The 56,589-nt window shown below is 56.2% G+C and carries 52 protein-coding genes and 2 pseudogenes (1 of these 54 only partly in view); 32 read left to right on the top strand and 22 right to left on the bottom strand.

Features of this window, described 5'->3' with window-relative positions:
• Window positions 1-1,068 carry the 3' portion of an AMP-binding protein gene (locus PCAR_RS14420; RefSeq protein ID WP_081425093.1) on the top strand. 174 nt of this gene lie to the left of the window's left edge, so only the last 1,068 of its 1,242 coding nucleotides appear in the window; the start codon falls outside the window, past its left edge; its stop codon occupies window positions 1,066-1,068.
• A 64-nt stretch (window positions 1,069-1,132) separates the two neighbouring features.
• Here the strand turns inward: PCAR_RS14420 and PCAR_RS14415 are convergent, their stop codons facing one another.
• Window positions 1,133-1,957, bottom strand: coding sequence for a CvfB family protein (locus PCAR_RS14415; RefSeq protein ID WP_011342426.1), 825 nt, complete (start codon window positions 1,955-1,957; stop codon window positions 1,133-1,135).
• A 162-nt stretch (window positions 1,958-2,119) separates the two neighbouring features.
• A complete protein-coding gene (purB, locus tag PCAR_RS14410) occupies window positions 2,120-3,475 on the bottom strand; it encodes an adenylosuccinate lyase (protein WP_011342425.1) in 1,356 nt (451 codons plus the stop codon).
• 170 nt (window positions 3,476-3,645) lie between these two features.
• On the opposite strand from purB, the pseudogene PCAR_RS14405 reads away from it, so the two are divergent.
• The 6 genes and pseudogenes from PCAR_RS14405 (at window position 3,646) to PCAR_RS14375 (ending at window position 11,027) form a co-directional block, all read left to right on the top strand.
• Window positions 3,646-4,631 (top strand): annotated as a pseudogene (locus PCAR_RS14405) (integron integrase).
• 179 nt (window positions 4,632-4,810) lie between these two features.
• Window positions 4,811-5,308: a hypothetical protein gene (locus tag PCAR_RS14400; protein ID WP_011342423.1), complete on the top strand. Its 498-nt coding sequence runs from the start codon at window positions 4,811-4,813 to the stop codon at window positions 5,306-5,308.
• Window positions 5,309-5,936: 628 nt separating this feature from the next.
• Window positions 5,937-7,488: pseudogene (locus tag PCAR_RS18065) on the top strand (DDE transposase).
• Between the two features lie 151 nt (window positions 7,489-7,639).
• Entirely contained in the window at window positions 7,640-8,647 is a 1,008-nt protein-coding gene (locus PCAR_RS14385; protein WP_011342420.1) for a transposase, read from the top strand.
• A gap of 351 nt (window positions 8,648-8,998) precedes the next feature.
• A complete protein-coding gene (locus tag PCAR_RS14380; protein WP_011342419.1) occupies window positions 8,999-9,280 on the top strand; it encodes a hypothetical protein in 282 nt (93 codons plus the stop codon).
• 856 nt (window positions 9,281-10,136) lie between these two features.
• Window positions 10,137-11,027, top strand: a complete 891-nt coding sequence (locus PCAR_RS14375) for a radical SAM protein (protein ID WP_011342418.1) — start codon at window positions 10,137-10,139, stop codon at window positions 11,025-11,027.
• Between the two features lie 494 nt (window positions 11,028-11,521).
• Here PCAR_RS14375 and PCAR_RS14370 read toward each other — a convergent pair whose 3' ends face one another.
• Entirely contained in the window at window positions 11,522-12,409 is an 888-nt protein-coding gene (locus PCAR_RS14370; protein ID WP_158447433.1) for a LysR family transcriptional regulator, read from the bottom strand.
• 411 nt (window positions 12,410-12,820) lie between these two features.
• Between PCAR_RS14370 and PCAR_RS14365 the strand changes: the two genes are divergently transcribed.
• The gene (locus PCAR_RS14365; protein WP_011342416.1) at window positions 12,821-13,084 is read left to right on the top strand and encodes a hypothetical protein; all 264 of its coding nucleotides are present in this window, start codon (window positions 12,821-12,823) and stop codon (window positions 13,082-13,084) included.
• Between the two features lie 126 nt (window positions 13,085-13,210).
• Window positions 13,211-14,047 (top strand): class I SAM-dependent methyltransferase, encoded by an 837-nt coding sequence (locus PCAR_RS14360; RefSeq protein ID WP_011342415.1) that lies wholly within the window; start codon window positions 13,211-13,213, stop codon window positions 14,045-14,047.
• A 395-nt stretch (window positions 14,048-14,442) separates the two neighbouring features.
• Here the strand turns inward: PCAR_RS14360 and PCAR_RS14355 are convergent, their stop codons facing one another.
• Genes PCAR_RS14355 through PCAR_RS14345 form a run of 3 tightly spaced genes read right to left on the bottom strand, consistent with a single transcriptional unit; the run spans window position 14,443 to window position 17,063 of the window.
• Window positions 14,443-14,652: an RNA-binding S4 domain-containing protein gene (locus tag PCAR_RS14355; protein ID WP_011342414.1), complete on the bottom strand. Its 210-nt coding sequence runs from the start codon at window positions 14,650-14,652 to the stop codon at window positions 14,443-14,445.
• A gap of 48 nt (window positions 14,653-14,700) precedes the next feature.
• Window positions 14,701-15,369, bottom strand: a complete 669-nt coding sequence (locus tag PCAR_RS14350; RefSeq protein ID WP_011342413.1) for a spermidine synthase — start codon at window positions 15,367-15,369, stop codon at window positions 14,701-14,703.
• Window positions 15,370-15,428: 59 nt separating this feature from the next.
• Complete coding sequence (locus tag PCAR_RS14345) at window positions 15,429-17,063, bottom strand: ABC-F family ATP-binding cassette domain-containing protein (RefSeq protein WP_011342412.1); 1,635 nt, start codon at window positions 17,061-17,063, stop codon at window positions 15,429-15,431.
• A 405-nt stretch (window positions 17,064-17,468) separates the two neighbouring features.
• On the opposite strand from PCAR_RS14345, the gene PCAR_RS14340 reads away from it, so the two are divergent.
• The 5 genes from PCAR_RS14340 (at window position 17,469) to PCAR_RS14320 (ending at window position 22,603) form a co-directional block, all read left to right on the top strand.
• On the top strand, window positions 17,469-18,125 hold the full coding sequence (locus tag PCAR_RS14340) for a methyltransferase (protein WP_011342411.1): 657 nt from the start codon (window positions 17,469-17,471) through the stop codon (window positions 18,123-18,125).
• A 35-nt stretch (window positions 18,126-18,160) separates the two neighbouring features.
• A complete protein-coding gene (locus PCAR_RS14335; RefSeq protein ID WP_011342410.1) occupies window positions 18,161-18,607 on the top strand; it encodes a YaiI/YqxD family protein in 447 nt (148 codons plus the stop codon).
• Window positions 18,608-18,755: 148 nt separating this feature from the next.
• Window positions 18,756-20,084: a vWA domain-containing protein gene (locus tag PCAR_RS14330; protein ID WP_011342409.1), complete on the top strand. Its 1,329-nt coding sequence runs from the start codon at window positions 18,756-18,758 to the stop codon at window positions 20,082-20,084.
• 113 nt (window positions 20,085-20,197) lie between these two features.
• Window positions 20,198-21,865, top strand: coding sequence for a sensor histidine kinase (locus PCAR_RS14325; RefSeq protein ID WP_011342408.1), 1,668 nt, complete (start codon window positions 20,198-20,200; stop codon window positions 21,863-21,865).
• Window positions 21,866-21,886: 21 nt separating this feature from the next.
• The gene (locus PCAR_RS14320; protein ID WP_011342407.1) at window positions 21,887-22,603 is read left to right on the top strand and encodes a response regulator transcription factor; all 717 of its coding nucleotides are present in this window, start codon (window positions 21,887-21,889) and stop codon (window positions 22,601-22,603) included.
• Between the two features lie 18 nt (window positions 22,604-22,621).
• On the opposite strand, the gene PCAR_RS14315 is transcribed toward PCAR_RS14320, so the two are convergent.
• From PCAR_RS14315 to PCAR_RS14300, 4 genes are all read right to left on the bottom strand, one after another.
• Complete coding sequence (locus PCAR_RS14315) at window positions 22,622-24,214, bottom strand: FMN-binding glutamate synthase family protein (protein WP_011342406.1); 1,593 nt, start codon at window positions 24,212-24,214, stop codon at window positions 22,622-22,624.
• Between the two features lie 148 nt (window positions 24,215-24,362).
• On the bottom strand, window positions 24,363-24,551 hold the full coding sequence (locus PCAR_RS14310; protein ID WP_011342405.1) for a hypothetical protein: 189 nt from the start codon (window positions 24,549-24,551) through the stop codon (window positions 24,363-24,365).
• Between the two features lie 116 nt (window positions 24,552-24,667).
• Window positions 24,668-25,087 carry a hypothetical protein gene (locus PCAR_RS18060; RefSeq protein WP_011342404.1) on the bottom strand — a complete coding sequence of 140 codons (420 nt, stop codon included), beginning with the start codon at window positions 25,085-25,087 and terminating at the stop codon, window positions 24,668-24,670.
• Window positions 25,088-25,206: 119 nt separating this feature from the next.
• Window positions 25,207-25,980 (bottom strand): AMP nucleosidase, encoded by a 774-nt coding sequence (locus PCAR_RS14300; protein ID WP_011342403.1) that lies wholly within the window; start codon window positions 25,978-25,980, stop codon window positions 25,207-25,209.
• A gap of 228 nt (window positions 25,981-26,208) precedes the next feature.
• Here PCAR_RS14300 and PCAR_RS14295 point away from each other — a divergent pair, with 228 nt between their 5' ends.
• Together PCAR_RS14295 and gap are read left to right on the top strand one after the other, a co-directional pair.
• Complete coding sequence (locus PCAR_RS14295; RefSeq protein ID WP_011342402.1) at window positions 26,209-27,420, top strand: multidrug effflux MFS transporter; 1,212 nt, start codon at window positions 26,209-26,211, stop codon at window positions 27,418-27,420.
• A 154-nt stretch (window positions 27,421-27,574) separates the two neighbouring features.
• Window positions 27,575-28,642, top strand: coding sequence for a type I glyceraldehyde-3-phosphate dehydrogenase (gene gap, locus PCAR_RS14290; protein ID WP_011342401.1), 1,068 nt, complete (start codon window positions 27,575-27,577; stop codon window positions 28,640-28,642).
• Between the two features lie 211 nt (window positions 28,643-28,853).
• Here gap and PCAR_RS14285 read toward each other — a convergent pair whose 3' ends face one another.
• Window positions 28,854-29,780 (bottom strand): universal stress protein, encoded by a 927-nt coding sequence (locus PCAR_RS14285; RefSeq protein WP_011342400.1) that lies wholly within the window; start codon window positions 29,778-29,780, stop codon window positions 28,854-28,856.
• A 182-nt stretch (window positions 29,781-29,962) separates the two neighbouring features.
• Between PCAR_RS14285 and mbhE the strand changes: the two genes are divergently transcribed.
• The 10 genes from mbhE to PCAR_RS14230 all read left to right on the top strand — a co-directional run bounded on the left by mbhE (window position 29,963) and on the right by PCAR_RS14230 (window position 38,632).
• Window positions 29,963-32,239 carry a hydrogen gas-evolving membrane-bound hydrogenase subunit E gene (gene mbhE, locus PCAR_RS14280; RefSeq protein WP_011342399.1) on the top strand — a complete coding sequence of 759 codons (2,277 nt, stop codon included), beginning with the start codon at window positions 29,963-29,965 and terminating at the stop codon, window positions 32,237-32,239.
• Complete coding sequence (locus PCAR_RS14275) at window positions 32,236-32,667, top strand: MnhB domain-containing protein (protein ID WP_011342398.1); 432 nt, start codon at window positions 32,236-32,238, stop codon at window positions 32,665-32,667. Before mbhE ends, PCAR_RS14275 begins: the two co-directional genes overlap by 4 nt.
• Entirely contained in the window at window positions 32,664-33,050 is a 387-nt protein-coding gene (locus PCAR_RS14270; RefSeq protein WP_011342397.1) for an NADH-quinone oxidoreductase subunit K, read from the top strand. Before PCAR_RS14275 ends, PCAR_RS14270 begins: the two co-directional genes overlap by 4 nt.
• Window positions 33,050-34,504: a proton-conducting transporter membrane subunit gene (locus PCAR_RS14265; RefSeq protein ID WP_011342396.1), complete on the top strand. Its 1,455-nt coding sequence runs from the start codon at window positions 33,050-33,052 to the stop codon at window positions 34,502-34,504. The genes PCAR_RS14270 and PCAR_RS14265 overlap by 1 nt, the downstream gene beginning before the upstream one ends.
• Complete coding sequence (locus tag PCAR_RS18835) at window positions 34,501-34,836, top strand: Na+/H+ antiporter subunit E (protein WP_041531399.1); 336 nt, start codon at window positions 34,501-34,503, stop codon at window positions 34,834-34,836. Before PCAR_RS14265 ends, PCAR_RS18835 begins: the two co-directional genes overlap by 4 nt.
• Window positions 34,833-35,105: a monovalent cation/H+ antiporter complex subunit F gene (locus tag PCAR_RS14255; protein WP_011342394.1), complete on the top strand. Its 273-nt coding sequence runs from the start codon at window positions 34,833-34,835 to the stop codon at window positions 35,103-35,105. The genes PCAR_RS18835 and PCAR_RS14255 overlap by 4 nt, the downstream gene beginning before the upstream one ends.
• Window positions 35,102-35,434, top strand: coding sequence for a monovalent cation/H(+) antiporter subunit G (mnhG, locus tag PCAR_RS14250; RefSeq protein WP_011342393.1), 333 nt, complete (start codon window positions 35,102-35,104; stop codon window positions 35,432-35,434). The genes PCAR_RS14255 and mnhG overlap by 4 nt, the downstream gene beginning before the upstream one ends.
• Before the next feature lie 255 nt (window positions 35,435-35,689).
• Window positions 35,690-36,541 (top strand): MYG1 family protein, encoded by an 852-nt coding sequence (locus tag PCAR_RS14240; RefSeq protein WP_011342392.1) that lies wholly within the window; start codon window positions 35,690-35,692, stop codon window positions 36,539-36,541.
• 212 nt (window positions 36,542-36,753) lie between these two features.
• Complete coding sequence (locus tag PCAR_RS14235) at window positions 36,754-37,947, top strand: M24 family metallopeptidase (RefSeq protein ID WP_011342391.1); 1,194 nt, start codon at window positions 36,754-36,756, stop codon at window positions 37,945-37,947.
• Window positions 37,948-37,963: 16 nt separating this feature from the next.
• Entirely contained in the window at window positions 37,964-38,632 is a 669-nt protein-coding gene (locus tag PCAR_RS14230; RefSeq protein WP_011342390.1) for a 3'-5' exonuclease, read from the top strand.
• A gap of 235 nt (window positions 38,633-38,867) precedes the next feature.
• On the opposite strand, the gene PCAR_RS14225 is transcribed toward PCAR_RS14230, so the two are convergent.
• Window positions 38,868-39,608: a flavodoxin family protein gene (locus tag PCAR_RS14225; RefSeq protein ID WP_011342389.1), complete on the bottom strand. Its 741-nt coding sequence runs from the start codon at window positions 39,606-39,608 to the stop codon at window positions 38,868-38,870.
• Window positions 39,609-39,666: 58 nt separating this feature from the next.
• Window positions 39,667-40,773, bottom strand: a complete 1,107-nt coding sequence (gene msrA / locus PCAR_RS14220) for a peptide-methionine (S)-S-oxide reductase MsrA (RefSeq protein ID WP_011342388.1) — start codon at window positions 40,771-40,773, stop codon at window positions 39,667-39,669.
• 202 nt (window positions 40,774-40,975) lie between these two features.
• On the opposite strand from msrA, the gene PCAR_RS14215 reads away from it, so the two are divergent.
• Entirely contained in the window at window positions 40,976-41,377 is a 402-nt protein-coding gene (locus PCAR_RS14215; protein ID WP_011342387.1) for an HD domain-containing protein, read from the top strand.
• A 28-nt stretch (window positions 41,378-41,405) separates the two neighbouring features.
• Here the strand turns inward: PCAR_RS14215 and PCAR_RS14210 are convergent, their stop codons facing one another.
• From PCAR_RS14210 to PCAR_RS18055, 3 genes are all read right to left on the bottom strand, one after another.
• A complete protein-coding gene (locus PCAR_RS14210; protein WP_011342386.1) occupies window positions 41,406-42,032 on the bottom strand; it encodes a sulfite exporter TauE/SafE family protein in 627 nt (208 codons plus the stop codon).
• A complete protein-coding gene (locus PCAR_RS18690) occupies window positions 42,029-42,619 on the bottom strand; it encodes a metal-sulfur cluster assembly factor (protein WP_011342385.1) in 591 nt (196 codons plus the stop codon). The genes PCAR_RS14210 and PCAR_RS18690 overlap by 4 nt, the downstream gene beginning before the upstream one ends.
• Window positions 42,620-42,764: 145 nt before the next feature.
• Complete coding sequence (locus PCAR_RS18055; RefSeq protein WP_011342384.1) at window positions 42,765-44,990, bottom strand: methyl-accepting chemotaxis protein; 2,226 nt, start codon at window positions 44,988-44,990, stop codon at window positions 42,765-42,767.
• 599 nt (window positions 44,991-45,589) lie between these two features.
• Between PCAR_RS18055 and PCAR_RS14195 the strand changes: the two genes are divergently transcribed.
• On the top strand, window positions 45,590-45,931 hold the full coding sequence (locus tag PCAR_RS14195; protein WP_011342382.1) for a DUF4870 domain-containing protein: 342 nt from the start codon (window positions 45,590-45,592) through the stop codon (window positions 45,929-45,931).
• Between the two features lie 239 nt (window positions 45,932-46,170).
• Window positions 46,171-47,154 carry a serine/threonine protein kinase gene (locus tag PCAR_RS14190; RefSeq protein ID WP_011342381.1) on the top strand — a complete coding sequence of 328 codons (984 nt, stop codon included), beginning with the start codon at window positions 46,171-46,173 and terminating at the stop codon, window positions 47,152-47,154.
• Window positions 47,155-47,368: 214 nt separating this feature from the next.
• Here PCAR_RS14190 and PCAR_RS14185 read toward each other — a convergent pair whose 3' ends face one another.
• Window positions 47,369-48,055 (bottom strand): FKBP-type peptidyl-prolyl cis-trans isomerase, encoded by a 687-nt coding sequence (locus tag PCAR_RS14185; protein ID WP_011342380.1) that lies wholly within the window; start codon window positions 48,053-48,055, stop codon window positions 47,369-47,371.
• A gap of 185 nt (window positions 48,056-48,240) precedes the next feature.
• On the opposite strand from PCAR_RS14185, the gene PCAR_RS14180 reads away from it, so the two are divergent.
• The 3 genes from PCAR_RS14180 (at window position 48,241) to PCAR_RS14170 (ending at window position 49,482) form a co-directional block, all read left to right on the top strand.
• A complete protein-coding gene (locus PCAR_RS14180) occupies window positions 48,241-48,618 on the top strand; it encodes a hypothetical protein (protein WP_011342379.1) in 378 nt (125 codons plus the stop codon).
• Between the two features lie 111 nt (window positions 48,619-48,729).
• A complete protein-coding gene (locus tag PCAR_RS14175) occupies window positions 48,730-49,203 on the top strand; it encodes an arsenate reductase ArsC (RefSeq protein WP_011342378.1) in 474 nt (157 codons plus the stop codon).
• A gap of 78 nt (window positions 49,204-49,281) precedes the next feature.
• Window positions 49,282-49,482, top strand: a complete 201-nt coding sequence (locus PCAR_RS14170; RefSeq protein ID WP_041531397.1) for a hypothetical protein — start codon at window positions 49,282-49,284, stop codon at window positions 49,480-49,482.
• Here the strand turns inward: PCAR_RS14170 and PCAR_RS14165 are convergent.
• The 5 genes from PCAR_RS14165 to PCAR_RS14145 form a co-directional block, all read right to left on the bottom strand.
• Window positions 49,479-49,727, bottom strand: coding sequence for a DUF1858 domain-containing protein (locus PCAR_RS14165; RefSeq protein ID WP_011342377.1), 249 nt, complete (start codon window positions 49,725-49,727; stop codon window positions 49,479-49,481). The genes PCAR_RS14170 and PCAR_RS14165 overlap by 4 nt on opposite strands.
• A gap of 179 nt (window positions 49,728-49,906) precedes the next feature.
• Window positions 49,907-52,222, bottom strand: a complete 2,316-nt coding sequence (locus tag PCAR_RS14160; RefSeq protein WP_011342376.1) for an FAD-dependent oxidoreductase — start codon at window positions 52,220-52,222, stop codon at window positions 49,907-49,909.
• Between the two features lie 14 nt (window positions 52,223-52,236).
• A complete protein-coding gene (locus tag PCAR_RS14155; RefSeq protein WP_011342375.1) occupies window positions 52,237-53,880 on the bottom strand; it encodes a glutamate synthase-related protein in 1,644 nt (547 codons plus the stop codon).
• On the bottom strand, window positions 53,868-54,974 hold the full coding sequence (locus tag PCAR_RS14150) for a class II glutamine amidotransferase (protein WP_011342374.1): 1,107 nt from the start codon (window positions 54,972-54,974) through the stop codon (window positions 53,868-53,870). The genes PCAR_RS14155 and PCAR_RS14150 overlap by 13 nt, the downstream gene beginning before the upstream one ends.
• A gap of 412 nt (window positions 54,975-55,386) precedes the next feature.
• Window positions 55,387-56,511 (bottom strand): glycosyltransferase family 4 protein, encoded by a 1,125-nt coding sequence (locus PCAR_RS14145; protein WP_011342373.1) that lies wholly within the window; start codon window positions 56,509-56,511, stop codon window positions 55,387-55,389.
• Window positions 56,512-56,589 lie beyond the last annotated feature (78 nt).

Below are 56,589 nucleotides of genomic sequence, written 5' to 3'. Positions count from 1 at the left end.
ATTCTCCCGGCAGGTACGGATCAGGAGCTGGTCGAGATTGCGGTCCGTTTTGCCGGGATGTTCGGCTGTGCCGGTCTTGCCGGTGCGTTGACGCCGCAGATGAGTTGTGAAGAGTGGCTGGAGTGTCTGGTGGCCGGTGGCGCGCTGGGGGTGGCCGATGTCACTTTCCACAGTTCCGGCTCGACCGGAGAACCGACCGCCTGCCCGCAACCGCTATCGGTGTTGTGGCAGGAGGTGGGCGAGCTGGGAAGGCTGACGCAAGACCGGCGGCGACTGGTCAGTGTCGTACCCCAGCACCATATTTACGGATTTCTGTTCTCGGTGCTGTTGCCTGCCCAATTGGGGGTTCCGACCGAGTTGCTGCCGCCTTTTCCCGGTGCCGGATTATCCGAGTTTCTGCGCGAGGGGGATTTGCTGATCGCCTTTCCCGCATTCTGGAAAGGCCTTGCATCGTTGGGCCTGCGGTTTCCGACCGGGGTGCGGGGGGTGACCTCCACCGGTCCGTGTCCGCCGCAGATCATTGAGCAATTGCGGCAGCAGGGGCTTGACGCGATGATGGAGGTTTACGGATCGTCGGAGACCAGCGGCGTCGGCTATCGTTGGGATCAGTCCGATGCCTACAGTCTGTTCCGCTTCTGGCAGCCGGTCGCTCTGCAACAGACGAGTCCCGATGCCCTCATCCGCCATCAGCTCAATGGACTTATGGCCGAGCCGGTGATGCTCCCCGATGAGGTGCAGTGGCTGGACGAACGCACGTTTCGTCCTTTGCGCCGCCGTGATCAGGCGGTGCAGGTGGCCGGCATCAATGTCTATCCCCAATACGTCGTGTCCTGCCTCAAACAGCACCCCGCGGTTGAGGACTGCGTCGTGCGGTTGATGCGTCCCGAGGAAGGCGATCGTCTCAAGGCTTTTGTGGTGCCTGTCGATCCTCGCCAGGCAGATGCCACCTTGCGCAGCGCTTTGATCGACTGGTGCAGGCAGCGGCTCAAAAGCGTGGAGCAGCCCCGCAGCTTCACCTTCGGCACCCAACTCCCGACCCAGGGGATGGGCAAGCTGGCCGACTGGTAACCCGGCCAGCCCTCTTCATCGATCGACAATCCGCTCCCGCCTGTTGTGTAATAACAAATTCCCGTCAGCTTTTTTTCAGTTTGATGCCATTGGGCATAAGCTCAATGCGGCCTGCTTTGTAGAGTCCGCCGACGGCTTTCTTGAAGGTTTTTTTACTCATGCCCAGTTGTTTGCGGATGACATCGGCCGGGCTATGGTCGTGCAAGGGTAAAAAGCCGGTTTTCGACAAAGCATCCAGCAATGTTTCCACCGCCTTGTCGGTAGCCGCTTTGCCGCCGCGTTGCAGGGTGACATCGATCTTGCCGTCCCGGCGGATGGTTTTGACAAAGCCCGTAATCCGGTCGCCGGGTTGCATGTCGGGGCGAATTTCATCTCTGTACAGCAGCGCCCCATAGCGATGGTTGACGATCACCTTGGCGCCGAGATCGGTGAATTGCCAGAGCACCATTTCGACCTGTTGACCTTCCCGTAAGACGATATGGTCCTGTTCCAGCCAGCGGTCGATGCGGCCGCTGGCAAAGCATCGCCCCTGGTCGTCGAGGCAGACGCGCACCATATGGTATTGTCCCTCGCGCATGCGTTTGGGCTGCTCGCTGAAAGGCACCAGCAGTTCCTTCTCCATACCCCATTCAAGGAAAGTCCCGCTCTGGTCGGCCTGGTTGACCCTCAACAGGGCGAACTCCCCGACCTGTGCAAAGGGCTGGCGGATGGTTGCCATGGGCTCGCCGGCGTGGAGGTATAAAAACACCTCGACCTGGGATCCCTGTCGGGACTCTTCCGGGACTTGGCGGGCCGGCAGCAGTACCAGCGTTTCGTCAGCTTGCAGCCAGGCACCGCGTTGATCGATATGGTCGATGGTCAAGGATTGAACCCGGCCGATTTCCAACATGATTGAATCTCCTCAGAAGATTTTACTCTGCACCGGGCGAAGGTTCTGCCCGTGTTTACGTAAAGGATGCCCACAAGCGCGGATAAAAGCAAGTCCGGCACTGCAAAGAACAAGGGGCCGCATCAGCGGCCCCCTGGGTGTTCGACAGATTGAAGTAACGGCTCAGTCCAGCAGTTCGGCGATTTTTTCGGCCATGCCGGTATAGCTGCCCGGAGTCATGTCCAGCAGCCGCTGTTTGTCCTCGTCCGCCAGCTCCAGCCCTTCGACAAAAGTGCGGATCGTATCGCGGTCGATGGCATGGCCACGGGTCAGTTCCTTGAGCTTTTCGTAGGGCTTTTCGATGCCGGCCTTGCGCATCACGGTCTGAATCGGTTCGGCCAAGACTTCCCAGGCGTGGTCCAGATCGCCGGCCAGCTTGTGCTCGTTGAGCTTGAGCTTGCCCAGCCCCTTGAGGGTCGAGCGGTAGGCGATCATGCTGTAGCCGAAGCCCACACCCATGTTGCGCAGCACCGTCGAGTCGGTCAGGTCGCGCTGCAACCGCGAGATCGGCAGCTTGGCCGACAGGTGGTTGAAGATGGCGTTGGCCAGCCCGCAGTTGCCTTCCGAGTTTTCGAAATCGATGGGATTGACCTTGTGCGGCATGGTCGAGGAACCGACTTCGCCGGCGATGGTCTTCTGGCCGAAATAGGCCATGGAGATGTAGGTCCAGATGTCGCGGTTAAGGTCGGTGAGGATGGTGTTCCAGCGCGCCAGGGCGTCGAACATCTCGGCCATGTAATCATGAGGTTCGATCTGGGTGGTGAACATGTTCTGCGTCAGCCCCAGTTCGGTTTCGATGACTTTTTTGGCAAGGGCCGGCCAGTCGACCTTTGGATACGCGGACAGGTGGGCGTTGAAGTTGCCCACGGCACCGTTGAGCTTGCCGAGGATCTCCACCTGCGCGATGTTCTTGCTCTGCTTCTGCAGGCGTGCCACGAACACCGCCAGTTCTTTGCCAATGGTTGTCGGCGAAGCGGTCTGGCCATGGGTACGGGCAAGCATCGGCACCGCTTTAAATTGGTCGGCCAGGTTTTTCAGGAAATCGATGATTTCAGCCTGCAGGGGGGTGAGGGCTTCCAGACCGTCCTTGAGCATCAGGGCGTGGGAGAGGTTGTTGATATCTTCGGAGGTGCAGGCGAAATGCAGGAACTCCGACAGTTCCTCCAGCGAGGTGCCGGCGATTTTTTCCTTAAGGTAGTACTCCACCGCTTTGACATCGTGGTTGGTCACCGCCTCGATCTTTTTCACTTTCTGCGCTTCTTCTGGAGTGAAGTCATCCACAATGGCACGCAGGGTCTGTTCCTCTTCGGCTGTAACCGCCCGGCATTCCGCAATCCCCGGCTCGGCGCATAGCGCCAGCAACCACAACACTTCCACCTTTACGCGATTGCGCAGCAGCGCATATTCCGAAAAGCACTCGGTCAGTTCCGTAACCTTCGATGCATAACGCCCGTCCAGCGGGCTGATAGCCGTAATCATGGCAATCTCCTTCTTGATTTTGAATAATCCCATACTATAGATGGGCTGGCCGGATTCTGCAAGGTTTTTGATGTTTCTCAGTTAGTTGTAGTAAGGCGCTCCCATTAAAATACATTGACCTTAAAAGGTTAAACGGTTATAAAAAAGAGGCTATTGAATGGTCCAGTTATGTGAAGCGCCAGCTCGGTAACCGGGAGGGAGCACCAAAACTTCTGGATCAGTTGCGAGAGGCGCTAGGTACCCGTCATTACAGCCGCCGAACTGAATCAACCTATTGTCAATGGGTAAAGCGGTATATTTTTTTCATGATGTTCGTCACCCGAAGGAAATGGCCGAACCGGAGATCAATGCCTTTCTCACTCATCTGGCGGTAAAACACAAGGTCAGCGCATCTACTCAAAGCCAGGCATTGTCGGCACGGTTGTTTCTATACAGGCATGTTCTTGGTCGGGAGATTGGCAATCTGGGCGAGGTTATCAGAGCTAGGAAGCCCAAGCGGTTGCCGATCGTGATGACGCGCGATGAGGTGAGAGAGGTTTTAAGCCATCTTACCAGCAGTAAAAAGTTAATGGCCGGCCTGCTTTACGGCGCTGGTTTGAGCTTGATGGAATGCTTGCGTTTACGTGTACATGACTTAGGTTTCGGGCAAGGCGAAATTCTGGTTCGAGATGGAAAAGGTGGTAAGGATCGGCGCACCATGTTCCCTGAGTCGTTGAGTACCCCGGTAAAGGCCCATTTGAACAATGTGAAACTGCTGCATGAGAAAGACATTGCGGAAGGGTGGGGCCGGGTTTCGTTGCCTGATGCGTTAGAGGATAAATATCCTAATGCCTCCAGGGAATGGCGCTGGCAATGGGTTTTCCCGCAGGAAAACCGGTGGAAAAACATGAAGACAGGAGAGGAAGGTCGACATCCCCTTCACGAAACCCTTCTTCAGCGTGCCATCAAAGAAGCTGTCTTCAAGGCAAACATTGTCAAACGGATCGGGTGTCATACCTTCCGTCATTTCTTTGCCACTCATCTTTTGGAAGATGGGTGCGATATTCGGACGATTCAGGAGTTGCTTGGCCACAAGGATATCTGTACGACGATGATCTACACCCATGTCCTCAATAAGGGAGGACGCAGAGTCCGTAGCCCGGTGGATGCTCTTTGAATGGGTATATCCAGTCTGTATATAAATTGACAGAGTAAAGGTTGGGATTGTGTAAATGCTTGAAAATAGGGATAAAGCAAAGGCTCGTTGTTGATTTATAAGTTGTCTTATACAGACAGGTTGGTGTCAGTGTTTACGGTTTTATCCAGACTGTCTATTTATAGTTGGGTTGAAGAAGAATGAAAAGAATACTGCTTCTGGCGCTCCTAATAATGCTTCCGCCCACAGCCTTCTCCTCAATATCGGAGGAGGGGGGTGGTATCTTTTACGGGCGAGACCACGCGTTCTCCTTTCAAGCTCCTCCCGGCTGGGTTCTGGACAACGAGAGCGGCGTGGGTCAGGGGCTCCATGCGGTCTTCTATAAGGCGGGGCACGCATGGCGTGACGCAACCGCTATCGCCTATGCGCGGGCTGCAACAAAGGATGAGGTCATTCAGGACATTCCATCACTTGTCCAATTCAACGTCGACCGATTCCATGAAAACGGGAGTCCAAACTACAAGGCGAGGTTCATAAAGGAGATTCAAACATCTGATGGCAAGCGCACTGCGCATATTTTCTTCTTCCACGGCGATTCTTGGGGCAACTATGAAGCTGCAGGCTACGTTAAAGAAACAAAGACCATCAACTTCATTATCCTATCCAGTAGAACGGAGGCGGCATTCGAAGAATCTTAGCCTGCATTTGAATCGCTGCTTGCGAGCTACGTATTTTTAACAGATCAGGTAACGATAGAAGGCAACCCAAGAAGTGAGTGAACGCGGATTTGTGAATACGTTGCGCGTATTCACAAACCGGTTCCTCATGTCGTTAGCTAAATACTAAAGGGAATATGGAAATGATAAAGTGTGGACTATGTGGCTATGAGTTTGAACGAGGAGTCAAAATATGTAGAGGTTGCCATGGAACTGTTAAATATGGAGCTGGCGGCCTTAAATGGCTCTTTGGCATCATATATGGTACTGTTATTTTTTATGCACTGAGATACGTGAATGATCACTGGCTTACAATACAAGATAAAATAGCTCTACCAATTATCCTATGCGCTTTCGTCTTAGGGGCTATTCATGCTGCCTATCTATTTAGAAATCAAGTTAAAACAGTTAAAGTCGTAGCTAAGTAATTTTGGCATTAGCTAACCATCGCATCAACCGGTCAGAAAATAGGTGTGCAGATTTTCGAATACTTCGGTGGTACACGTAAGTTCGCGTCGCCGCCGGGTGTCCAAAACGTTAAGGCTGTAGGAAAACCCAAAAACGTGTTAGAATGCGAAAAAATTCATGAAATGCTAAAGGGGTTTTTCTCATGCCTCGTTTCAAACCCTACGACTACAAGCAAACCGTTATGTTGCCGGTGGATTTCGAACAGCAAATCCTGCCCGGCACCTTCGAGTATTCCCTGCACTACCTGGTCGACAACGAACTCGACCTGAGTATTTTCAACAGTAAATTCAACAACGACGAAGCCGGCCGTCCCGCCTACGATCCGGCCATTCTGCTGAAGATTGTGCTGCTGGCCTATTCGCGCGGGGTTACCAGCAGTCGCAAAATCGAAGCGCTGTGCCGTGAAAACGTGATCTTTATGGCCCTGTCCGCCGACAGCCGTCCGCATTTCACCACCATTGCCGACTTCATCTCCGGATCTGCCGAACAGATTGCCGACCTGTTTCATCAGGTGCTGATGGTCTGCGATGCCCTGGGGCTGATTGGTCATGAGATGTTCGCCGTTGATGGTTGCAAGATGCCATCGAACGCCTGCAAGGAGTGGAGCGGCACCCACGACGATTTGAAAAAGAAAGCCAAGAAGATCGACCGGGCCGTACGCTTTCTGCTCAACAAGCACCGCGAAGAAGATAAAAAGGGGCCGCCCGATCCGACCATGCGGCAGCGGGAGGAAAAGCAGAAAGAGACTCTGACCAAGGCCAGTCGTAAGATCAAGAAGTTCCTGACCGAAAACAAAAAACGCCAGGGTCGTCGCGGCAAGGAAGTGAAAAGCAACATCACCGATAACGACAGCGCCAAGATGAAGACCAGCCACGGCGTGCTTCAGGGCTACACTGGCGTCGCCGCGGTCGATGCCGAGCATCAGGTGGTGGTGCATGCCGAAGCCTTCGGTACGGGACAGGAGCATGGGTTGCTCGAACCGATGCTTGAGGGCATCCGCAAGGCCTTCAACGGTAACTATCATAACTGTGGTGACGAGATTCTTAGCGAAGCCAAAATCCTGGCCGATAGTGGTTTTCATAGCGGACAGACTCTGGAGCATCTGGAAGCAGAAGGCATAGACGGCTATATCGCCGATCCTGGTTTTCGCTCCCGCGATCCCCGTTTCAAGACCGCGTCACGTCACAAGCCCCAAGACTCCGGTGCGTCAAAGATCCACCCCAAAAAAACGCTTCAGCGTCAGCGACTTTCAGGTCGATCTTGCCAACAAGACCTGCGTCTGTCCGGCCGGTAACCCTTTGTGGCTCAAGTGCGCCAAAGCCAAGATCGGCGAGCGTTTATTCATGCAATTCATGGGCTATCAGGCTGATTGTGATCGCTGTGCAAAACGGAGCCAATGCTTGCGAGACATCCGCCAAAAAGGAGCCCGCCAGGTCAACGTGCTGCTGGAGACGCTATCGAGTCCCAAGATCGGGATTATCGAGCGGATGAAACAGAAGATCGATTCCGTGTTCGGTCGCCACATTTACGGGCAACGCCTGGGCATCGTCGAACCTGTCTTTGGCAATCTGCGCGAAACGCTTGGGCTGCGACGGTTTTCCCTGCGTGGTCGCACCAAAGTCGATGGGCAATGGAAATTGATGACGATGCTCCACAATATCGGCAAGATTCATCGGTATGGATGGACTTTGTAGGGTAAAAGCGGGAAATCCGGGTCTAGGGACACCTAGCACCTAGGGGGACGCCCATGAAATTATGCGTTTCTTATGATGTTGTATCTCAGCAAGATTAGTAATATGTATTGTGTGTTGCTTTACCTGGCAGAAAAATGGCATAACTCTAATCATGCCACGTCAAGCTCGCATAGATGCACCAGGTGCGCTCCATCATATCATTTGTCGCGGCATGGAGCGCCAAGCGATCTTTCGCGATGATGTTGACCGGGGTGACTTTGTATCACGTTTGTCGACAATCCTTTTAGAAACATCCACCCCATGTTTTGCCTGGGCGCTGATCCCTAACCATTTTCACCTGTTGTTGCAAACGGGGAAAGCGCCGATTGCTCATGTCATGCGCCGATTATTGACGGGTTACAGTGTTAAATTTAATCGTCGCCATCATCGACATGGGCACCTATTCCAGAATCGTTACAAGTCCATATTGTGTCAGGAAGAACCTTACCTTCTGGAGTTGGTTCGTTATCTTCATCTTAACCCATTGCGTGCCGGCTTGGTGTCAACTTTGGAAGAATTGGCCGAGTTCCCCTTTTGCGGACACGGCTGCTTACTGGGGCGTCGTGCCAGCAGCTGGCAGGCCGTCGACCAGGTTCTGGAGCGTTTTGGCAAGCGAGTGACTGTTGCCCGAAAACAATATCTGAGTTTTATTGCTGCGGGTATTGAGCAAGGACGTCGCTTCGATCTTATCGGTGGCGACCTGGTTCGCAGTGCGGGCGGTTGGCAAAAATTGGCATCCCTGCGAAAAGAGGAACCGCAACTGAAAAGCGATGAACGCATCCTCGGAGACAGCGAGTTCGTTGAGTCTGTATTGCGAAACGCGGATGAGAAATTGGAAAGATGCCGACGCTGGGATATCGACCTGAAAGAGCTTGTGCAAATAGTTGCTGATAAGCTTGAGGTCGGTTCCGAGGATATTCGGTCGGGAGATAAGCGACCAAAACGGGTTGCGGCACGAAGCATACTTTGCTTTTGGGCTGTAAAGGAGTTGGGTTGTTCAACGATGGAGATTGCCGGGCTTTTGGGAATAACTCAATCGGCAGTCAGTAGATCGGTTCAACGTGGACAAAAATTGGCCAGAGAAAAGGGGTGGCGTCTGGCGGAATGGGTAAACGCATAATTTCATGGGCGTCCCCATTGTTGTGGACGAGGGCGGCCTTGATCCTGATGGGTGACTGGCGCAGCAACTGGCTGACGCAAAAAATAAGAAATCTCAGCACATGTGAAGAAACTGGTGACTTAGCCGTGCATTTTGAAAGAAAAAAGCATAGATAAATGCTCAGGGATATTTTTGTGCTATTGACACGAGCCTTTTAATGGGTGACCCCGCCTTTGCTTCTTTGCCTCTATTTATAGCCATTGTCTATAAATGAGATGCAAAAAGACAATTTCTCTCCATAAAGTCTTTATGAGTATAGTTTCTCCAGCCGCGGTAATTTTTACCAAAAACACATTTCAAAGGAGAAACACAATGGCTTATCTCGAGGTCACCCTGAAAGTCTTGAATGAAAACCGCTCGGCAGCAGCTGAAATCTACACTAAATATAAGGAGCCGTTTCTCAAGCAGATCAAAGGTGCACAGACGAAAGACCTGTTGATCCGTGATGAGGATGTTCAGGTCCTCCATGGTTTTGCTAGTGTCGACGATGCCAATGCTTACCTTAAGAGCGACCTTTTCAACCAGGATGTTGTTGTCGGTTTGGCCCCCCTGCTCGCTGCAGAACCGGAAATTCGTATTTACAATGTTGCCTAAGTAAAAGCACGGCTAAGGCGGGCATGTGAAAACTGCCCGCCTTAGTTTCAATAGGAGTGATCGTTGCAGGGATTTCCAGTTGGGCGTTCTGTTGGTGGGGCCAATCATTCGTTTGCGCAGGTGAATTTTGGCCTAAAAGGCTTATCCCAAGGAAGCGATTCTCACCCTTTATGCCGGATAGGTAAGTACCCCGGAACCAACTCACGCGGATAGCGATCTGTCAGGCCTCCTCATATATCACCAACTCGACTTAGCATACAGCCGATGTCTTGCCCTGTAGGTTTCGGGTAACATCTATGCCATGATGATGAATCCGGCAACTGAGGTACCGGAAAAAGGTTTCTCTACTTTCGCCGACGGTGTCGGCGAGCTGGTCAAGACGCCGGGGTAGGCGGCTAGGGGATTTGCATCTGTGCAAGCCACCTCAAGGTGAAAATGCCCTAAGCATGATCGGTTTTTTCGAACAGCATTCGACGGTAATTTCCGCCAACTATTAGGTCCTTGCCAGCCATCTGGCGCCATCGGCGTTGCCAAAAACAGGCCATCCATTCGGTGTCGATTCCCTACAGGCGAAGGCTTTTCGAGTAGCTCGAGGATGTCGGTGTTACGGCGGGACTGGTGCGCATCTCTGTTGCTTTTGAACATGGCGAGAATATCGTTGCCGATCTGAATCAGGCGATCGGTATCCTATGGATGCTGAAGGGGCGTTGTGCAAATATTCGACAAAGGATTCGGAAACTCTCTTGCATTAACGCCAGAAGCGTTCCTTTCTTATTTAGTGCAAAAGGACCCCCGATTTTGCCGGGGGATACCTGCTTTCCATTCATGCAGATGAAACGAGTAACGGAGCTTTTCGATGCAATTTACGGAACCTTTATTTCGTCCGCCCATGGAAGTTAACTCGGTCCTGGTTCGGGGTACCCAAGGCTGCACCTATAACAAGTGCAATTTCTGCTATATGGCTCAAGGCTATGATTTTATGAAGGCCTCCCCGGAGCATATGGAAAGTGAACTGCTGGCACAGAAGCATAGTCACGGTTCCGCATCAAATATTTTTATTATCGGTTGCAATCCATTGTCCTTGCCGCAAGCAATCCTCCTTGAGTATGCCGGATTGATACAGAAACACTATCCTCGTTTCACCAGGATCAGTATGCATTCCCGAGTCGATGATATTGAAAGAAAGTCGGACAAAGAACTGAAACTGTTACAGTGTGCAGGGTTTGGCCATCTCTATGTCGGTACGGAAAACGGCAACGAAGAAGCTTTGCGAAAAATGAACAAAGGACACGGTGTGCAAAAATCCCGTGAGCAACTCCGGCGTTTGGATGCTGCCGGCATAAAGTACACCTGCCAGTACATCATCGGTATGGCAGGGAAGGGGATGGGAGTAAGAAGTGGTTTGGCAACGGCAAAATTCATAAATTCGGTCCACGCAGAACGGGTCATGTCAACAGGTCTGACCGTCTTTCCCGGATCACGCCTGCAGGAGATTGTCGCACGTGGCGAATTTGTCGAATCTTCGGAAAGAGAGAAGATTGAAGAGATGCTGGTTTTCTTTGAAAATCTGACAGCCGACATTTTTTTTGAAGGAATCCATTATCTGAATCCGCTACATTTCCGTTTTCAGACTGGTTATGAAAAAGCCAGATACGAAACAATCGAGGAAATCAAACGAATACTCAATTCTTACTCAGAAGATCAACTCGAAAAAGCGATCAACAGAAAAGAGATGCGATCCCTGTAACAGTCCGTGCGGCCCAACCTTCAAGTCCAAATAAAAAGCCTTAAGCTTATTCCTTTTTGCCGATGAGTTTGTTCCAGGTGGCAATTATTACCCTGTTTTAAAAAAATCAGAACGTACTCAGCTGGTTCTAGAATCCTTTGTTGCAAGGGATCTATACCGTGGTAATGGTGCTGCCGGAATACTCCCATACGGGTAGTTCAATGATGGTATAGGATACAGCTAAGCTCTCAATGCTCTGACGGGGAGTTTGACTATACCCGTCAGTGGTGCGGGATAGCTTGGTCAAGCTTTCGGCACACTGTTGGTCTATTTATTCTACGCCTTTTCACCACTGTTCTTTTTCTTATCCGAATGATCGTCTGGCTGATCCATCCCTGATTATCGGAAGCTATCCCATGCAGGGGCTTGAATATTTCGAAAATAAGAAATAAAGCTGCAATTACAAAGACATATTGGGCTTTTCTATACGTCGATTGAGGGAGGCTATGCCTCCATCACCTTTGGTTGTAATCCTGAAGGAATTCAGCAAACTGTTGCAGGCAAGCAGGCTGTTGTCGGGTATTCAGCCAGATCGCCTCGAATTCAAGAGTCAGTTCCCTGCCTGTCTTGTCGGTGAGCAAAATGGCTTTACTTTCTGAGGATTGGAGTTTTGATTTGGGCAGAATGGCTGATCCAAGGCCTAATGAAGCCCATTCTTCGAGAACCAGATAGCTTAAGGCCTCACCGGAATACTCTTTCAGCTTCCGTCTATTGCTGCGGAACAAGGCGCGGGTTGCCTTTGCCAGGCCGCAGACGTTTGGTACCATGACGAAGGTTTCGTCGGCGATATCTTCCAGCTTGACCGTCGACTTCCCTTCGATGATTTGACTCCCACGTGGGATGTAATAGAGCGGCTCACGATAGAGAAATGTGCCGTTCCATGAGGTTTTGCGTGTGTCGGCGACACCGAAGACAAAATCCAGCAGTTCTTCATCAAGCACGTGATAGAGATCGGCCATATTCTGTTCATGGAGGACCACCTCGATTTCAGGGTGAGCCTTATGGAATATTTCTAACATTGGTGCTAGCCATCCACTGCGCAGCAATGGGGAGATGCCGATACGCACAGTTTTCTGAGCCGGATGAACAAAGTTTCTTGCTTCATGCAACAGCTTTGACTGGGCGGTCAGAACATTAACGACAAATGGCAGCAGATGTTCTCCAAAAGGAGTCAGTGATACAGTTCGCGTTGTCCGGGTAAATAGCCGTTCTTCAAATTCTTCCTCAAGCTGGGCAATGCCGTTAGACAGGGTGGGTTGCGTCACAAAACACTGCTCTGCAGCCTGGGTGAAGGATTCGGTTTCTGCGACCGCTTTGACATAGCGCAGCTGGCTTAGGTTCATATTCATAGCCTTTGGCAATAAGTGAGATTTAAAAAGACATTTTACCCATATCCAGGGGGAGATGTATAGGCATACCCTGTCGCGTTACTACTAAAAAATCTATACTGTCGTGGGGTTTCGATGGGGTTTCTGTGCCAAGTCTTGCAATGCCATAGGTTAGTGTTAAGTTCTTGGAAATTAAAGGAGGTAAAACATGGCTCGACCTTTGCTGATTGGAAGAATATGGATGTGTCAGGTTTACACTCTTGATATGATCGTGGGTGTAGACCTGATACTTAAGGTTCCATTCGACGGTTAGCCGCCTGGTCCAAAAGGGGTAAGAGATAATGTTGCACGGAAAGACCTGACCCCTTCTTTCTTCTTTGCTTCTTTTGTTCACTTGTCAGCACCGTTAAACCGGGAGGATTCGCCATGAATGACAGAAGCAAAGATATTTGGTTTCCTGCCAAAAAGTACGGGGTTGGCTGGGGCTTCCCCATTACGTGGCAAGGTTGGCTCGTTTTGGGAAGCTACCTTGCGCTTGTCATTGTCGGCACCGTGCTTTTGGTCCTGTCCAAAAACCCCATATTGCTGATTCCCTTTATCCTTTACATTTTTCTGCTCTCTGGCGCGTTGATTTTCATCTGCTTCAAAAAAGGGGAAAAGATCGATTTCCGCTGGGGAAAGAAGTCTTGAATTCTGCCTTTTTAAAGTGTCCCCTTGTTCAAGGGACGGTCGTTCTTTATGATGCCGGTGGACCAGCGATGTTGAGCCGGGCCGATAAGGTCGTCACACGACATAAAACATTTCTGTGAGATTGCCATGGTAAAAAGCGATTGGAACACCGATGTCGTCAATGCGCGAATTATGAACCGGTCTGATAAACAACGCTATGCCGCGGGCTCTCCCGACCCCCGGGAGGTCGATGCGTATGCCGGCTGTTTGCCCGGCGACAGCACGCTCGGCGTTGTTCTGGGCATGACGCCGGAGTTGCGAAATATGGCGGCAAGGCACTGCAAAAAGTTGATTTCCGTCGATCACAGCGAGGCGGCCATTGCCACCTACGAAGATTGGCTGGCACCCGCGTTGAGGCACAAGGAGCAAGTGGTTCACGGGGATTGGAATACCCTGGGGAGCGTATTGCAGGAACCGCCGGATTTCATTCTCGGGGACGGTATTTTCGGCAATGTCGTTCCCCTCGACGGCTATTCGGATCTGCTTTGCTCGATAAGATCGACCTTGTCACGCAACGGTTGTTTTGTTACGCGTCATTGCCTGATGCCCGGGGCGGTTCTGGACAATCCGGATCACCGTCTCGAACTGCTCGAAAAATTTCGCCGGAACCTGATCGACGAAGCCGGATTCGGTTTGAGCATGCGCTTGCAGGGGTATGTCGATATTGCTTACGACAGAAGCAACTTTGTGCTTGATAACGCAAAACTTTTTTCGGCCGTCGATAAGGATCGTGAATCCGGCCTGATTTCTGTTTCCGAATATCACATCATCCGGCGTTACCTTTTTAGCGGTTTGAATACCCTACCTACCGAAAGGGTGTGGGAAGGGTTGTTGAGTGGGGCCGGTTTCAGGTTTGAGCGACTGAACTGCCAGGGAAAATATTGGTATGATTATTATCCGATATATGCCTGCCGCCCCTTCTGAATTCGGAGGCGAGAGACGGAATCCCATACGGAGGGGCGCCCCCCGACGCAAAAGAGCCTGATGTTGGCGCCGAGTCTGCCTCTTTTTTAAGGAGGTTCTCTGCGTGCATCAGGCTCTTTCCCCCGGGGCTTTCGGAAAAGTATTTTTACTTTTTCCTCAAGCTATGCACATCGATTCTTTGTTGCTTCGTCGATGTGGGAGCGGGGGTGCATAGGTTTCACAGGTTTTGAGGGTTTTCTCTCTCGACCTTTTTTGTATCGTCAGGCCGTTTTTTTCTCCGGCAATGCGACACATTCGAAACCTACACTTAAATTCTACTGCTATGGGGTACGAAAAGCAATGTCGCCCGGATTTTTTTCTGATAATGAAAATGGACAGCGGCGCGGGGACGGGTCTTAGACAACCGTGACCTGCTGCCCTTCGAATTCGACAATCTGGCCCTGGCGGATTTTGCATCGTTTGCGCAGTTCCACCTGGCCGTCCACGGTGACGCACCCCTCGGCGATTATCATTTTAGCGACCCCGCCGCTGGAGCACCAGCCGGTCAGTTTCAACAGGTTGTTCAGCTCGACGAACTCGCGTCCTTGCAGGTCGAATTCTTCCATCGTCAGTTCCTTCCTTGCGTTTATGCCGTTTGATTTCCAAGTGCCCGGTTACGACTTTTGAGCCACCCAGACGGCATGCCGGTAGCCTCCCTTGCCGGGGCGTTCGCAGCGGACCTTGAATCCGGCTGCGGCCAGGCGTCCTTCGAATCCGGCATCGGGGTTTTCTCCCCAGACAGCAAACACGCCCCCCGGTTTGAGGGCGGCACGTGCCCGTTGTATGGCGCGGCTGCCGTAGATCGGATCGCCGACGCGATCGGTTTTGGGGTGGGGGCCGCGGTAGAGGTCGAGAACGATAGCGTCGAAAGACTCGGCGGGCGCTTTGCGGATCAGCGCGGCGACATCGGCAATTTCCACCGTTACGCGCGGGTCGTTTGCGGCCCCGTCGGTCAGCTCGGCCAGCGGTCCTTTGCACCATTCGAGGATTTTGTGATTCAGCTCGGCCACCACAACTTCGGCGCTTGCGGGCAAGGTATCGAGTACCGCGCGCAGGGTGATCGCCATCCCCAGTCCGCCGACCAGCACCTGCGGGTTCGGGTGGTTTTTCAGGTGCTGACAACCGAGTTCGCCGAGGGCTATTTCGGAGCGTTGCGCTTTGCTGTTCATCAGTATCTGGGGGCCGACGGTAATCAGAAAATCACCTTTGCCGCGCTGGCGCAGTTCGAGGTCCCCCTCGTCTTCGGTGGCGAATCGGTCGATGGTTTTCCAGGGCAGGGCCATGGCGTTTCCTTGTATTCTATGGGGCATTGCCCCGTCAGTTCAGACAGTGCAGGGATTCTTTACAGAGTCAGGCAGGCTTCACCCTGAAAGTGCTTTTCTCTGACTTTGGCCACTTCGGCGCTCTCCAGGTATTCGTCAAACGACATGGTCCGTTCGATGAATCCGGCGGGAGTGAATTCCACAATGCGGTTGGCGACCGTCGACAGGAACTTGTGGTCGTGGCTGGCGAACAGGATCACTTCCGAGTAGGAGATCAACCCTTCGTTGAGGGCGGTGATCGACTCGAGGTCCAGGTGGTTGGTCGGTTCGTCGAACACCAGCACATTGGCGCCGGTAAGCATCATCTTGGCGAGCATGCAGCGGACCTTCTCGCCTCCGGACAGCACGGAGGATTGTTTGGTCGCTTCTTCTCCGGAAAACAGCATGCGCCCGAGAAAGCCGCGGGCAAAGCTCTCCCCCTCGTTGGGGGCGTACTGGAGCAGCCACTCCACCAGGTTAAGATCGTTTTCGAAAAAACGCCGGTTCTCCTTGGGGAAGTAGGCCGGGGTGATGGTGACCCCGTAACGGAAGCTGCCGCTGTCGGGTTCGAGTTCGCCGGCCAGAATCTGGAACAGGGTGGTTTTGGTTATGCTGTCGCCGCCGACAAAGGCGATCTTGTCCCCTTTGTTGACGGTCAGGCTGAAGTTGTCCAGCACCTTGACGCCATCCACGGTTTTGGACAGATCCTTGATTTCGAGGATGATGTCGCCGCAGGGCCGTTCCGGTTTGAAGACCACAAAGGGGTATTTGCGCGAGGAGACGGGCAGATCCTCGACGGTGAGTTTTTCGAGCAGCTTCTTGCGCGAGGTCGCCTGCTTGGCCTTGGAGGCGTTGGAGCTGAAGCGTTGGATAAATTCCTTGAGGTCGTTGGCTTTTTCGGTGATCTTGCGGTTTTCTTCCTGCTTCTGCTTGAGCATCAGCTGGCTGGCTTCGTACCAGAAGTCGTAATTGCCGACATAGACCGTAATCTTGCCGAAGTCGATATCGGCCACGTGGGTGCAGACCTGATTGAGAAAGTGGCGGTCATGGGAGACGACGATGACCGTGTTCTGGAAGCGGGAGAGGAATTCCTCCAGCCAGGCGATCGATTTGAGATCCAGATGGTTGGTCGGTTCGTCAAGCAGCAGGATGTCGGGGTTGCCGAACAGGGCCTGGGCCAGCAGCACGCGGACCTTTTCGCCGCCCTCGAGTTCCTTCATCTTTTTGTGGCGCAGCTCTTCGGGGATGCCGAGACCGTTAAGCAGCACCGCCGCTTCCGACTCGGCCTCGTAGCCGTTCATTTCGGCGAATTCGGCTTCCAGCTCTCCGGAACGGATGCCGTCTTCTTCGGTGAATTCCTCTTTGGAGTAAATCGCTTCGCGCTCGGCCATGACCTCGTAGAGGCGCTGGTGACCCATCATGACGGTATTGAAAACCGTCTCTTCGTCGAAAGCGAAATGATCCTGACGCAGCATGGCGATGCGTTCGCCGGAACCGACCGAGACGGTGCCTTTGTCGGAGTCGATCTCCCCGGCGAGGATTTTAAGGAAGGTCGATTTGCCGGCTCCGTTGGCGCCGATGAGACCGTAGCAGTTGCCGGGGATGAATTTGATATTGACGTCTTTAAAAATGACCCTCTTGCCGTAGGCGAGGGCCACGTTGTTGGCGCTGATCATGAATGCACTATTTCCTTATCTGAAAAAACAAAAGAACCACAGGGGTGATCCCCGTGGTTCACGTGAATGTCATTTATACCATCGAACGCCTGTCGGCGGCAACCGGTTTTCATTTTAATCCGGGCCAAAAAGTCAACCCGCATCAAGATTTAACTGTCATGTCAGGGCATTTGCGGGTACCCTGTTTGCCGGGTTGCCCCCTCTTGTAAAAAACATAAATTTAACCGCAGAGCACGCAGAGCGCGCGGAGAAAATTCGGTAAGGCAATCTGTGATTCGTGTTCGATTATATCTTCCATCCATAAGCAAAGAAACCGGCTACGGCTATATTCGCCCATCTCTGCGTTCTCTGCGTACTCTGCGGTAAATACCTGTAGAAATTGTGTCTAACCCCCCGGAAACCACTATGGACCGATCATCCCGCAATCGCCTGAATCACCGCCACCTGCATTTGTTTGATGGCGAAACTCTGTTCGACCGCATCGCCCGGGCGGTGTGCCGGGCCGGTTGCCTGCCGCGCAAGGAGCTTTACGAAGCCTGGGAGGTAGCGCGGCGGGTGCGGCGCCGGTTTCGCGGCGGGCGGGTGGTCGATCTGGCTTGCGGTCACGGGCTGCTGGCGCAGATTCTGCTGTTGCTCGACAAGCGTTCCCCGGAGGCGCTGGCGGTCGATCTGCGTATCCCCGACAGCGCGGCCAGCCTGGCCAAGGCGTTGCAGGTCGACTGGCCTTGGTTGGAAGAACGACTGTGTTTCGTGGAGCAAAGCATAGAGGGCATTACGCTGTCAGCGGACGATCTGGTGGTGTCCGCTCATGCCTGCGGAAGCTTGACCGACCTGGTTCTCGACAAGGCCATGTCCGCCGGGGCCAGGGTGGCGGTGCTGCCTTGCTGTCACGATCTGAACACGGCGGATACCGGCGGTCTGGAAGGCTGGATGGACGGCCCCCTGGCGGTGGACGCCACCCGCGTGGCTCGTCTGCGCGCCGGTGGATACCGCGTCTATACGCAAACCATCCCGGCGGAGATTACGCCCAAAAACCGTCTGCTGCTTGCCGAACCGGCATAAACGCCTATTGCCCCCCTCAACAGGAACGGATTGCTATGAAAATATGGGTAGACGCGGATGCATGTCCCGCCGTGATCAAGGAGATTCTATTCAAGGCGGCCAGGCGCACCGGGGTTTCGATGACGCTTGTTGCCAACCATCTTATGCGCATACCGCCATCACCCCATATTCATTTTATGCTGGTTGCAGCGGGGTTGGACGCGGCGGATAACGAAATCGTGAAAAAGCTCGATGCGGGAGATCTGGTAATCACGGCAGATATTCCCCTGGCGGCTCAGGTGATCGAAAAAGGCGGCCATGCCCTTAATCCGCGCGGTGAATTGTACACCGTCGACAATATCAGGGAACGCCTGTCGATGCGGGATTTTATGGATTCGCTACGCGCCAGCGGTATCGACACGGGCGGTCCTGCGGCACTGAATCAGAGCGATCGGCAGGCCTTTGCCAACCGGCTGGATCAATTTTTGACCAGGCATGTCTAAAGCCCGCCCCATGTCGGGAACAATCAACCATCGTAGCGGTAAGTGACATGACATTTTCTTTACAAACTTTTTACCTCCTGATGACCACTCGAAGGCGCTGACATGATCTACTCGAATTATCTCTCCCCTGCATCGAAAGGAGCATGTCATGTTGCGTAAGTCGTTTATCCTGTTGTCCGCTATCCTGTCGCTGGGCGTATCCGGCCTGGTTCAGGCCGCCCCGCTGGTGAACTGCCAGGTCGAACTGGACCGGGGCGTACTGCTGGCCGGCCCCGCTCAGAAAACGGTCATCAAAATCGCCCTCGATGCGCCGCGCGCACCACGCACCGCTCAACGGCCGCCGGTTAATCTGGCGCTGGTGCTGGATCGTTCCGGTTCCATGAGCGGAAACAAGATAGCCAAGGCGCGCGAGGCAGCCATCGAAGCCGTGCGTCGCCTCTCTGACGGGGATCTGTTTTCGCTGGTCGTTTACGACGATTCGGTCGAGACGCTGGTGCCGGCGCAGCCCGTTTCCGACATCGGGGATATCGAGGCGCGCATTCGCCGCATCCGGCCCGGTGGCTCTACAGCCCTGTTCGGCGCGGTCAGCCAGGGGGCGGCTGAAGTGAGAAAGCACAGCGACGCTCCTTATGTCAACCGGGTGGTTCTGCTGTCCGACGGGTTGGCCAATGTCGGCCCGAGCCGTCCCGCCGATCTGGCGCGTCTTGGCGCGGCTCTGCTCAAGGAGGGCATTTCGGTAACCACGGTGGGTGTGGGGACCGATTTCAACGAGGACCTCATGACGCAGCTCGCCGAGCGCAGCGACGGCAACCACTATTTTGTCGAATCGAGCCGTGACCTGCCCCGCATCTTTGCCGCGGAACTGGGTGATGTCCTGAGTGTGGTGGCGCGTAAAGTGGTGATCAGCATCGAATGCCCCCAAGGGGTGAAACCGCTGCGCGTCATTGGCCGCGAAGGCAGCATCAAGGGCCAACGGGTCGAGGTGCGCATGAACCAGTTGTATGGCGGTCAGGAGAAATATGCCCTGGTCGAAGTCGAAGTGCCTGCCTCCCGCGCAAATCAGAAACTCGACCTGGCGCGGGTCGATTGTCGTTACCGTAACGCTTTGACCGATACCGGGGAATCGTCGACGGCCATGGTGCAAACGCGATTCAGCAAGCGCTCGGAAGAGGTACGCAAAGCGGCCAGCAAGGATGTGCAGAAAGCCGTGGTGGAAAACGAAATGGCTGTAGCGCGTGATCGTGCCCTGAATCTTTACAATGCCGGGCGCAAGCCTGAAGCCGCACGAGTGTTGCGTCAGAAAAGCCAGTCACTGCAGGAGCAGAATGCCATCCTGGGTTTCGACGACCTGGCCCAGGAAGCCGGTCAGTTGCAGGATGAAGCCGTTGAATTCGAATCGGAACAGCTCGATAAAACCCGCAAAAAGGAACTGCGGTCGGAAAGTTTTAAGGTTCGGAAACAGCAGAAGGCCTATTAAGCCGGAAACGCCGCAGTCTGGCAAATCGCAGCCTGGTCTGCTACATTGCTCGAAACCGTCCCTGCCTTCGGATTGCATCCGGGGGCGGGGCGCTCGATCAAGGAACCAACGCCATGAAACGAAGTTATTGGATTGTCGGCGCCTGGCTGCTGTTGCTCATCCCGACTCTGCTGATCGGGGCGCTGGCTTTGCGGTTGTTGCGCAATGAACAAGGCCGGCTGGCTGAAAACACCGTCAGCGCCGCCCGGCAGCGCTGCGCCAGCATTGCCGAGAGTCTTGATCTGACCGTGGCTGAAGTCAAGGATGGCCTGTTGACCAGCCTTCGCCAGCTGCCGGCCGACGATCTTGAGCAACATCTGGAAGACTGGCGGCTCGGCAATCCCCTGGTACGCAACGTATTTATCTGGTCTCCCGACGGATTGCAGCTGCCGGATCCAGCCACTCCCGCCGATTCCGAAGCGGGCGCTTTCGTGGCCCGCTACCTGACCCTGTTCAACGGCCGCAGCTCCTGGCGGCCGCCGCAACCCGACCATCCAAGGCGCGTTACCGGCTCCCAAGATTCCTACGCAACTGCTCCGGGCAAGACGGCCTTATCCTCGCGCAAGGAACTGCGGCTGTTGGCTCAGCAGCTCGGTAGCGCTCCGCAGATGCTGCCGGAAAGCGGCTGGCTGTCCTGGTTCTGGGAGGACGGTCTGTATCTGCTCGGCTGGCTGGAAGATCCGGCCAGCGGGCAACGCTATGGTCTCGAAGTGGAAATGATGGCTCTTCTGGCCCGGCTCGTGACCAGTCTGCCCGAGCCCCCGAGCGGGGAAATTTATGCTCTTGTCGATGGCCAGGGCCGCATTTTTCATCGCACCGGCACCGGCGAGTTGACGGCGGATACCCCCCAACTCGCCAGCTTGCCCGTCGGTCCGGATCTGCCCCACTGGCAGCTGACCATCTATGTGCCGGGCGGCATGGCTGCTGGCCATGCCGACGGTGGTCTGCTGCTGCTCTCGACGCTGCTGGTCGGCTGTTTCGTGGCGGCGGTGCTGTTCGGCGGCTCGCTGCTGTTGTGGCAGGCTTGGCGCCACATGCGCGATGCCCGGCGCAAGACCTCTTTTGTCTCCAATGTATCTCACGAATTGAAAACGCCCCTGACCACCATTCGCATGTACGCCGAACTGCTCGGCGAAGGACGGATCCGGGAGGAGGGCAAGCGCCAACGCTATCTGCAGGTTATTGTTTCCGAGAGCCAGCGCCTGACCCGGCTGGTCAACAACGTCCTCGATTTCAGCCGTCTGGAACAGAAACGCAAACAGTATCATCTGACCGCACTGCCCCTTACCGAAATCCTTCAGCAGGTGCTCGACGGGCAAAACCTTCGATTGCAACAGGCCGGGCTTGAACTGGTTCGCCGCATGCCGGACAGCGGTCCGCCGGTGCAAGCCGATCGCGATGCCGTCGAGCAGGTGCTGCTCAACCTCATCGACAATGCTATCAAGTATGCGGTTCAGGGTGGAGAGCTGGTGGTCGAACTGCGCTACACGGCAAAGACTGCCGAGATCCTTATCAAGGATCGCGGGCCGGGGGTTCCGGCCGCCCACCGGCAGCGTATTTTCAATCAGTTTCATCAGGTCGACACCGAGCTGAGCAGTCAGCAGTCGGGGTGCGGACTCGGTCTCAGCATCGCCCGGCGCCTGCTTCAGGACATGCAGGGTTCGCTACGCTATTGCCCGAGGGACGGTGGCGGTGCCTGCTTTGTCATGGCGCTGCCGGTGGCCGGGGAAGACCACCGATAAACCGGGGAAAGGAATCGATTTATGGACGCCAGTCGTATTCTGGTGGCGGAAGACGATCCGCATATTCGCGAAGGGCTCGTCGATATTCTCGAAGGGGAAGGCTACGGAGTGCTGGCCGCTCAGGACGGCAATGAAGCTTTGCGGATCAGTGAAGAATCTTCCTTTGATCTGGCGCTGCTCGATATCATGATGCCGGGCTGCAACGGTTACGATGTGTGCCGGGAGCTGCGTCGTCGCGATCCGGCCCTGGCCATTATTATGCTGACTGCCAAAGGGGAGGAGATCGACAAGGTCATCGGCCTGGAGCTGGGGGCGGACGATTACATCACCAAGCCCTTCGGGGTTCACGAGCTGCGGGCCCGGATCGCTGCCGTACTGCGGCGCAGCCGTCGAACCGCGCCCGGCGCCGCAGGGGAATTACCCTCCACCCTGGCTATCGGACCGGCCACCATCGACCGCAAGACCTACCGGGGCTGCCTCGGCACACGAAACTTCCGCCTTACGGCCCGCGAGATGAAACTGCTGGAGGCGTTTTACCGCCACCCGGACGAAGCCTTGCCGCGCAATACCCTGCTTAACCTGGCCTGGGGCATCGATTACCAGGGCACCACCCGTACCCTCGATCAGCACATCGCCCAATTACGCAAAAAAATCGAACCCGATCCGGCTGCGCCGCAAGTCATCATGACGGTGCACGGGATCGGTTATCGCTATGTTGCCGGCAGCATCGATCGCTGAGCGGCTTCCCGCGGTTTTTCAGCTTTCCAGAATGCGTAGTGCTTCCTCCCGGTTGGCCTCCATCAGATAGGGGATGCCGGTGACTTCGGCGCACTCCCGCGTCAGGGACATGAGGTCCCCGCGTGCTATGGCTGGGATGTTGAAGCAGCGGGCGCCGGCCATGAATTGCTGCAGACCGACCTTGATCTTCTGGCAATAGCTGTAGATGCCCAGGGCGCCTAGCGGCAGTTTTTCCATGCCTTGCGTGCCGATCAGATCGGCGACTTCCTGGTAGCATACGAAGATCTGTTCTTTCGTGTTGCCATATTGCTTGACGGTCGGCGGTAAATCATGCTCTGCCAGCCACCGGTCGATGTTTTTGCCGACCATGCCGGGGATCATCAGGGCGCGCCCCATGCAGATCGCCTTGACGTAGGGGGCACCAAGCGCCAGGGCTTTGAAAATATGGTCTTCGGTGCTGAACCCGCCGGCAAAGGCCAGGTCGGGCACCGTCTCACCTCTGCCGGCGAGTTTTTGACAGAACTCGTGGGCTGCTGCGTGCAGATAGAGGCTCGGCATTCCCCATTCCTCCATCATGCGCCAGGGACTCATGCCGGTGCCGCCGGGCGCGCCGTCGATGGTCAGCAGATCGATCCCGGCCCGGGCCCCCCACTTGAGGGCCATGGCCAGTTCCCGCAGGCCGTAGGCGCCGGTTTTGAGGGTGATGCGTTTGAAACCGAGGTTACGCAGGCGTTCGACTTCGGCATAGAATTCCCCTTCGTCGATAAAACCGAGGCGGCTGTGACGTTCGAATTCCGCCAGCGAACCGTCCCTAAAGGCGGCCTGGGCGACGAGGTCGGAAGGGTCGGGGGTGAGAATGTAGCCGCGGTGCTGCAGTTCGAGGGCCTGCTCGAGGGTTTTGACCTTGGTTTCGCCGCCGATGCATTTAGCACCCTGGCCCCATTTCAGTTCGATGGTTTCCAGCCCATGTCTGTCCAACACGTATTCGGCCACGCCCAGGCGGGTATCCTCCACGTTCAACTGGACCAGGATTTCGCCATAGCCATGATGATAGCGGCGGTAAATTTCGATGCGCCGATCCAGATCGGGCGCCCTGACGACTTTCCGGGCGTCATTGAGTTCGAGTTCGGGATCGGTGCCGCAGACGTTTTCGCCGCAGACCAGGGTAATGCCGCTGATGGCGGCGCCGATGGCGAAATGTTCCCAGTTTTTGCGGGCGATTTCCGTGGAACCGAGGGCGCCGGTGAAAATCGGCAGCTTCATCTTGACCTTCTGTTCCCGACCGTAGGCCGTTTCGGTGTCGACGGCGGGGAAGATCGCGGTGTCGGAATCGCCGGTTACACCGGCAGGTAACCCCTTGGCGCCGAAGGCGTAACCCTGGATGTTGAGATGCGAGTAATCGACGGGATAATCCTTGTCGCCTCCGGCGGTGATCTCCCCGAAGGGGCCGGGATAGATCATTTCGCGGCCGCGGAAGGTGGCCTTGAAGATTTCGCAATTGCCCCGGCAGCCGTCGAGGCAGCGGCTGCACAGCCCGCTCATGGGTACCACGTTGCGGGAACGGTTGGCACTTCGGGTGGCCTCATTGGCATTCGGTCGCTGCAGGTTCATGGGGCTGATCCTCCCTGGCAGGGGCTTGCCCCGCGTCTTGTCGAAAAACAGGCACAGCCATCCCTTTCGGATGGCGTCCGCTGTCTTTCCGAGCAGGTCCTGCAAAGAATCCGGTTACCGAATGATGTTATGCGCCCTTGCGGGTCGTTCAATGCACCAGCTTTACATTGTTTTTGGACCAGGTCTTGTGCTCGCCGCTATCCAGTTCGACTTCGAAGAAGTCATCCGGAAGACAGGCGATGATCTTGCCGACCTGATGGAGGACGATATGCTTGACACGTTTGTCAGTTTCGGGACCGATGGTGTGACAGATGTTTTCAAATTCATCGTGACGCATGGCGTTACCTCCTCTGTGGGATTATATTGCTTGTTTTACGTCGTTGCTGCTGCCGGGTGCAGTGGCCTGGCCGGAACAGGGTACCGTTTCCATGGTGTGGCGTGGTTTGTTCCGCGTCAGGGATAGATGCTCTGCACGACATCCAGGATAAGATGGGTCCGTTGGTGTAACAGGATGATGTCGGTGCCGACTCGCAACCGCAGATAACCGGCCGGCAGTCGTCTCAGGCGTCGGTCGAGGTCGTAAGGGAGTCGGTAACCTGCCAGACCGGGGGGCAATTCGCCGTGCCGTGCCAGGTGCTTGCGCAGGCCCGGCGGAAGCCGGTGCTTTCTGGCCAGGCCCGGCGGCAGATGCCGACGATAATAATTATAGATGGCGCTGCGATCGCGGTCGGAAAAGACGATATCGGCACGGACATCCCGCCCTTGCACCGTGACCCGGCCATAATCGGGATTGGCGATGCATCCGGTTATCGTCGGTGCCGCGATGAAAAGGGCTGTCAACAGCCACAGGAGCGAGCCGAAGCGAACTCTCATAATATCCTCCCGGTTTGGGACCATCAATTATCATTCTAGCAGAGAATTTTCAGAATGAACGCAGTACGGGGCTCTTTCGCAAGGACCGGCCGGACCGGATATCCTGGCGAAGGATTCTGTCAGTAGCGGAAGTGTTTGATCCTTTCGCCTTTCTCCTCGATTTCGGTCATGGCCTCGATGCCGATCTGCAGATGGATGTCGGTCCATTTGCGGGATACCATCCGGTCCATCTCTTCGGTTTTGATGCCTTCCGGCGTCAGGGGCAGGTCCGAGGTCAGCAGCAGGGCTCCCCGCGCGATAGCGTTGTAGTGGCCGACAATGAACAGGGTGGCGGTTTCCATATCGATGGCGATGCAGGTCATCGCCTGCAGACGCTCCAGAAAGTCCCGGTCGTGTTCCCAGAGCCGACGGTTGGTGGTATAGACCACCCCGGTGCGGTATTCATGGCCATGGGCAACGATCTTTTCGGACACGAACTTATGCAGTTTGAAGGAGGGCAGGGCGGGGACTTCGGGAGGGAAATAATCGTTGCTGGTGCCCTCGCTGCGGATGGCCGCAATAGGTAGAATGAAATGCCCGATTTCCGAAGACTGCTTGAGACCGCCGCACTTGCCCAGCAGCAGACCCCCCCTGGGACTGCGGGCGCTGAGTAAATCCATGATGGTGGCGGCGTTGGCCGAGCCCATGCCGATGTGGATCATGGTCAGGCCGTGGCTGTTGGTGGCGGCAGGCATCGGTCTGTCCGCACCGTGGATCTCGCAATCGAAGCGGCTGGCGAACCGGTTGAGATAGGAACGAAAATTGGTCAGAAGGATGTAGTCCCCGATCTCGTCCAGGGCCATTCCTGTGTAGCGGGGTAGCCAGTTTCTGGCGATGTCCAGCTTTTCGGTCATGGATATATCGATCTCCTCAAGTTGTCGGGATTGTATGTAAATAGTTTAAATCACCGCCGATATTGGTCAAGGGCGGTGGAGACGCCGGGTATCGCTGTTTGCGTTGCTTTGGGAGCGGTCGGACGATCCATGGGCAGACAAACGATCGGCAAAGGTGTATACTGCGGCATTCCAGTCGTTTTCTCTGTTTTCCCATATCCTCGCATCTTTTTTCATCGGATCCTTTTCATGTCGGCACACACTGAAATCAGAACGAATATGCGCCTGGTCGTTATCCTGCTTGGCGTATTGACGGCCATCGGGCCGTTGACCATCGATACCTACCTGCCGGCATTTACCGCCATTGCCGCGGATCTGCATACCGATGTGGCAACGGTGAGTTTGTCCATGAGCAGTTATTTTATCGGCATCGCTGTCGGTCAGCTCATTTACGGACCCCTGCTGGATGTTTTCGGGCGCAAGGGACCGCTGGTCTACGGCCTGGTGTTGTATATCCTGGCCTCTCTGGGGTGCGCTCTGAGTTACAACGTGGAATGGCTCATCGGGTTGCGCCTGGTTCTGGCCCTTGGTGGCTGCGCCGGCATGGTCGCCGCACGGGCGGTGGTACGGGATCTTTTCCCGCTGCATGAAACCGCGCGGGTTTTTTCATCGCTGATGCTGGTGATGGGACTGGCCCCGATCGTCGCGCCGACCCTCGGCGGACTCATCGTCGCCAGCCTGGGCTGGCGCTATATTTTTTTTCTGATGGGTGGCTCGGCGGTGGTGATGCTGGCCGGGGTATGGTGGATTCTGCCTGCCATACCCGGACACGGCAGGCGCGAAGCCCTGCATCCGCGCAGCGCGCTGCGTGACTATCTGGCGGTGTTGGCCGTCCCCGGATTTACCCTGCGTATGGTGACCGGCAGTTTTTACATTGCCGGGCTGTTTATTTATCTCACCGCCTCGCCCTTGATTTTTATGGATATGTTCGGCATGTCGGGACCCCATTATGGTTGGACCATGGGGGGCAATGCCCTGGCGCTGGTTATCGGCAGCCAGGTCAATGCCCGCTTGCTGAAACGTTTTTCCCTGGGGGGCGTGTTGTGGCGTAGTAACCTGCTATTGTTGGCGGTCAGCGCTCTATTCGTTCTGGGGGCGATTCTGGTGCCGGTTCCCTTGTGGATGGTCCTGGTTTTTGCCGCTTTGTACCTGTTTTGCCTCGGTTTTCTGCTGCCGGATGTTACGGCTTTGATCATGGAGCCGTTCGGCAGGGAACAGGCCGGCAGCGCATCGGCATTGTTGGGAGCGGTACAAATGATGGCCGGTGCCCTGGCCGCGGCCCTGGTGAGCTGGGGCTACGACGGAACGGTTGCCGTTATGGCGATCGGCATGCCGGTATGTGCCCTGGGCAGCGTCGGATTGCTGTGGCGGGAGCGATATCCGGTTCGTGTGCAGGATTGATGGATGTCATGGCTTAGCAGATATTGATGAGGATTCTTGTGTTTTTCTCCTCAGCTGTTATGTTAAGCCATGCGTTGTCTGTATGGAGTTCCGGCAGCTAGGGGGACGCCTCTGATTCGTCCCTTGGCAAGAACCATTCATCCAGGAGGAAACCATGGCTACCAAGGTTGCGATTAACGGATACGGAAGGATTGGCAGACTGGTACTGACCGCCATGCATCAGCAAGGGCTCATCGGTGCCGATCTGGATATTGTGGCGCTGGTCGATCTTAAACCCGATGCGCGTTACTTCGCTTATCGTACCCTTTACGATTCGGTGCATGGACGCTTCAACGGCGAGGTGAGTACTGCCAAGAGTCGCCCCGATCTGGAACTCGACGATACCCTGATTGTCAACGGGGACGAAGTCCTGTGCCTGGTGGCTCCGGTCAGTCCCGACCAGTTGCCCTGGAAGGAATTGGGGGTCGAGTACGTCATCGAGGCCACCGGGCATTTCAACAGCCTGGAGAAAGCCAGCCTGCATCTGAAAGCGGGGGCCAAAAAGGTTCTGCTGACGGCGCCGGGCAAGGGGGGCGTGAAGAGCGTCGTAATCGGGGTCAACGAGGATACCTACGACCCGGAGGTCGATCAGGTGGTTTCCACGGCATCCTGCACCACCAATTGTCTGGCCCCGCTGGTTCATGTTCTGCTCAAGGAGGGCATCGGCCTGGAACAGGGGCTGATGAGCACCATCCATGCGTATACCGCCACCCAGGAGACGGTGGACAGCCCGTCCAAGAAGGACTGGCGCGGCGGGCGGGCGGCGGCCATCAACATCATTCCCTCCACCACCGGTGCGGCCCGGGCCGTCGGGGAAGTGATTCCCGAGGTCAAGGGCAAACTTACCGGTATGGCTTTTCGCGTGCCCACTCCCGATGTTTCGGTGGTCGATCTGACCATCCGCGCGGGGCGGGATACGAGCATCGAGGAGATCGACAGCCTGATGAAAAAGGCGTCGGAAACCTATCTCAAGGGCATCATGGAATACATGACCGAGCAACTGGTCTCTTCCGATTTTCTTAATTCGACCAGTTCTTCCATTTACGATTCGCCGGCTACGTTGCAGAACAACCTGCCCAACGAGTCCCGCTTTTTCAAGCTGATCTCCTGGTACGACAACGAGGTCGGTTATTCCAACCGTGTGGTCGACATGCTGCGTCTGATGATCGCGCGGAACGGGTAGATTCCCGCCGGGATTTTGGGGAAATATGCGTGGGGCAGGTCGTTTCGATAAGCGGCCTGCCTCTTTTATTTTCCGGGACGGGGCGTGCCGGACGTTTTGTGACTGAAACGGTCATGTGCGGGCCCAGGCCCCCTTGTCCGGTCGGGGAAAAATCTTCCGGGATCCGCAGTTACCCTGTTTGCGCCAAGGTGGCGGTCCGCTCCCTGCGCATTCAGGAAACGGGCGTTTTAAATCCCCGGGGCTTGATGGCCAGGACGGAACAACTGATTCTGCCCAGGACGTATTCGGCCGTGTTGCCGATCAGAAGGCCGGGTAGGCCGGTTCTGGCAACGGTTCCCATGACCACGATATCCGGTTTTTTCCTTTCGATGATCGACACCAGTGTAGAGCCCGGTTCCCCCTTTTCCAACGTGATCTTTATGGCGCCGTCGCCGTAGGGTGCAAGCAAATCCTGCAGCCATTGAAGGCGGGTTTTCCGGACATTGTCGGCCAGCACGTCGATCTCGGCGTCGCTCATGGTAAAGCGCGGCCCGCGCAGAGTCGTTTCGCCATCGAGCGTCCAGGCGTGCACCACTTCGATCTTCCCCTGTTCGCTCTGCGCCAGGGACGTGCCGATTTTGATCAGGTCCGTATTCAGGGCGACTTTCTCCGGATCGGAGGGGTCGGGGTCGACGGCGATAATGATTTTGCCGAACGGTTTGCGTTGTGTGGGGTTGATAATCCAGACGGGACAGGGGCATTTGCGGAGCAGATGCAGGTCGGTTCCAGCGAGGGTTTTGCCGCCCGGCGCGGGTTGTTTGGGTTTGATGATCAAGTCATGGGGGCCGGTAAGCACCGACCGGATCAATTCGATAAACGGTTTTCCGGTCAGGATTTTCGTTTCGACCTTAATCCCCGGGGAGATTTTTTTGGCAAGAGTTGCCAGATCTTTTTCCGCCATGGCGTGTACGGCGCTTTGCATATCTTCCAGGTGATTTTTCGGCAAAAAATAACCGGCAACCGAAGGGATCGGTGCCAGGGTCCGGGTAAGGGTTATCTGTGCCTTGTTTTTGCCGGCAAGGCGATTGGCCCGATCGAGTGCTGTCGCATCCTCCTTGCTCCCATATGAAGCAAACAGAATGTTTTTAAATCGCTCCATTTTAAATCCTCCCAAAATGTGCCCGTTTACTTTTCGCCCAGTATACCATGCCGACTGTTTTGCGGAAGGGACCGCATCCCCGTGATGCAACGGTAGGCATGGCAACGTTGAAAGTTACGTCGACGGAAGTATGTTATTATTTTATAAGTTTTCTAAAAAAGAGCAGTAGTTCGGGAGGGACCGTGAAAGAAAGCACACACCCGAAAAACGGGACGGCAACACCGATCGGCAGACTGTGGCCGGCCCTGCTGCCTGCGACCCTGTTTGCCCTGTTGCTGTACGGCTTGTTCACCATGCCATTGCCCCGGAGCTATTCCGCGCCATGGATCCCTTCTTTGAATGTCGATTTTTCGCTGTATGTCGATGGCCTGGCAGCGCAGTTTCTGCTGTTGATCACGGGGATCGGCACGTTGGTTTTTGTCTATGCGTCCGGGTATCTGGCCGAGCATCCGAAAAGGCGGCGGGTCCTTGTTTTGTTGCAGCTTTTCATGATCGCCATGATCGGTGCGGTGATCAGTGATCACCTGCTTGTGCTTTTCATCTTTTGGGAATTGACAAGTGTCCTGTCGTTTTTGCTGATCGGGTTCGATCATGAGCAGGAGACCGCCCGGAAGTCGGCGCAGCAAGCTCTGCTGATAACCGGCGCAGGGGGACTTTGCCTGCTTGCCGGGATCATCATCCTCGGCCGGCTTGCCGGGACCTATTCCATGCAATCCCTTATTGCCGCGGCCCCTTCTTTTATGGCAGACCCGCATCTGCCCCCGGCCCTGATGCTGATCTTCCTGGGGGCTTTTACCAAGTCCGCTCAGTTCCCGTTTCACTTCTGGCTACCGAATGCCATGGCCGCTCCCACACCGGTCAGCGCCTATCTGCATTCGGCAACCATGGTCAAGCTGGGCATCTATCTGCTGGCGCGTCTGGATGCCGCCTTCAGCGATGTTGTGTTCTGGGAGTATACACTTATCGCCGCAGGAACCTTTACGGCAGTTTTTGCCGCCATTCAGACCATGTGCGAGCGTGATTTGAAGCGCATTCTTGCGTGGTCGACGGTGGCTACCCTGGGAACCCTGACAATGCTGGTCGGTTTTCCCGGCAAAGGTGCGGCCCTGGCGGTTGCGGCTCTTTTTTTCGCCCACGCGCTTTACAAAGCGCCGCTGTTTTTTATCGCGGGGAATCTCGATCATGGCGCCGGTACCCGTGAAATCGATCGCTTGACCGGCATGCGCCGCTATATGCCTTGGACGGCCGCCGCGGCGTTGCTGGCGGCGCTCTCCATGGCGGGGGTGCCGTTGACATTCGGTTTCGTTGCCAAGGATGCGATTACCCTGGCCAAGACCGAGGCCGTTGTTTTGAGCCCCGTCAGTTACGCGACGGTGTTTGTCAACGGCATGTCCGTGGCCGTTGCGGCCATTGCCGCGATCCGCATTTTCTGGGGAGCCGATACCGTGCCCCGCAAGGCGCAACCCCACGAAGCAAAGGCCAGCATGCTGTTTCCGCCCCTGATCCTGGTGCTGCTCGGTTTGCTGTTCGGTTTCGCTCCGACCCTGGTCGACCCGGTGTTGGGGGCTGCCGCCCGCTCCATCGCTCCCGGGTTCAAAGCTGCACGGGTTATGGCTTCTTACGATATCTTTTCGGTGATTGAAGCCACCCTGCTTACCTTCTTTTTCGGCGGGATCGTCTATCTGCAATGGGATCGTTTGCATCGTTTGCTTAGTCGCCTTCGTTTTCTCGGCAATTATGGCCCGGAATCCTGGTATCGACATCTGCTGGCTTTTTTACCGCATCTGGTGGCCCGGCAGACCCGCTTTTTGCAGCACGGTCTGTTGTCCCGCTACCTGATGACTTTGGTCGGGGTGGTGACTTTGTTCATTGCGCTGTTGATGTTATGGGCGCGCCCCGTTGCGACCTGGCCGGTTTTACAGACGTTGACGATCCCGGTGCTCGGTGCCTCTCTGCTAATTGCCGCGGGAGCTTTGACCGTTTTGTTCGTGCGTGATCATCTGATTTTGCTGTTGGTCAGCGGGGTGGTCGGATACGGCAGTGCGGTGCTGTTTCTGTTTACCGGAGCGCCGGACCTGGCGTTCACCCAATTTGCGATCGAGACCGTGTTCGTGGTGGTTGTCGCCTGCGTATTGCTCCGCTTGAGACGCCTGAAAACCATCTCCTCCGCGATTTCGGCCGAAGCACGCTCACAACGGTATCTGGCGCGGGGTATAGCGCTGGCCTTCGGAACCATCGTGACGCTTTTGCTGCTGCTGGTCTCCGGTCTTCCTTTCGATGATCGTTTGTCGGGATTTTTCGCCTCGCAGAGTCTTCCCGCGGCGCACGGTCGCAATATCGTCAACGTAATCATTGTCGATTTTCGCGCCCTCGATACGCTGGGCGAAATCGCGGTGCTGGCATTTGCGCTGCTGGCGGCGCTGCCCTTGCTCGGTGTCGTCAGGGGGAAAAGGTCATGACGCGCAGGGCGCTGATCGCGGAAGTTTTCATGCGCCGGCTTTATCCGCTGTTGCTGATAGCCTCGTTGTGGATTCTGTTTCGCGGACACAATGCCCCCGGCGGCGGTTTTATCGCCGGACTGGTCGCGGTGGCGGCAAGTTCCGGCTATGCCCTGGTATTCGGCGCCGGGCCGGCTCTTCGGCGCCTTCCGCTGGCGCCGGCACGTCTTGGCGGGGCGGGCGTATTTATGGCGTTGGTGAGCGGGTTGCCGGCTCTGTTGCAGGGGGAACCGTTTCTGACGCATCAATGGATAACCGTGTCGTTCGGTGCGGTGGATTTGCCGCTATCAACCACGATGTTATTCGATCTCGGCGTTTATCTGTGTGTCTGGGGGGCGCTCGGCGGCTATTGCCTGGGGCTGGTAGGAATCATCGGGGAGGAAGCATGATCTGGGCGATCGCGCTGGCCTTGGGTGCCGTTGTTGCTGCGGGGACCTATCTCGCCTTTTCACGGGATTTGCTTCGTTGTCTCGTCGGCCTGGCACTGCTCGGCAACGGTATCAATCTGCTGCTTTTCAGCAGCGGCCGTTTTATCGGCAGTGCTCCGCCGATTATCGATCCTGAAGGCCATATGGCAGGGATGACGGCTAACCCCTTGCCGCAGGCCCTGGTCCTTACCGCCATTGTCATAAGCTTCGCCCTGTTGTGTTTTTCGCTGGTTTTGGCGGTGCGGCTTATCGAACAGGCGGGAAGCGACGACGTGTCCCGGTTGCGCGCGGCGGAACCCCCAGCCTCTGATCCCGTTAAACCGCCCCTGGAGGAGACACCGTAATGCCGGTTATTACGCCCCTGTTGTTACCGCTTCTGACCGCCCTGCTGTGCGTCCTCACCCGGTCCGATCCGCATCGGCAGAGGAATGTCAGTCTTGGCGGGGCACTGGGGCAATTATTTTGCGCGGGGGTATTGTTGCGGCGTATCGTAGGGAGCGGTCCCCTCACAATGGTCGCGGGCAACTGGCCGTTGCCCTTCGGCATTGAATTTACCGCGGATCGGTTGGGCATCTCCCTCGTACTGGTGGCGGCGGTGATGGTGACGGTCGTTGTGGTCTGGCAGCGAAGCGATGTCGATATCGCACCGGAGTCGCCCGCGCTGCATCCGCTGCTTCACGGACTGGTTGCCGGTGCCTGCGGCGCCTTTCTTACCGCCGATCTGTTCAATCTCTACGTGTGGTTCGAGTTGGCGCTGATCTGCTCCCTCGGTTTGCTCGCGCAGGGCGGGACCCTGCGCCATCTGGACGCCACTTTCAAATATTTCGCCCTCAACCTGGTCGGCACGCTGCTGCTTCTCGCCGCGGTCGCGCTGCTGTATGCATATACCGGGCAGCTCAACTTTACCGCCCTGGGTACGGCGGCCGCGGGCCGGGACGGCGTCTTGCTGCTGCCGCTGATCGGCCTGTTGGCGCTGGCCTTTCTCATCAAGGCGGCGGCCTTTCCCTTTTTCTCCTGGCTGCCGTCCTCCTACCATACCTTGCCGGCGCCCGTTTTGGCGTTGTTTTCGGCGTTGCTCAGCAAGGTCGGGATCTGTGCGCTGATCCGTATCCTGGGCGGTGTCTTGCACCCCGCTCCGGAGGTTCTTTTCCGGGGGCTCGGATGGATCGCGCTTATCTCCATGGTAACCGGCGTGCTCGGTGCCGCCTATCACTGGGATTTGCGACGCATCCTGGCGTTCCACAGTATCAGCCAGGTCGGTTACATGCTCCTTGCTCTGGCGCTGGCGTCGCGGGCCGGCAATGCTGCCGCGATTTTCTTCGCCCTGCACCACAGCTTGGTCAAGGCCGGGCTGTTTCTGGTGGCGGGCATGATTTACCGGCATGTCGGTCATTACGATTTAAGACGCATCGGGGGGCTTTACGCCGCCAAGCCCGGGCTGGCCACGCTGTTTCTGATTCTTTCCCTGTCCCTGGTGGGCTTGCCTCCCTCCAGCGGATTCTGGGGGAAGTACCTCATCGTCCGCGAGAGCATCGTGCAGGGGGAATACCTCTGGGCCGGCACCGCGTTGGCGGTGGGGCTTTTGACCTTGTATTCGATGATGAAGATATGGCTCGAGGCCTTCTGGAAGCCCCATCCCGACAGTACCTGGCATGTGCCCGCCGGGATGCGGCTGGCCCCCGCGTACGCCGGCGTGGGCGTACTGATCCTGGCGGTTGTATGGGTGGGGGTTTATCCCGGGGGGCTGCTCGGTTTTGTCGGGGCAGCCGCCACCGGACTGTGGGGAGGTCCGCCGTGAGACTGTGGCCTTTTATCGTCGCCAGGCTATGGATGCGTTTTGTCGTGCATTGTGTCATCGCCGGCATCGGCACCGCGCGGATTATCCTGCGGCGCCAGACACCTCCGGCGGGGCTGGTCCGTTTGCGCTACGCACCGATGAGTGCTACCGGGGCTGCCATTCTGGGTGCCATGGTCACACTGTCGCCCGGAACCAGTGCCATCGATATCGATCCGGTGCGGCGCGAAATTCTTCTGCACCTTCTCGACAAGGGGGCCGCAGGTGCGACCCTGGCGGGCATCCGGAGGAACTTCGAACCGGACCTTTGCAGGCTTTTTCCGGAGGAGACATGATGGGTTGGCTCGTTGTGCCGGTTCTGGTGTGTGTGGGGCTGGGTGTTGTGCGTTTTGTGCGTGGGCCGTACGACGCCGATCGTATCGTTGCGGTCGATATGCTTTTTTCCGCAGCGGTCGCTTTATGTGTCCTTGCTGCGCTTGTAACGCGGCGTGTGCTGTATCTTGATATCGCCATCGGCGTCGTTCTGATCGGGTTCGTTGCCACCCTCGCCTGGGCCCGGTTGGTGGAAATGCGCGGCATGCCATCGAAAGGATCGCGGTCATGACGGCCCTCGGTTTGGTTTTTCTTATGCTGGGCATATTTATTTTGCTTTTGGCGGGCGTGGGATTGTTCTCGCTGCCCGATGCCCTGTCCCGCCAGCACGCGGCAACCAAGGCCGGTGCGTTGGGGCTTGTTTCGATGCTGTCCGGTACGGCGCTGCTCGGCGGCGACGGGTCCTGGGTTTGGCGCGCATTGCTGATCATACTGCTTGTATGGCTGACCATGCCGGTGGCGTCCCATGTGCTTGCCAGAGCCGCTATGCGCGAAAATCCCGTTATGGACGACGGGGGCAGTGACGATGTTTTTGCGGATGACGCACCCCTGCGCGATTAATGTCCGGCCTGCATGTTGCGGTGCCGGTTCCGGTATGGCTGGGGAGGTTGGCTGAGTTTAGGGTGAGCCCGCCTTTTTGACAGCATCAGGCATAACGACACCAAGATCGTGAATCGATAAAAGTAAGTCGAGGTAATGTTCTCTATGGGTATGGGTATTTTGATGAATCTTTCTCTGTGATCTCCGCCGCCTCTGTGGTAAAAAATTGATTCTGTCCATTCCATATTCTCAAGACATTACTCCGGAGTCTGTTTCATGCATAAAATCGTGGTACATCCGGGCAATGCCCACCGGGACGACTTCCTGGCGGTGAGCATATTGCTGGCCATCCTCGACGAAGCCGAGGTGTTTCGTCGCGATCCCGGTCGGGAGGATCTTGCCGATCCCGGGACTTATGTGGTCGATGTCGGCATGGAGTATGATCCGGAACGACGCAACTTCGATCATCATCAGGACAAGTCCCTGCCGTGTGCCTTTCATCTGGTTATGCAGGATCTCGGCTACCACGAGGATGCCCAGGCGGTGTTCGGCTGGTATCCCTTCATGAGCATGATGGATGTTCGTGGGCCGCACAAAACCGCCGAACATTTGGGGGTCGATGCCAGTGTCCTGCTGGCGTCCTCCTCACCCATCGACGGCTATATCCTTTCCCGTTTTTCCAGACTCGAGACGCTGCGGTCGCAGGATCTTCTCTATCAGTTCATGCGGGAGATGGGGCGGGATATGCTGGCCCTGATCAAGCTTAAGAAAGAACGGTTGGAACGGCTCAGGCGGGAAGCCGAAATCGTCCCGGTGAAACAGCTCAAAGCGGTGGTTTGTGCCATCGAAGACAACCCCAAACTGTCGATGGAACTCTACCTGCGTTCCCTTGAGGACGCGCGGGTTATGATCTGTATCACGCCGTCGGTGCGTGGCGAGGGATGGGAATTGTTGCGGCTCGGGGACAGCAATCTGGTCGATTTTCGGGCCATTGCGGACCGTCCGCAAATCCGCTTTGTGCACGCCAACGGCTATATCGCGACAACCCGGACTCTGCTCCCTCTTGCCGAGGTGTTGGAACTCGCAGCACGGTCCGTCGCGGATGGCGAAGAGCACATCCCGATGTAGTCGCAATTCGCCCCCTTCCCGTTGTCCTTTCCTGTTCCCTATGGCTGCCGTGGAGAGAATGGTGCAGGGTGATCGAGTCGATCGCCTCGCCGGAGACATTGCCGCTTGGCTCGTCGTGCCGTTTACGGTAGGATTTGTCCTTTATTCCGTATGTCCGGTCAGCCGGGCGGCGGTAGCAAAGGTCAGTGTTTCAAGTAAGCTGGAGTATCGGAATGCATCCCATCGTACCTTTATCGGAACTGCAAAATCGCATGACCCGGTTTCGTGCCCGAATGGACGCCGCCTGTCCCGAATGGGAAATGGCGGCCTTATTCGGCAGGGTCAATCAATATTATTTCACCGGCACCATGCAGGATGGCGTGTTGCTGATCCCCCGCGAGGCCGAAGCCGTATACTGGGTACGGCGCAGTTGCGAACGGGCCAGGGACGAATCACTGTTTCCGCGGATCGAGGCCATGAACAGCTTTCGCGACGCGGCGCAGGGCATGGGAGGCTGCCCGGGACGGATTTATCTGGAAACGGAGCTGGTGCCGCTGGCGTTGCTGCAGCGTTTTCAGAAACACTTTCCGTTCACCGAATATCAATCCGTCGATCTGCAGCTGGCCGTGGTACGGGCGGTCAAAAGCCCTTTCGAGTTGGAGATCATGCAGCGTTCCGGGGCAGTGCACCGTCGTATCCTCGAGGAACGCCTGCCCGGCATGCTGCGCGAGGGGATGAGCGAAGCGCAACTGGCTGCGGAACTGTATCCGGTAATGGTTGAGGAAGGCCATCACGGAGTGGCCCGTTTCGGCATGTTTCAGACCGAAATCGTCATCGGCCATGTCTGTTTCGGCCCGAGTTCCATCTACCCGACTTCCTTCGACGGTCCCGGCGGAAATTTCGGCCTGGGACCGGCAGCCCCGGTGCTGGGCAACCGCGAGCATTCTCTTAAAAAGGGCGACCTGGTGTTTGTCGATATCGGTTGCGGGGTCGAAGGCTACCATACCGACAAAACCATGACTTACATGTTCGGCGCACCCTTGCCCGACGAGGTGGTTGCGGTGCACAGACAGTGTGTCGATATTCAGAACCGGGTGGCGGCGCGATTACGCCCCGGTGAGATCCCTTCGGAGATTTATCAGTCCATCATGGGGGATCTGAGTTCGGAGTTCCTTGAGAATTTTATGGGCTTCGGCACGCGTCAGTCGCGTTTCCTCGGTCACGGTATCGGATTGCTTATCGATGAATTTCCGGTCATCGCCAAAGGTTTCGACGAGCCGCTGGAGGAGGGGATGGTTTTTGCCCTGGAGCCGAAAAAAGGTATCGAAAAAGTCGGTATGGTCGGCATCGAAAATACCTTTTTGGTAACCCCGGCCGGGGGTGTTTGCATCACCGGCGATCATCCCGGCCTCATGCCGGTATATTGAAAAGGTTTTTGGTCCTTTGTCTTTAGAAAATATACAGCAGCAGGTGGCTGGGTGTGATACTCGCGAGGGCGTCGTGGTGCTCGATTTCGAGACCAGCGGCATGTCGCCCGTGCAGGGTGACCGGGCCATCGAAATCGGCGCTGTGCGCATCGTGGGTGGGCAAATCGCCGACCGGTTTCAGAGCTTGATGAACCCGGGATGTCGGATCAGTAGCTTTATCGAGAGTTTTACCGGCATCAGTAACGCCATGGTGCAGGCCGCCCCGCCCGCCACGCAGGTCATGGCAGCTTTTCACGATTTTATCGGTGATGCGCCGCTGGTCGCGCACAATGCGTCTTTTGACCGGCGTTTCCTCGATGCCGAACTGCAGCGTATCGACCGTTGCCGGCGGCAGGAGTTCGCCTGTTCTCTGCTGGTGGCTCGCCGTGTCTACCCCGATTCGCCCAACCATAAGCTGGCTACCCTGGTGTCCTATAAGGGGCTGCCTACCGACGGTTGTTTTCACCGGGCGCTGGCCGATGCGGAAATGACCGCTCATCTGTGGCTGCGCATGGCGGCGGACCTTCAGGATGCCTACGGTTTTTCCCAGGTGCCGTTTGCCTTGATGAGCGCATTGGCAAGACAGAAAAAAAATCGGGTGGCTGCGTTTTTGCGGGAACGGGCGCTGGAGATGCGGGGAATGTAAAACCGGTTATTTAACCGCAGAGACGTCAAGGGTTTTTAAATTCCAAAACCAAAACCCCATGTCTCACGCAAAGTCGCAATGCCGCAAAGAGAGGCAATCCCCTTCTTTAAGACTTTGTTTTCTTTGCGACTTTGCGTCTTAAGTGAGCATAGCGAACGGGCGTGAGATCGGTTTTCGTACACCGCATCCAATCACCAATCACCAATCACCAATCACCAATCACTGTCCTCCACCTCTACAAATCACCTGCTTCCGCCAATTTTTCATCGAACCACTGATTGATCCGCTCACGGTATATCTTTGCATAATCGGGATTTGGCAACAGAGGCTGTTCCAGCCTTGTGATCGTATCGTGAGACAGACCGAGATGGGTGACAGCTTCCTTGCCCGCCGCATGCAGCAGCACCTTGTATTGTTCGATGAAGGGACGCAGTTCCTGATCGGTGGTGGATAGCAGAGTGCCGCCGCTGCGGTAGATTTCCGCCAGCAGGCGACAGTCCATGTTACGCGCTATGCGTTGGAAAAGCACCCGCAGCACTTCAAAATGACTCTGCTCGGGGAACCCGCAGTTGGAGATGGCCAGCACGTAACGGGGTTTTTCGTGAATCCGGACGTGGCGGGTCTCACCGTGCGCATCGGTTTCCATGTGCGGATCGACCAAGGGGATGCAGCGGTCCATGAAATTTTTCGTGATGCCGCTGGCGTTGTCAATGTACAAGGGGGTGGCGAAGCCGATCACGTCCGACTCGACAATTTTGGGCAGCAATTGGTCCATGGCATCGCGATGGATACAGCGCCCGGGGGTTTTTACCCAGCAGGCCAGGCAGCCGATGCAGGGGTTGATTTCCTGGTCTGCCAGAAAGATGTTTTCGATCTTCGCACCTGCTTCCCGGGCGCCGGCCGTGAAGGCTTCGACCATGATGTGGGTGTTACCCGCTTCTTTGTGCGGGCTGCCGTTAAAGATGGTGATGCGCATAGGGGCTCCTTTTCTTGGCGCGGATTGCGTGAAAGATAAGGCGGAAGGGGCCGTGTGATTATTTAAAGCGCTCGAGGAATTCGCCGTAGCCTTGCTTTTCCAGCTGCTCGACGGGGATGAAGCGCAGGGCCGCCGAGTTGATGCAGTAACGCAGGCCGGTCGGCGGCGGGCCATCGTTGAAGACGTGTCCCAGGTGCGAATCGCCGTAACGGCTACGGACTTCGGTGCGTACCGAAAAGAGTTTACGGTCTTCACGTTCGACAATGTTTTCGCTCACCAGGGGGCGGACGAAGCTCGGCCAGCCGGTTCCCGATGTGTACTTGTCCAGGGAGCTGAACAAGGGTTCGCCCGAGACGATGTCGACATAGATGCCAGCCTCCTTGTTGTCCCAGTAGGCGTTTTTAAACGGCGGTTCGGTACCTTCCTTCTGGGTGACCTTGTACTGTAGCGGGGTCAGGGTGTCGCGCAGGCTGGCATCGTCCGGTTTGTTGTAACGAGGGTTATCCGAACCGGAATTTTTGTTCATTATTTCTTTACTCCAGACTTTTTCCAGGAACTGGTCGCGTCCCGAATTCCAGCGGTAGTACTTGTAGCGTATGGGGTGATTTTTGTAATAGTCCTGGTGGTAATCTTCGGCGACGAAAAAGGCCTTGAAGGGCAGTATTTCCGTCACGATGGGTTTATCGAAGCGTCCCGATCGCTGCAGGGCCTGTTTGGATTTTTCGGCGATGCCGCGCTGTTGCTCGTCATGATAAAAGATCACGGAGCGGTATTGCGAGCCTCGGTCGACGAACTGCCCGCCGGCATCCGTCGGATCGATATGTCGCCACAACACATCCAGCAATTGTTCATAGCCGACCTCGGCGGGGTGGTAGTGAACCTGCACGGCTTCGACATGCCCGGTACCACCGGCGGATACCTGTTTATAGCTGGGGTTCGCCACGTGGCCGCCGCTATAGCCCGATATGACCTCGGTGACGCCGGGGATTTTTTCAAAATCGGATTCCACGCACCAGAAACATCCCCCGGCAAAGGTTGCCACCATTTGCTTTTTATCTTGATCGGTCATGTTCGCTCCTTGGTTCGGGCCGGTAGCCGCCATGGCGATGCCGACCATGAAGATCAACGGAGTGAAAAACAAAGTCCTGAGCCAGTGTCGTTTCATGGAGTCACCTCCGGGTTTGCTGGTAAACAGTCCCTTTATTATACGCTGATCCGGGGACGCGGTCTAATCGCAGCAACCTGGAATGCCTTATATCGGGTATCGGCGAAGAGAAGATAAAATATTTGCAAATAAGCGCAGGCAACGCTAACGTGTGCGAAACCGAGTGCCAACGTGCGCACAACTATCCTGAATACGGGGGATTATGGACTATCTCAAGGGACGGATCGTAAAACTGCTGGTTGATTATTTCGAAGACGATTTTCGGCGTATTCAGCATGCCGTCAGTGTTTTGCACCACGCCGAAAATATTATGGAAGGCTATGATAATTACGATTCCGATGTGGTGATCGCCGCGGCGCTGCTGCATGATGTGGGCATCAAGCCATCGGAATGCGTGCTCGGCTACAACAACGGCAAGACCCAGGAGCAGTATGGACCGCCCGTGGCCCGCGAAATGCTGATCGGTATCGATTTCCCGCCCGACAAGTTGCAGAAGGTTGTCGACATCATCGGCAACCATCATTCGCCGTCGCGTTACGATTACCCCGAACTGGCGATTCTCAAGGACGCTGATCGCATCGTCAATCGCCAGGAAGAAGGCTAAGTCCGGCGCTCGCCGGTCCTCGGGTGTTTTACTTTCCAATCCATGCTGCGAACAGCATGCCCCCGTGTATCATGAACCAGATCCCGCCCATTCCGCAGGCCAGGCGTGCTGCGGCCCGCATTTCGGCAAACCTTGCCGCCAGTCCCGTTAGCACAAAGGGCAACAGGTAGATGGAGGTGGTGAGAAAGAATACCGCGAAAAACGCCACACTCTGCAGTAGCGAATCGCTGCGCATGGCCTGGGTAAGGGCCAGTATAAACGGCGGACAGAGGTTTACGCCGGTGAAAAAACCTGCTGCAAACAGCAGGTTGTGCTTTCTGAACCATCTGCTGGTGGTCCGGCACGATACCAGGTGCGGCAGCCGGTATCCTGAAGCGTGGATAAGCATGACACCGCCAAGCAGGACATCCCCCAAGGGCAGAAAAGCGGTCATGCCCATGCCTTGATCTCCCAAGGCACGCCCGGCGGCGTAACTGGCCGCGCCGAACAGGCAGTATGCGATCAGTCTGCCTGTCAGAAAAACTGCGAGGCCGCGTACTTGATGTTTTAAACCCGATTCCTCGCTGCTGGCAAAAAGGGCCATGAGTACCGGTGCACAGGTGCCCAGACAGAAAAATCCCGTTGAAAGGCCCAGGGTCAAGGCGCTGGCGATCATGGTTTGCTCCCGAAAAAATGGCGGCGGCCGGCGGCGGATAAATTGTCGGGCGTCCAGCGGTGCTTCATGTCGACGGTGACCTGCACTTTTTGCTGAACGGCAAGGTGCCCGACCTTTGTTTTGATGGCCGCGACAAGCTGTTTGAGGTACGGGCATAGCGGGGAGGTCGGAATCATCGTGATGGTCAGCCCTTCCGCACCGTGGTCCGCAATGTCGCGAATCAGGCCCAGATCGACGATATTGATGCCGAGCTCAGGGTCGATGACGGTTTTCAACGCCTGTATGATCGCCTCATGTGCCGGATCACTTGCGAGAGCCGGTTGATCGCTTTCCATCGTTTCCGCCCGGGTTGCAGCGGGTTCCGCCGGGAGGGGAGCGGAGGGACTCTGTTCGGTCTGGCGGGAGGGCGCCGCCGGGGGTGCTTGAGAGACCGGTGGTGCGGCGGCTTCTCTGCGCTCGGCAGTTTGCCGCTTTACCGTGTACTCCATGACCATGCCGGGAATAAGCGTGAATCCATAGCCGACACCGCAGAAGAGCAACGCCAGTAATATGCGTCGCCATATGCGACGGGCTGTCGATACCTTCATTCCGAATATCCTTGGGACTCAAATTTAGATACAACCGCACAGTGAAATCTGTGCGGTTGTATCCGTTTTAGAGCCGTGGTTCATGGCGGCAGGCGGTGAGTCCTGGCCCTAGCCGCGATTTACAGTGGAACGGACACCGCATGCTTTATGCCGGCGGCAACAGCCGTTGCTTGTTCTGGACGCTGTCTATTGCGGCGGTCTGGGAGGTGTCGCCGTCCATGTTGCCGCGCTGTTTTTCGATGATGGTGCGGAGATTCGTCGCCATGCCGGCCAATTCCTCCGAGGTAGCCGCCGATTCTTCGGAGGTGGCGGTAACCATCTGGGTGGCCCCGTCGACCTGGGACAAGCCCTGGGAAATCTGGTCGATACCAGCAGCCTGCTCGCTGGCGGCATCGGAGATCTCCTTGACGATGGCAGCTGTCTTGGCGGTCGCATCGACAATTTTTACCAGTGCTTCAGAGGTTTCGCCGGCCAGCCTGTTGCCGTTTTCCACCTTGCCGACGGAGTTCAGGATCAGATCGCTGATTTCGTGGGCGGCTTTGGCGCTGCGCACGGCCAGATTGCGTACCTCTTCGGCGACGACGGCGAATCCCTTGCCGTGCTGTCCGGCGCGGGCAGCTTCCACGGCTGCGTTGAGGGACAAAAGATTGGTCTGGAAAGCGATTTCGTCGATAACCTTGGTGATTTTGACGATGTTCTGGCTTGAATCGTGGATGGCACCCATGGCATTGAGCATGTCGTCCATCTGTTCTTTGCCGGCTGTGGCCACCTCCAGCGAAGTCGCACTGAGGGTGTTGGCCATGCCCGCGTTTTCCACCGTGTCTTTGGTCTGGGCCCCGATCTGGGTGAGGGCGGCGGAGATCTCTTCCAGCGAGCTGGCAGCCTCGGTGGCGGCCTGGGACAACGACTGTCCCGAGTCGCTCAAGGTGTGCGAACTGTGGTCCATGCTCAGGGAGATACTGTCGACTTGCGCAAGCACATCGTTAAGGTTTTTCAGATTGGCCTTCAAGGTCGCGTCGTTCTGTCCGAGCATCTCGGCCATGCGGTCCAGGGATTCGGAAAGCTGGCCGACTTCATCGGCCTGTTTCAGATTCAGGCGCTTGGAGAAATCGCCCCGGCTCAGATCTTCAGCAAGGGTCATGGCTTTGGCAATGGGACCGGTGATGCTGCGGACGATAAATACCGAGACAGCGCATCCTATCACCAGGGCCACCAGGGCACAAGCCAGGATCAGCACTTTAGTGCTGGTGGTACGGGCCTCTGCCTGCGCCTGGACGGTTTTGACCTGGTCGATTTCCGCCGTAATGAACAGGTCGAGTTTTTCCCGCATTTCATTCATGATGCCGTCGCCCACCCCCGATTCAACCCGATCGGTGAGAATCTGCCAGAGTCGCAGGTTGTTGCCGAGCTTCGACATGGTCTGGGCCAGCAGGCTTAAAAACTCCATCGATTGTTCGACTTTTACTTTGGACAGGACGGGGATTTCGTGGACCGCTTTAACCATGGCGTCGGGGTCGATGTTCAGCTCCTTTGCCAGCTTGCGATAGCGCGCATCGTCCGGTTTTTTGGTCAGCACCTGGCCACCCAGCCAGGAACCGATCTGGCGGCCGTCCACCATAATCGGAACGGCAAAATCGACCAGGCCGGCGTGGCACTCGTAGGCATAGGGTTTGCCTGTTTCGCCAGAGACGCGGCCCCCTTTGGCATCCTCCTTCTGGCAGGCCACGGCGCCTTTTTGGCTCTGCCGGACCAGGCCGAAACAAAAGGTGGAAAATTCGTTGAGGCTTTGCATGCGCACGGGGGAGCCGTCATGTTCGGCGACCATGTTGCTCAAACCGGTCACGGAGCCGAACAGTTTCTGGTATTGGCGCAGGGTCGCTGGGTCGAGAACCTCCTCGACTTTGACCATGCCGCTGTCGCCCTCGGTTTTGGCGCGCTCGCGTCGCTCCTCCGCGCTCATGTCGATGCGCTCTCGTGCCAGGATCTCCGGCTCGGCCGCTTCGGTGCGCCAGCGATCGGCAAGGGTCGCGATTTCATCCAGCAGGGCGATCTGGTTGGGGCGCTCCGCAACCAGGCCCTTAAGCTCGGCTATGCGCTCACCCACCACTTGCTCGCCTTCCTTGTAAAGGGCCAGCATCGCTTCCTTCCCGGAAATCAGGTAACCCTTTTGTCCAAGCTGCATTTGCAGAATCACCTTTTCCAGGTCTTTGGACTGTTCCACGGCCACATGGCCGTGGTCGACCAGTTGTGCCGATTCCAGCAGGCCGGACATTCCGTTGTAGCTGATACCGCCGAGAACCAGCAGCAGTACGAGCGGTACGCCGCATCCGACGGCAATCTTTGCGGTCAGGCTAAGGTCTTTGAAATTCATGCGTTCTCCCCCATTCATAAATAAGCTGAGTCTTGCGAAACACACAGTGGCTGTGTGACGGCTGAAACACTGTTGCTATTTTCATCAGGCTCCGGGATGCCGTAAAATAGCGGACAGAAAGATGGGCAAGATATGTGCCCGGGGAAATATCGGGGGAAAAAGGTGCCAATAATATAACAGCTTATTGTGTCGGATTCATGACAGTGCGTAAGCGACCGTAAACCTGATGGAAGTGGCGGCAGGAAAGCCCCGGTGCATTTTTTGGGTTAAATCCGGTCAATTGTTTGGCTGGAGGGCGCTCTGGCGCCGGTGTTGCATAGTGAGACATCTGTTTAGATAGGAAACCTTTGATTCGCGAAACCTATAATAAAAGCCGCGGTAATGTGCGGGGTATTCGGGATTTATTGTCGAAATAACTATTTTACACGTTGTGTTGTGTGTTTAATTTGCTTATATTCAAGAAACCGTTTTACTTTTTTGTTTTGCAGACAAAATGTCTGTATTGTTCCGGCATCGCTGGCCGGGCAGGAAATGTGGGCGTTTTGCATGTCTCCCGAGGGGAGGATGCGTGCGTAAACCAGATCAAAAGGAGAGTGCTGATGGAAGAGGTAAAGGACGTGACCGTAAATCAGGAATCAAAAAATATGGCGTTGCTTATATGGATCGGCACCATATTTTTCGGTTTTATTCCCGGGTTGGTATTTTATTTGATTAAAAAAGAGGATGCCTATGTCCTGAGCCAGTCGAAAGAGGCCTTGAACTGGTCGATCACTGCGGCAATCGCCATGCTCATCGGCGGCGTCCTGACGGCCATATTGGTCGGTTTTCTGATCCTGCCCGCCGTTTGGATCTGTAACGTGGTGTTTTGCATCATGGGGGCAATCGCCTGTTCCAATGGTAAAGACTTCAAGGTGCCCTGGACCCTGCGCCTGATCAAGTAAGCTTGCCGGCCAAGCGTTACCTGTAAAATTTTGTTCAACAGTATTCGCGGCGCCTCTCCTGCCTGATAAAGGTTGGGAGCTGGCGCCTTTTTGTTGTTCGCGCACATAATGGTGAAGGTGGCACCCGGTTTTGTGCGGGAATGCCGGTTGAGCTATCCGGATAATCCTGTTACATTGCCCTTGCCTGTATTTGTTTCGTTCCTACCGTATTTATCCTGACCTGTTGCCTGGAGGAATGCATGACCTGTGACCCGCACCCTTTTCAGACCTTGACGCCCGGTTTCGTCATGGATGCTGTGGAAAGTCAGGGCTATCTTTGCGACTGCCGGACCCTGGCATTGAACAGTTATGAAAACCGGGTTTACCAGGTCGGTATCGAAGGGCAGGATCCTCTGGTGGCAAAGTTCTACCGTCCCGAGCGCTGGACGGACATCCAGATACATGAAGAACACCAGTTTTGTTTCGAGCTGATCGAGCACGAATTGCCGGTGGTTGCGCCACTGGTCAACGCGGAGGGGGAAAGCCTTTTTTCCTTCGGCGGATTTCGTTTCGCCTTGTATCCGCGGCGGGGCGGGCATGCACCGGAGTTGGACAATCCGGATAATCTGTTGATCCTGGGGCGGCTCATGGGGCGTATTCATGCGGTCGGGGCGGTGCGTCCCTTCGAAGCCCGTCCGTGTCTCGATAGCAACAGCTTCGGTCATGATGCCGTTGCTGTGGTGAGTGAGCGGTATGTGCCGCAGGAGTTTAAGGGGCATTACGATGCGTTGACCCGTGATCTGCTGCAGGGGATCGAGGACATTCTATCTCGTAGCGGACAGGTGCAATACATCCGCACCCATGGCGATTGTCACCCCGGCAATATCCTGTGGCGCGACGGCGGGCCGCATTTCGTCGATTTCGACGATGCGCGCATGGCTCCGGCGGTACAGGATCTGTGGATGATGTTGTCCGGCGACCGGGCCGCTAAAACAGCGCAACTTTCTGAAATTTTAGACGGATATACGGAATTCAACGATTTCGATGCGCGGGAATTGCAGCTTGTCGAAGCACTCCGTAGTCTGCGCATCATACACTTTACCGCCTGGCTGGCACAGCGCTGGGAGGATCCGGCTTTTCCACCGAGCTTCCCCTGGTTCAACACGCCGCGTTACTGGGGTGATCACATCCTGGAACTGCGCGAGCAGATCGCGGCTGTGCAGGAACCGGCGTTGCAGGTGTGAGAGCGAACGGCGAGTGATTGGTGACTGGTGATTCGTGATTGGATCCCGGGGCGGGGCAAGTTCTGAGTCTCAAATCTATTTACCGCAGAGATCGCCGAGAACACAGAGAAATACAAATCTTTTTAACAAGATTTTAACCCCTCTCCGCGCTCTCCGCGAACTCTGCGGTTAGGAAAAGCTTTTCAACGACCAATGACAAATGACGGTTTTCCCGTCAATTGATCTCCAACAACTCCACATCAAAAATCAATGTCGCATTGGGGCCGATGCCGTGGCTGCCCTTTTTACCGTAGGCGAGGTCCGGCGGAATGAAAAGCTGCCATTTGGCCCCGGGTTTCATCATCAGCAGGGCCTCCGTCCAACCGCGAATAACGCCTTGCACGGGAAAGGTGGCCGGTTTGCCGCGTTTGTAGGAACTGTCAAACTCGGTTCCGTCCAGCAAACGGCCGCGATAGTGCACTGTCACGCGGTCCTGCAGGCCGGGGCGTTTGCCCGCGCCGGCATCAAGCACCTTGTATTGCAGGCCGGTGGCGCTGCTTATAATCCCGGGTTTCTGCCGGTTCTTATTCAGAAACGCCCTGCCTTCCCAAAGATTCTTATCCGCTACCTGGTTTTTCATCATCTGCTGGCGAGCGGCCACCCGCTTCTGCAATTCCTTTAAGGCTTCGCGCTGCTGATCCTCGGAAAGGGCCGGAGTCTGCCCGGCCAGGGCATCCTTTAACCCCTGCGCTACCAGGTCGGGGTCCACGACGATATTCTGCGCCTTAAAATCACTGCCGATTTTATGGCCGAGGCTATAGCTGGCCCTGGCTTCAGGGGTCTGCAGTTGCGGTGCGTCCTGCGCCGAAACGACGGCGGGAATGCATGTCAGTGCGAGCAGTGAACAAAAAAAATATTTCATGGCAGGTCCTTTTTGAGTTTTGGGTATCCCGGTTGCGGGTATTTTATTCGACCGACAAACCCGAACAGCTTAAAAGACCGGCTTTGGTCTGTCAATATGTGGATTAGGAGCGAAGTTGTTGTATCTCGGGTGATGGGGAACCCATGGCTTGACTTCCCTGGTAGGTCATGGTGTAGCCTGAAAAAATGACGAATTCCGACCTTGAACATTTGAACCTGCTCCCCATCAATCAGGTTGCTTGCCTTAAGCTCAGGATGGTGGAGGTGTCTGCCGATCCCACACTTCTGGCGGTTTTTCAATTGATGAAGTGGGGGATTGATGCCGGTGTGCCCCTTACCCACCGGCGAACCGCTCGCGAACTCGAACGACTCCGTCGCGATTCCGACGCCGGCAAGGCCCTGGCGTATCTCCTTGAAAACCTTCCGGGAGGGGTGGCACACCTGCATAAACGTCTTATCCGGCTGAAGCCACGCGCTGCCGCCCAACTGCTGTTGGAGATTCTCGATATGCGACTCAAGGCCGATCCCCGCAATCCTTATCCGGGGGGAGATTCCGCTTTTTAGAGTACGCTTTTCGTTGGCATGTTAAATGAAAAGCTTGGGTGTACATCGAAGGGAAAAGGAAATAATCTCTCAGTAACAGGGGGCGATGGCCCCCGGATCGGGCGATCTCTTGTGAAAATCAGAGTCCTGTTTTTAAGTACCCAAAACTCCTGCCGCTCCCAAATGGCCGAGGGGCTGGCCAACCACTGCCTGGGGGAGCGGGTTTCGGCTGTTTCCGCCGGGACCGAAGCAAGCTCCGTCCATCCTTCGGCCCTGGCCGTTATGTCCGAGGTCGGCATCGACATCTCCGGTCAACATGCAAAGAGTGCCGAGGGTTTTTCCGAGGAGACTTTTGATTTTGTCATCAGTCTGTTGGGAGAGAGTGGGGAGAAGTGCAAAGTTCATGGTGCCGGCAGTTACTGCGGGCGTTGCGGCGAACCTTGCCCACATCTTGAAAAATCGAGTCACGGGGGCGAGCGCGTGTTTCTCCTTGGCTATCCCGATCCATCTCAGCTTGTCGGTGATGAGGAACAGATTTTGACGGCATTCCGGAACTCGCGAGATGCGATCAAAGCCGGTCTTGAGCGGTTTTTCGAGGACAAGTAGTCCTGTTTTACCCCTGTTGTTCGCGGGGCGAGTTTAATCCGGTGGTATTTAGGGGAAAGGATAATCAGGAAGAAGGGCATGTTTTTACGCAACACCTCAAAATTGTTGCCCTTATTGCGGGGACGTACGCTAAAGCAGGAGAGCTGTTCCCCCGTATTGAGCGCAGGAACACGTTTTCCCGAGATCGGCTGTTGTTTCATGGAGCCCGATGTGCGGGGCTGCAACGGCGGGATGGAGCAAGCCACGGCGGCGGCATTGCTCCATGTGCCCTATCTTTAGTGGCGTGTGGCGCACGCGCCCCGGTCGTGCCCGGCGATCGCGTCATTCAGCGCTTCAAGCAATTTGTCCAGATCGATATGATAGGCATGGGCGGCTGTGCGTAATTTCATGAAATGGGATGTGACGGCAGTGTCTCCCTTGCGAATATCCGGATAGCCGAATTGCCGGAATATGCCGTAGGTTTCAGGGTAATCCTGAATGACATCCCAGATCTTCATCTCGCCGTTGATGATGTGTTTTTTCATAACCGTCTCCCTCTTGGAAAGATCATTCCTGATTTCATTTTCCTATTATGGGGAGTTCGCCGTCAAGTTCGCGCGCGATGTGTCGGGGGATGGTCGAGAACGATAGCGCTTTAAACCAAACAAAGGCGGAACCTTGCGGTTCCGCCTTTGTGATTGAAGCCCTTATGGCGATGGAAACATCAGAAAATGGTCTTTTCCATCTGCCAGATACCGCAGGGGCAGATGCCGGCACAGAGGCCGCAGCCGATGCAGTATTTTTCATCGGAGACGTACTCGAAGGTGCCGTCGGGCTTTTCTTCGCGGACAATGGCCCCTTCCGGGCAGGTTTCCAGGCACAGGGTGCAGTCGCGGCAACTGCCGCAGCTGATACAGCGATCGACTTCGCTGCAGGCATCTTCGACCCGGAACCGACCGCGATTCTGCGGCATGAACGATTCCTTGTGAAGTTGTGACTGGGAAATCATCACCGGCTCGGGCTTGGCGATCAGCTCGCGCCCGCCAAGGTAGTCGTCGATGTAATCGGCGACTTCGCGACCGGTACCGATGGCGTGAGTCAGCAGACCCGGCTTGATGGTGTCGCCCAGGGCGAACACACCGGGAGCTTTTTTGACCTGCAGGCAGTCGTCGGTTTCCATCATGCCGCGGTCGGTAAGCCATTCGCGCGGTACATAGGACAGGTCGGGACGCTCGCCGATGGCGATGATCACGGTGTCGGCCTCGATCAGGCGTCCATCCTTGGTGTGCAGACCTGCTTCGGTGATCTTTTCGGTGTAGACCGGCCAATCGATCTTGCCGCCAAGTTTGGTGAACTGGTCGATCTCCTTCTGGTAGGCGGCAGGCCGTTGCACGTCGATGGCGGTGACCTGCTCGGCTCCCATATGATAGGCACCGATGGCCACGTCCATGCCCGCGTTACCGGCACCGATAACCACCACCTTGGGGCCGACTTTGGGCTGCAGACCGTTGTTGATGTCTTTCAGGAACTCCAGGCCTTTGACCAGGCGCTCATGGCCGGGGAAGGGGATGACCACAGGGTTATGGGCACCGGTAGCCACGACCACGGCATCAACCTCACCACGCAGGGCTTCAAAAGCTTCTTTGTCGATTTTGCTGTTGGTGTGGATGTCGACGCCGATGTTTTTGATACGGTTGATTTCGTCGTTCAGGACTTCGCGCGGCAGACGCTCCGAAGGGATGGCCTGGCGCAATTTGCCGCCGACTTCCTTGTCCGCTTCGTGGAGAACCACACTGTGACCGCGCAGCGCCAGTTGCCAGGCGACGGACAGGCCGGCGGGACCGCCGCCGAGTACCGCTACCTTCTTGCCGGTGGAGGGGTGCAGTTCAGGGGCTGCAACGCTCTGCGACAGGCGGCCGAGTTCCTTCATGGCTACCGGATGGTCCAGGTAGCGACGGCTGCACGCATCCATGCAGAGGTTGGGACAAACCTGCCCGCACACGCTGGCCGGGAACGGCGAATAGGACAGCACCAGTTCCAGAGCTTCCTGAGTCTTGTTTTCACGCAGCAGCCGGATGCGATCCTGGGTCGGAATGCCGGTGGGGCAGGCCGACTGGCAGGGGGCGGCATAGGCTTTGTTTTTCCAGTGCGGAATCTTCAGACGCATGTCGCCGGCGTTGACCAGATTGGCCACGATATCGTAATCGTCGGTGACGACATCTCCGAAGATGCCGCCTTCCACCCATTTGTTCAAGCGGAATTCGCGCAGGGAAATACGTTCGCTGGCCTGGCGTTCTTCGTAGGATTTGGCGACGATCTTTTTCCACTGGGACAGGTCGGTGAGTTCCTGCAGTAGCTCAGGTTTGTCGATCTTGCCGAGAAACACGGGCATGTTGCTGGTCAGAAACTCATGGTCGAATTCGTCCAGCTCCATTAGCCAGACATCCTTGGACAGGTTCTGGATGGGGCCGCGCACATAGATGGTGCCGCCGACCATACCGACGCAGGCACGGTCGCCAAGCACCGATTCGAATTCTTCGCTGTCGTAGCCGCAGACCACGGCAATGCCGCCGCCCATGAATTCGAAAGAGAAGGAACCGACGTTTTTGAGGACCCACAGTTCCGGTGCCTCATGGGCCGGGTCGCGTTTCATCAGGGAGCCGGTACGGGTGCCCGCACGACCGCCGACATAGATCTTGCCGCTGGCGGAACAGTGGGCGGTGGTGTCGCCGCCGTCGCCCTTGAGCACGACGGTAGCACCGGCATTCAGCCAGCCGACATCAGCCGGGGCCGGACCGTTGATAACGATCTCGGTGCCGGCCAGGCCGAAGGCGCCGACACGCTGGCCGGGGTTTTTAACGGTGAATTTCAGAGGCTTGCCGTCTTTGGTCCAGAGCGGTCCGCCAATGTCGTGATGGCCGGAGGAGAGAACCTCGAATTCGGTCTCGCCGGCCTCCAGAGCGTCGTAAATCTTCTGCAGCAGCTGCTGGGTGGAAATACGGCGATTATTTTCATCAAAGCCATTGATAAAGGCTGCCATTACTTGAAACCTCCTTAACAGACGTACTGAACCTGCAGACGATCAGCGACAGCCTTGTCCGAAGAGACCAGGCAGTCGGAACGACCGATGGGCAGGGAGGAGTTGCCGATGGGGGCCATGAGCTTGCGCAACTCCACATCCATGGCCAGGAAGTAGTTGACGATATTTTCCGCCACTCGTTCCGGATCGAGACGCTTGACCAGTACCGGTTGCTGCGTGGTGATGCCTACCGGGCACAGGCCGGTGTTGCAGGCGTTGCAGCGGCTGTGGTCGTTGCCGAGGCAACCGGCCATCTGCAGAATCAGCTTGCCGGTAAATACGCCGTTGGCGCCAAGACACATCATCTTGAAGGCATCGGCTGCCAGGTTGCCGGTTTTGCCGAGGCCGCCGGCCGCCCACAGTGGAATCTGCCCCTGACGACCCTGTGCCACCGCGGCCAGGTAACAGTCGCGCAGTTTGCTGACGCTCGGGTGGCCGGTATGGTCGAGGCTGATGTCGTGGGCTGCGCCGGTACCGCCGTCGATACCGTCGAGGAAGAATCCGCCGACGATATTATAGGGGTCGCGCACCAGGTTGTTGAACACCGAAACCGAGGTGGCGCTTGCGGCAACCTTGATGGCCACCGGCACGCGGAATTTGAAAGCGGCATTGAAAGACAGGAACATCTTCTGCACGCTCTCCTCGATGGAGTAGAGACCCTGATGGTTGGGCGGCGACAGCAGATCCGCCTTGGGCACGCCGCGGATGGCCTGGATGTGCTCGGCCACTTTGGCCGCCATCAGCAGGCCGCCGTCGCCGGGCTTGGCGCCCTGGCCGATCTTGATCAAAATCCCGGCCGGATCTTCAACCATATCCGGCATGGCCTGGATGATGCGGTTCCAACCGAAATGCCCGGAGGCGATCTGCAGGATCATGTATTTGAGGTAACGGCTTTTCAGCAGCCGTACCGGCATGCCGCCTTCCCCGGAGCACATGCGCACCGGCAGTCCGCATTCCTCGTTGAGGTAGGCGACCGCCATGGCAATAGCTTCCCACATGCGCCAGGACAAGGCCCCGATGGACATGTCGCCGATGATAACCGGGTAGATCCAGTGTACCGGCGGGGTGTGGCCCTTCTGGACCAGATTGCCGTCAGCGGCCTGGTCAAAGGGCAGCGAGTTTGCCGGCAGAATGCGCCCCAGGGGAGCAAGACAGTCGAAGACATGGCGCTGGGCGTCAAGGCTCGGGTCGGTCATCTGCGAAATACGCCCGACGCGCAAGGTGTCCAGGGTGCGGGCCTGTACTTCGAGATTGTTACGACCGCCGCGTTTGGGTCCGGTGCCGGTCGAAGTCGCGTAGACCACGTTGAAGCGGGAGTCGGGGTTGCGACTGGAGCTGATGGCGTTGTTGGGGCACACGCGCTCGCAGACGCCGCAGCCGCGGCAGAAGTTCTTGATCTTGTTCGCCTGGGCGATCACCGGTTGAGCGGTGAAACGGGTCTTGGGTTCGGGGGTGGCGCTTTCCGTAAAGGTAATGCGTCGCCGCTCCATTTTCGGCCCGATGGCGTCGAATGTACAGGCCGCAATACAGGATCCGCACAGGGTGCAGCGCTCGGGATGATACTGAATCTTCCAGGGAAGATCGTTGCAGGCGATGTCGTTTATTTTTACTGTTTCCATCGCTGGACCTCCAGGTTGTTGTCTATAACCACGATTTCACGCTCATTGGGGTAGATATCCGTCTCCCAATTGCGGTTCGGCAGGATCTCGTTGATGCCGCAGACCTCCGAGGACAGAACCACGGTGTCTTCATCCCTGCCGACCACGACCGGCCGCAGTTTTTTGGCGTCGCAGCAGGTGAACATGGTGTTGTCGGGCAACACGCCGATGATGGTATTGGGACCGTTGATCTCCAGGTGCGCCAGGGACTGACGCAAGGCCAGCAGTTGTTGCTGGTCTTCCCGTTTGACGACATCCTCGAAAGGCAGCGGCGTGATGACGTGTTTGTAGTAGGGCAGCGGCCAGCCCAGCTCGTGATGCACGTGGTGCAGAGTGTAAAGGAAGCACTGGGAGTCGGACTCGAAGCCGATGTATCCGCGATGCAGGTTCTGCTGGAACTCTTTGTTTTTCTGATAGAAGGTGTTTTCGCCGTTGGCCAGTGCCGTATAACCCTGAATGAAGAAGGGGTGCGCGGCATAGCGCACGATGGCGTAGTTGGTGTTCTGCCGGCACTGGGCAGTGATGACCTTGGCGGTGAACTTGTCGTCCGCTTCCCAGATATTGAAGAACGTTCCGATGTCGCGGGGATCGCCGATTTCCTTCAGGGTGACGACGTCGGGCCAGAAGGAATAGGCGAAGCCTTTGCAATCCTCTTCCATGCCGGCCCGCAGTTCCAGGCGGGTGTCGAGGAGCAGTTCCTCTTTGTCCTTCTGGCTGGCGTCGGCGTAGGTTTCGGGATAATCAAAGGTCTGGAAGACGTAGTGCGGCATGGCCTGGATATCCAGACCCGGCTGCCGGTTGGTCTGCGGCTCCCATTCGTGGACCATGCGGAAACCGCGAGCGTCCATGATGGCTTTGGCGATCTGTAGTCCTTCGTCCGTGCAGGCCAGCGACAAAGTAGGCAGATGCTTGTAGTTTTCGAAGATGCCCCCAAGGTCCTGCATGACCATGGCGAAGCCGGAATTGTCATGTCCCTTCTGTTGGGACTGCATGAGCAAAAGGGCTTGGCTGGGGTGCACATAGTGGCGGCTTTTAATAGCTCCAATACGACACATTCGATCTAACCTCCGGATGGTGTGTACACAAACAACCACGTAAGGGTTTCGTGTGGCCGATACTCAAATGCAAGTACGGTGCCAGGGCTCTTGGTGGGTGTTCGTTGTGTTCTGTGTTCGGGTTCAAGAAGGCTAAAAGTCTTATAATGGCAACACCTTAGCCGGGGGATCCGGAAGTTTCGGGGGCGCAGCGGCGAAGTCGGGAGTGGGGATTGCAGGGAGGCGTTGTTACACGGATAGAGTACTTTGTCTACTCAGACAGTCCGGTGCCGCTGCGAGGTTCGATGTTCGGGATAAAGCATGTACATCGCGCTGGATCGCGGTTGTGCGGCGGCCGCTACCCTGCCGAGCTTTGCGTAACAACCGCCTGGGCTGAAAATGGGCGCATGGGTGCGGGTTTCGGAATCTTGGGTCAGAATGGCTGAGGTCGGTTTGCCGATTCCAGAACCTCGACGGTCTGCCGGGTATTGTTTGTAATGGTGAATCCCTGGGCGCAGAGCCTGGCCAGACGACGCATTTCCAGCCGCCGTTCCCGGGACAGACGGCTGAAGTTTACGAGTCCCGTTACAATTTGCGGAGTAAGGGGACGGTCGCCACGAAGCACATATCCGGTCTGCTCTTCGGTCAGTATTTCCGAGGCGCCATTGTGGGTCGTGGTCATAACCGGCAAGCCGCAAGCCAGCGCTTCCAGACAGACGTTGGCAAAGGGGTCGCTTAGGGTGGGTAGTACCAACAGGTCTGCGGCACGGTAGCTGTTCCGGGTGTGGCTGCTGGCCCCACAAAAATCGACAGCTGCGGATATGCCGAGTTTTTCTGCGTGTTTGCGGAACGGCAGGGGGTTGTCTCGGCCAACAACGGCCAGGTGGCAGGCAATGCCGGCTGTTTTCAGTTGGTGCAATGCATCAAGAATGAAGGCAAGTCCTTTGCGAACGAAATCGTTGGCTACGAACAATAATTTCAAGGGCCCGTTGACGATAGCCTCTTGGCTGGGCGGGGTGAATTTATCCAGATCGACCCCGTTGTATACGACGTGAATGCGTTCGCCCGGGTAGTTGTAGTAATCGAGTAACTGTCGGCGAACCCAATGGGAATTGGTGATGATGGCCCCGGTATGTTGGGTGCGGCAGATCTCCTGCTCCAATGCCAGAATGGTGCGGTGGCGCGGATTCATCCGTTCAAGCGTGTTTCGCCACCGGGCGGTATAGCGGATATCGAGCCATGTGGCATGAAAAGGGTCGCTGAAGCGGAACGCGTCGGCAGGAAAAGTCCGGCTCAGGGCATATACGCGGTCAACGTTGAGTTGTTTGAGGGCGATTTGGCTGTTGCGATGGAAAGACAGGTTGCGTGCCGACGACGACCAATTGCGAACTTGTACGGGGACGTGTACCAATTCGGGATGAATGTTATCATCGCATTCGCGAGCTACCAGAAATACCTGGTGCCCCATGTCCGCGAGGCAGCGACACAGATTGGCGCAATATGCTTCCGCTCCTCCCCGCTGGAAGCCGGATTCCTTTCGAACTATGGCAATTTTCATAAATGTGAAACCTTTGTCACTTAATGCTATTCGTTATGATGCATTAAGGTGAAAACTATCATGTTCTTCCGGTTACGT

It is taken from the genome of Syntrophotalea carbinolica DSM 2380, assembly GCF_000012885.1.
GTDB lineage: Bacteria > Desulfobacterota > Desulfuromonadia > Desulfuromonadales > Syntrophotaleaceae > Syntrophotalea > Syntrophotalea carbinolica.
Note: the sequence above shows the minus strand (reverse complement) of the source record. Positions and strands in the feature narration are given on the sequence as shown.

Excerpts from the sequence above, each read along its gene's own strand:
- PCAR_RS14415 (WP_011342426.1), bottom strand. The coding sequence starts at position 1,957 with ATGTTGGAAATCGGCCGGGTTCAATCCTTGACCATCGACCATATCGAT.
- purB (WP_011342425.1), bottom strand. The coding sequence starts at position 3,475 with ATGATTACGGCTATCAGCCCGCTGGACGGGCGTTATGCATCGAAGGTT.
- PCAR_RS14400 (WP_011342423.1), top strand. The coding sequence starts at position 4,811 with ATGAAAAGAATACTGCTTCTGGCGCTCCTAATAATGCTTCCGCCCACA.
- PCAR_RS14385 (WP_011342420.1), top strand. The coding sequence starts at position 7,640 with ATGCCACGTCAAGCTCGCATAGATGCACCAGGTGCGCTCCATCATATC.
- PCAR_RS14380 (WP_011342419.1), top strand. The coding sequence starts at position 8,999 with ATGGCTTATCTCGAGGTCACCCTGAAAGTCTTGAATGAAAACCGCTCG.
- PCAR_RS14375 (WP_011342418.1), top strand. The coding sequence starts at position 10,137 with ATGCAATTTACGGAACCTTTATTTCGTCCGCCCATGGAAGTTAACTCG.
- PCAR_RS14370 (WP_158447433.1), bottom strand. The coding sequence starts at position 12,409 with ATGAACCTAAGCCAGCTGCGCTATGTCAAAGCGGTCGCAGAAACCGAA.
- PCAR_RS14365 (WP_011342416.1), top strand. The coding sequence starts at position 12,821 with ATGAATGACAGAAGCAAAGATATTTGGTTTCCTGCCAAAAAGTACGGG.
- PCAR_RS14360 (WP_011342415.1), top strand. The coding sequence starts at position 13,211 with ATGGTAAAAAGCGATTGGAACACCGATGTCGTCAATGCGCGAATTATG.
- PCAR_RS14355 (WP_011342414.1), bottom strand. The coding sequence starts at position 14,652 with ATGGAAGAATTCGACCTGCAAGGACGCGAGTTCGTCGAGCTGAACAAC.
- PCAR_RS14350 (WP_011342413.1), bottom strand. The coding sequence starts at position 15,369 with ATGGCCCTGCCCTGGAAAACCATCGACCGATTCGCCACCGAAGACGAG.
- PCAR_RS14345 (WP_011342412.1), bottom strand. The coding sequence starts at position 17,063 with ATGATCAGCGCCAACAACGTGGCCCTCGCCTACGGCAAGAGGGTCATT.
- PCAR_RS14340 (WP_011342411.1), top strand. The coding sequence starts at position 17,469 with ATGGACCGATCATCCCGCAATCGCCTGAATCACCGCCACCTGCATTTG.
- PCAR_RS14335 (WP_011342410.1), top strand. The coding sequence starts at position 18,161 with ATGAAAATATGGGTAGACGCGGATGCATGTCCCGCCGTGATCAAGGAG.
- PCAR_RS14330 (WP_011342409.1), top strand. The coding sequence starts at position 18,756 with ATGTTGCGTAAGTCGTTTATCCTGTTGTCCGCTATCCTGTCGCTGGGC.
- PCAR_RS14325 (WP_011342408.1), top strand. The coding sequence starts at position 20,198 with ATGAAACGAAGTTATTGGATTGTCGGCGCCTGGCTGCTGTTGCTCATC.
- PCAR_RS14320 (WP_011342407.1), top strand. The coding sequence starts at position 21,887 with ATGGACGCCAGTCGTATTCTGGTGGCGGAAGACGATCCGCATATTCGC.
- PCAR_RS14315 (WP_011342406.1), bottom strand. The coding sequence starts at position 24,214 with ATGAACCTGCAGCGACCGAATGCCAATGAGGCCACCCGAAGTGCCAAC.
- PCAR_RS14310 (WP_011342405.1), bottom strand. The coding sequence starts at position 24,551 with ATGCGTCACGATGAATTTGAAAACATCTGTCACACCATCGGTCCCGAA.
- PCAR_RS18060 (WP_011342404.1), bottom strand. The coding sequence starts at position 25,087 with ATGAGAGTTCGCTTCGGCTCGCTCCTGTGGCTGTTGACAGCCCTTTTC.
- PCAR_RS14300 (WP_011342403.1), bottom strand. The coding sequence starts at position 25,980 with ATGACCGAAAAGCTGGACATCGCCAGAAACTGGCTACCCCGCTACACA.
- PCAR_RS14295 (WP_011342402.1), top strand. The coding sequence starts at position 26,209 with ATGTCGGCACACACTGAAATCAGAACGAATATGCGCCTGGTCGTTATC.
- gap (WP_011342401.1), top strand. The coding sequence starts at position 27,575 with ATGGCTACCAAGGTTGCGATTAACGGATACGGAAGGATTGGCAGACTG.
- PCAR_RS14285 (WP_011342400.1), bottom strand. The coding sequence starts at position 29,780 with ATGGAGCGATTTAAAAACATTCTGTTTGCTTCATATGGGAGCAAGGAG.
- PCAR_RS14275 (WP_011342398.1), top strand. The coding sequence starts at position 32,236 with ATGACGCGCAGGGCGCTGATCGCGGAAGTTTTCATGCGCCGGCTTTAT.
- PCAR_RS14270 (WP_011342397.1), top strand. The coding sequence starts at position 32,664 with ATGATCTGGGCGATCGCGCTGGCCTTGGGTGCCGTTGTTGCTGCGGGG.
- PCAR_RS14265 (WP_011342396.1), top strand. The coding sequence starts at position 33,050 with ATGCCGGTTATTACGCCCCTGTTGTTACCGCTTCTGACCGCCCTGCTG.
- PCAR_RS14255 (WP_011342394.1), top strand. The coding sequence starts at position 34,833 with ATGATGGGTTGGCTCGTTGTGCCGGTTCTGGTGTGTGTGGGGCTGGGT.
- mnhG (WP_011342393.1), top strand. The coding sequence starts at position 35,102 with ATGACGGCCCTCGGTTTGGTTTTTCTTATGCTGGGCATATTTATTTTG.
- PCAR_RS14240 (WP_011342392.1), top strand. The coding sequence starts at position 35,690 with ATGCATAAAATCGTGGTACATCCGGGCAATGCCCACCGGGACGACTTC.
- PCAR_RS14235 (WP_011342391.1), top strand. The coding sequence starts at position 36,754 with ATGCATCCCATCGTACCTTTATCGGAACTGCAAAATCGCATGACCCGG.
- PCAR_RS14225 (WP_011342389.1), bottom strand. The coding sequence starts at position 39,608 with ATGCGCATCACCATCTTTAACGGCAGCCCGCACAAAGAAGCGGGTAAC.
- msrA (WP_011342388.1), bottom strand. The coding sequence starts at position 40,773 with ATGAAACGACACTGGCTCAGGACTTTGTTTTTCACTCCGTTGATCTTC.
- PCAR_RS14215 (WP_011342387.1), top strand. The coding sequence starts at position 40,976 with ATGGACTATCTCAAGGGACGGATCGTAAAACTGCTGGTTGATTATTTC.
- PCAR_RS14210 (WP_011342386.1), bottom strand. The coding sequence starts at position 42,032 with ATGATCGCCAGCGCCTTGACCCTGGGCCTTTCAACGGGATTTTTCTGT.
- PCAR_RS18690 (WP_011342385.1), bottom strand. The coding sequence starts at position 42,619 with ATGAAGGTATCGACAGCCCGTCGCATATGGCGACGCATATTACTGGCG.
- PCAR_RS18055 (WP_011342384.1), bottom strand. The coding sequence starts at position 44,990 with ATGAATTTCAAAGACCTTAGCCTGACCGCAAAGATTGCCGTCGGATGC.
- PCAR_RS14195 (WP_011342382.1), top strand. The coding sequence starts at position 45,590 with ATGGAAGAGGTAAAGGACGTGACCGTAAATCAGGAATCAAAAAATATG.
- PCAR_RS14190 (WP_011342381.1), top strand. The coding sequence starts at position 46,171 with ATGACCTGTGACCCGCACCCTTTTCAGACCTTGACGCCCGGTTTCGTC.
- PCAR_RS14185 (WP_011342380.1), bottom strand. The coding sequence starts at position 48,055 with ATGAAATATTTTTTTTGTTCACTGCTCGCACTGACATGCATTCCCGCC.
- PCAR_RS14180 (WP_011342379.1), top strand. The coding sequence starts at position 48,241 with ATGACGAATTCCGACCTTGAACATTTGAACCTGCTCCCCATCAATCAG.
- PCAR_RS14170 (WP_041531397.1), top strand. The coding sequence starts at position 49,282 with ATGTTTTTACGCAACACCTCAAAATTGTTGCCCTTATTGCGGGGACGT.
- PCAR_RS14165 (WP_011342377.1), bottom strand. The coding sequence starts at position 49,727 with ATGAAAAAACACATCATCAACGGCGAGATGAAGATCTGGGATGTCATT.
- PCAR_RS14160 (WP_011342376.1), bottom strand. The coding sequence starts at position 52,222 with ATGGCAGCCTTTATCAATGGCTTTGATGAAAATAATCGCCGTATTTCC.
- PCAR_RS14155 (WP_011342375.1), bottom strand. The coding sequence starts at position 53,880 with ATGGAAACAGTAAAAATAAACGACATCGCCTGCAACGATCTTCCCTGG.
- PCAR_RS14150 (WP_011342374.1), bottom strand. The coding sequence starts at position 54,974 with ATGTGTCGTATTGGAGCTATTAAAAGCCGCCACTATGTGCACCCCAGC.
- PCAR_RS14145 (WP_011342373.1), bottom strand. The coding sequence starts at position 56,511 with ATGAAAATTGCCATAGTTCGAAAGGAATCCGGCTTCCAGCGGGGAGGA.